The organism is Microbaculum marinisediminis (assembly GCF_025397915.1).
Lineage (GTDB): Bacteria > Pseudomonadota > Alphaproteobacteria > Rhizobiales > Tepidamorphaceae > Microbaculum > Microbaculum marinisediminis.
Genome location: NZ_JALIDZ010000010.1, coordinates 1 through 56,831, shown reverse-complemented (window position 1 = coordinate 56,831; position 56,831 = coordinate 1). Strand labels below are relative to the sequence as shown.

The 56,831-nt window shown below is 65.0% G+C and carries 51 protein-coding genes, 2 tRNA genes, 3 pseudogenes and 1 riboswitch (1 of these 57 running past the window's edge); of the genes and pseudogenes, 14 read left to right on the top strand and 42 right to left on the bottom strand.

Annotation, left to right across the window (positions count from 1 at the left end):
* The 4 genes in view from queA to coaD are tightly spaced (at most 32 nt apart) and all read right to left on the bottom strand, a layout consistent with a single transcriptional unit that may run on beyond the window.
* On the bottom strand, positions 1-360 hold the start of the coding sequence (gene queA / locus MUB46_RS19545) for a tRNA preQ1(34) S-adenosylmethionine ribosyltransferase-isomerase QueA (RefSeq protein WP_261617645.1). The gene continues 729 nt to the left of window position 1, outside the view; the window shows 360 of its 1,089 coding nt (coding positions 1-360); the start codon lies at positions 358-360; the stop codon falls past the left edge of the window.
* 22 nt (positions 361-382) lie between these two features.
* A complete protein-coding gene (locus tag MUB46_RS19540) occupies positions 383-856 on the bottom strand; it encodes a peptidylprolyl isomerase (protein ID WP_261617644.1) in 474 nt (157 codons plus the stop codon).
* A gap of 30 nt (positions 857-886) precedes the next feature.
* Positions 887-1,438: a peptidylprolyl isomerase gene (locus tag MUB46_RS19535; protein ID WP_425256292.1), complete on the bottom strand. Its 552-nt coding sequence runs from the start codon at positions 1,436-1,438 to the stop codon at positions 887-889.
* Positions 1,439-1,470: 32 nt separating this feature from the next.
* Positions 1,471-1,974: a pantetheine-phosphate adenylyltransferase gene (coaD, locus tag MUB46_RS19530; protein ID WP_261617642.1), complete on the bottom strand. Its 504-nt coding sequence runs from the start codon at positions 1,972-1,974 to the stop codon at positions 1,471-1,473.
* 315 nt (positions 1,975-2,289) lie between these two features.
* Between coaD and MUB46_RS19525 the strand changes: the two genes are divergently transcribed.
* A complete protein-coding gene (locus tag MUB46_RS19525) occupies positions 2,290-2,550 on the top strand; it encodes a hypothetical protein (RefSeq protein ID WP_261617641.1) in 261 nt (86 codons plus the stop codon).
* 120 nt (positions 2,551-2,670) lie between these two features.
* Here the strand turns inward: MUB46_RS19525 and gyrA are convergent, their stop codons facing one another.
* The gene (gene gyrA, locus MUB46_RS19520; protein WP_425256291.1) at positions 2,671-5,406 is read right to left on the bottom strand and encodes a DNA gyrase subunit A; all 2,736 of its coding nucleotides are present in this window, start codon (positions 5,404-5,406) and stop codon (positions 2,671-2,673) included.
* 318 nt (positions 5,407-5,724) lie between these two features.
* Positions 5,725-6,129 (bottom strand): GFA family protein, encoded by a 405-nt coding sequence (locus MUB46_RS19515; protein ID WP_261617639.1) that lies wholly within the window; start codon positions 6,127-6,129, stop codon positions 5,725-5,727.
* 188 nt (positions 6,130-6,317) lie between these two features.
* Between MUB46_RS19515 and MUB46_RS19510 the strand changes: the two genes are divergently transcribed.
* Entirely contained in the window at positions 6,318-6,944 is a 627-nt protein-coding gene (locus MUB46_RS19510) for a MarC family protein (RefSeq protein WP_261617638.1), read from the top strand.
* Between the two features lie 39 nt (positions 6,945-6,983).
* Positions 6,984-7,955 carry a cation diffusion facilitator family transporter gene (locus tag MUB46_RS19505; protein WP_261617637.1) on the top strand — a complete coding sequence of 324 codons (972 nt, stop codon included), beginning with the start codon at positions 6,984-6,986 and terminating at the stop codon, positions 7,953-7,955.
* Here MUB46_RS19505 and MUB46_RS19500 read toward each other — a convergent pair.
* From MUB46_RS19500 to MUB46_RS19485, 4 genes are all read right to left on the bottom strand, one after another.
* Complete coding sequence (locus tag MUB46_RS19500) at positions 7,952-8,308, bottom strand: hypothetical protein (protein WP_315902766.1); 357 nt, start codon at positions 8,306-8,308, stop codon at positions 7,952-7,954. The genes MUB46_RS19505 and MUB46_RS19500 overlap by 4 nt on opposite strands.
* A gap of 100 nt (positions 8,309-8,408) precedes the next feature.
* Positions 8,409-11,645, bottom strand: coding sequence for an efflux RND transporter permease subunit (locus MUB46_RS19495; protein WP_261617635.1), 3,237 nt, complete (start codon positions 11,643-11,645; stop codon positions 8,409-8,411).
* Positions 11,642-12,670 carry an efflux RND transporter periplasmic adaptor subunit gene (locus MUB46_RS19490; RefSeq protein ID WP_261617634.1) on the bottom strand — a complete coding sequence of 343 codons (1,029 nt, stop codon included), beginning with the start codon at positions 12,668-12,670 and terminating at the stop codon, positions 11,642-11,644. Before MUB46_RS19490 ends, MUB46_RS19495 begins: the two co-directional genes overlap by 4 nt.
* Positions 12,671-12,858: 188 nt before the next feature.
* Positions 12,859-13,344 carry a single-stranded DNA-binding protein gene (locus MUB46_RS19485; RefSeq protein WP_315902765.1) on the bottom strand — a complete coding sequence of 162 codons (486 nt, stop codon included), beginning with the start codon at positions 13,342-13,344 and terminating at the stop codon, positions 12,859-12,861.
* A 211-nt stretch (positions 13,345-13,555) separates the two neighbouring features.
* Between MUB46_RS19485 and MUB46_RS19480 the strand changes: the two genes are divergently transcribed.
* Complete coding sequence (locus MUB46_RS19480; RefSeq protein WP_261617632.1) at positions 13,556-14,095, top strand: GNAT family N-acetyltransferase; 540 nt, start codon at positions 13,556-13,558, stop codon at positions 14,093-14,095.
* A 6-nt stretch (positions 14,096-14,101) separates the two neighbouring features.
* Positions 14,102-16,978, top strand: coding sequence for an excinuclease ABC subunit UvrA (gene uvrA / locus MUB46_RS19475; protein ID WP_261617631.1), 2,877 nt, complete (start codon positions 14,102-14,104; stop codon positions 16,976-16,978).
* A 79-nt stretch (positions 16,979-17,057) separates the two neighbouring features.
* On the opposite strand, the gene MUB46_RS19470 is transcribed toward uvrA, so the two are convergent.
* Entirely contained in the window at positions 17,058-17,192 is a 135-nt protein-coding gene (locus MUB46_RS19470; protein ID WP_261617630.1) for a hypothetical protein, read from the bottom strand.
* 139 nt (positions 17,193-17,331) lie between these two features.
* On the opposite strand from MUB46_RS19470, the gene trmFO reads away from it, so the two are divergent.
* On the top strand, positions 17,332-18,738 hold the full coding sequence (trmFO, locus tag MUB46_RS19465) for a methylenetetrahydrofolate--tRNA-(uracil(54)-C(5))-methyltransferase (FADH(2)-oxidizing) TrmFO (RefSeq protein ID WP_261617629.1): 1,407 nt from the start codon (positions 17,332-17,334) through the stop codon (positions 18,736-18,738).
* A gap of 5 nt (positions 18,739-18,743) precedes the next feature.
* On the opposite strand, the gene MUB46_RS19460 is transcribed toward trmFO, so the two are convergent.
* From MUB46_RS19460 to yajC, 5 genes are read right to left on the bottom strand one after another with little or no spacing between them, the layout of a single operon-like run.
* Positions 18,744-19,610 carry a phytoene/squalene synthase family protein gene (locus MUB46_RS19460; protein WP_261617628.1) on the bottom strand — a complete coding sequence of 289 codons (867 nt, stop codon included), beginning with the start codon at positions 19,608-19,610 and terminating at the stop codon, positions 18,744-18,746.
* Position 19,611: 1 nt separating this feature from the next.
* A complete protein-coding gene (locus MUB46_RS19455; RefSeq protein ID WP_261617627.1) occupies positions 19,612-19,989 on the bottom strand; it encodes an Mth938-like domain-containing protein in 378 nt (125 codons plus the stop codon).
* Between the two features lie 31 nt (positions 19,990-20,020).
* Positions 20,021-20,959 carry a protein translocase subunit SecF gene (secF, locus tag MUB46_RS19450; RefSeq protein WP_261617626.1) on the bottom strand — a complete coding sequence of 313 codons (939 nt, stop codon included), beginning with the start codon at positions 20,957-20,959 and terminating at the stop codon, positions 20,021-20,023.
* Between the two features lie 15 nt (positions 20,960-20,974).
* Complete coding sequence (secD, locus tag MUB46_RS19445) at positions 20,975-22,579, bottom strand: protein translocase subunit SecD (RefSeq protein WP_261617625.1); 1,605 nt, start codon at positions 22,577-22,579, stop codon at positions 20,975-20,977.
* Between the two features lie 44 nt (positions 22,580-22,623).
* Positions 22,624-22,956 carry a preprotein translocase subunit YajC gene (gene yajC, locus MUB46_RS19440; protein ID WP_261617624.1) on the bottom strand — a complete coding sequence of 111 codons (333 nt, stop codon included), beginning with the start codon at positions 22,954-22,956 and terminating at the stop codon, positions 22,624-22,626.
* Between the two features lie 232 nt (positions 22,957-23,188).
* On the opposite strand from yajC, the gene MUB46_RS19435 reads away from it, so the two are divergent.
* The gene (locus MUB46_RS19435) at positions 23,189-24,073 is read left to right on the top strand and encodes an ATP-binding protein (protein WP_261617623.1); all 885 of its coding nucleotides are present in this window, start codon (positions 23,189-23,191) and stop codon (positions 24,071-24,073) included.
* Positions 24,074-24,142: 69 nt separating this feature from the next.
* Here MUB46_RS19435 and MUB46_RS19430 read toward each other — a convergent pair whose 3' ends face one another.
* The 14 genes from MUB46_RS19430 to MUB46_RS19365 all read right to left on the bottom strand — a co-directional run bounded on the left by MUB46_RS19430 (position 24,143) and on the right by MUB46_RS19365 (position 39,159).
* Complete coding sequence (locus MUB46_RS19430) at positions 24,143-25,480, bottom strand: peptidoglycan DD-metalloendopeptidase family protein (RefSeq protein WP_261617622.1); 1,338 nt, start codon at positions 25,478-25,480, stop codon at positions 24,143-24,145.
* Positions 25,481-25,588: 108 nt separating this feature from the next.
* A complete protein-coding gene (locus MUB46_RS19425; protein WP_261617621.1) occupies positions 25,589-26,260 on the bottom strand; it encodes a protein-L-isoaspartate(D-aspartate) O-methyltransferase in 672 nt (223 codons plus the stop codon).
* A gap of 58 nt (positions 26,261-26,318) precedes the next feature.
* Positions 26,319-27,089, bottom strand: a complete 771-nt coding sequence (gene surE / locus MUB46_RS19420; RefSeq protein ID WP_261617620.1) for a 5'/3'-nucleotidase SurE — start codon at positions 27,087-27,089, stop codon at positions 26,319-26,321.
* Between the two features lie 107 nt (positions 27,090-27,196).
* Positions 27,197-28,510, bottom strand: coding sequence for a serine--tRNA ligase (serS, locus tag MUB46_RS19415; protein ID WP_261617619.1), 1,314 nt, complete (start codon positions 28,508-28,510; stop codon positions 27,197-27,199).
* 64 nt (positions 28,511-28,574) lie between these two features.
* Complete coding sequence (tatC, locus tag MUB46_RS19410; RefSeq protein ID WP_261617618.1) at positions 28,575-29,363, bottom strand: twin-arginine translocase subunit TatC; 789 nt, start codon at positions 29,361-29,363, stop codon at positions 28,575-28,577.
* 15 nt (positions 29,364-29,378) lie between these two features.
* Positions 29,379-29,975, bottom strand: coding sequence for a Sec-independent protein translocase protein TatB (tatB, locus tag MUB46_RS19405; RefSeq protein WP_261617617.1), 597 nt, complete (start codon positions 29,973-29,975; stop codon positions 29,379-29,381).
* A gap of 80 nt (positions 29,976-30,055) precedes the next feature.
* Positions 30,056-30,295: a twin-arginine translocase TatA/TatE family subunit gene (locus MUB46_RS19400; protein WP_261617616.1), complete on the bottom strand. Its 240-nt coding sequence runs from the start codon at positions 30,293-30,295 to the stop codon at positions 30,056-30,058.
* Positions 30,296-30,382: 87 nt separating this feature from the next.
* On the bottom strand, positions 30,383-31,486 hold the full coding sequence (locus MUB46_RS19395; RefSeq protein ID WP_261617756.1) for an ABC transporter ATP-binding protein: 1,104 nt from the start codon (positions 31,484-31,486) through the stop codon (positions 30,383-30,385).
* Between the two features lie 89 nt (positions 31,487-31,575).
* A complete protein-coding gene (gene scpB / locus MUB46_RS19390; protein ID WP_261617615.1) occupies positions 31,576-32,265 on the bottom strand; it encodes an SMC-Scp complex subunit ScpB in 690 nt (229 codons plus the stop codon).
* Positions 32,262-33,056 carry a segregation and condensation protein A gene (locus MUB46_RS19385; protein ID WP_261617614.1) on the bottom strand — a complete coding sequence of 265 codons (795 nt, stop codon included), beginning with the start codon at positions 33,054-33,056 and terminating at the stop codon, positions 32,262-32,264. Before MUB46_RS19385 ends, scpB begins: the two co-directional genes overlap by 4 nt.
* 16 nt (positions 33,057-33,072) lie before the next feature.
* Positions 33,073-34,101 (bottom strand): beta-N-acetylhexosaminidase, encoded by a 1,029-nt coding sequence (nagZ, locus tag MUB46_RS19380; protein WP_261617613.1) that lies wholly within the window; start codon positions 34,099-34,101, stop codon positions 33,073-33,075.
* 79 nt (positions 34,102-34,180) lie between these two features.
* Positions 34,181-36,052, bottom strand: coding sequence for an SPOR domain-containing protein (locus MUB46_RS19375; RefSeq protein ID WP_261617612.1), 1,872 nt, complete (start codon positions 36,050-36,052; stop codon positions 34,181-34,183).
* 70 nt (positions 36,053-36,122) lie between these two features.
* Positions 36,123-37,880 (bottom strand): arginine--tRNA ligase, encoded by a 1,758-nt coding sequence (gene argS / locus MUB46_RS19370; protein WP_261617611.1) that lies wholly within the window; start codon positions 37,878-37,880, stop codon positions 36,123-36,125.
* A 52-nt stretch (positions 37,881-37,932) separates the two neighbouring features.
* Positions 37,933-39,159 (bottom strand): deoxyguanosinetriphosphate triphosphohydrolase, encoded by a 1,227-nt coding sequence (locus tag MUB46_RS19365; RefSeq protein ID WP_261617610.1) that lies wholly within the window; start codon positions 39,157-39,159, stop codon positions 37,933-37,935.
* A gap of 51 nt (positions 39,160-39,210) precedes the next feature.
* On the opposite strand from MUB46_RS19365, the gene erpA reads away from it, so the two are divergent.
* Both erpA and xth read left to right on the top strand, forming a co-directional pair.
* The gene (erpA, locus tag MUB46_RS19360) at positions 39,211-39,552 is read left to right on the top strand and encodes an iron-sulfur cluster insertion protein ErpA (protein WP_261617609.1); all 342 of its coding nucleotides are present in this window, start codon (positions 39,211-39,213) and stop codon (positions 39,550-39,552) included.
* A gap of 125 nt (positions 39,553-39,677) precedes the next feature.
* Positions 39,678-40,460, top strand: coding sequence for an exodeoxyribonuclease III (gene xth / locus MUB46_RS19355; protein ID WP_261617608.1), 783 nt, complete (start codon positions 39,678-39,680; stop codon positions 40,458-40,460).
* A gap of 74 nt (positions 40,461-40,534) precedes the next feature.
* Here the strand turns inward: xth and MUB46_RS19350 are convergent, their stop codons facing one another.
* The 8 genes and pseudogenes from MUB46_RS19350 to MUB46_RS19315 form a co-directional block, all read right to left on the bottom strand.
* Positions 40,535-41,341, bottom strand: coding sequence for a tetratricopeptide repeat protein (locus MUB46_RS19350; RefSeq protein ID WP_261617607.1), 807 nt, complete (start codon positions 41,339-41,341; stop codon positions 40,535-40,537).
* Between the two features lie 491 nt (positions 41,342-41,832).
* Positions 41,833-43,668, bottom strand: a complete 1,836-nt coding sequence (ilvD, locus tag MUB46_RS19345) for a dihydroxy-acid dehydratase (RefSeq protein ID WP_261617606.1) — start codon at positions 43,666-43,668, stop codon at positions 41,833-41,835.
* Between the two features lie 313 nt (positions 43,669-43,981).
* Positions 43,982-44,737, bottom strand: a complete 756-nt coding sequence (locus tag MUB46_RS19340) for a methyltransferase family protein (protein ID WP_261617605.1) — start codon at positions 44,735-44,737, stop codon at positions 43,982-43,984.
* A gap of 98 nt (positions 44,738-44,835) precedes the next feature.
* A complete protein-coding gene (locus tag MUB46_RS19335; protein ID WP_261617604.1) occupies positions 44,836-47,499 on the bottom strand; it encodes a valine--tRNA ligase in 2,664 nt (887 codons plus the stop codon).
* A gap of 114 nt (positions 47,500-47,613) precedes the next feature.
* Positions 47,614-47,862 (bottom strand): annotated as a pseudogene (locus MUB46_RS24410) (PopZ family protein); the annotation flags it as partial.
* Positions 47,863-48,498: 636 nt separating this feature from the next.
* Positions 48,499-48,753, bottom strand: coding sequence for a TolC family protein (locus MUB46_RS19325; RefSeq protein WP_261617602.1), 255 nt, complete (start codon positions 48,751-48,753; stop codon positions 48,499-48,501).
* Positions 48,743-48,839: riboswitch (S-adenosyl-L-homocysteine riboswitch) on the bottom strand. Its footprint overlaps the gene before it by 11 nt.
* A 439-nt stretch (positions 48,840-49,278) precedes the next feature.
* Positions 49,279-49,752 (bottom strand): annotated as a pseudogene (locus MUB46_RS24405) (TolC family protein); the annotation flags it as partial.
* Positions 49,753-50,102: 350 nt separating this feature from the next.
* Entirely contained in the window at positions 50,103-50,774 is a 672-nt protein-coding gene (locus tag MUB46_RS19315; protein WP_261617600.1) for a protein-L-isoaspartate O-methyltransferase family protein, read from the bottom strand.
* A 411-nt stretch (positions 50,775-51,185) separates the two neighbouring features.
* Here MUB46_RS19315 and MUB46_RS19310 point away from each other — a divergent pair, with 411 nt between their 5' ends.
* Both MUB46_RS19310 and MUB46_RS19305 read left to right on the top strand, forming a co-directional pair.
* Positions 51,186-51,806, top strand: a complete 621-nt coding sequence (locus MUB46_RS19310) for a YdeI/OmpD-associated family protein (RefSeq protein ID WP_261617599.1) — start codon at positions 51,186-51,188, stop codon at positions 51,804-51,806.
* Between the two features lie 371 nt (positions 51,807-52,177).
* Positions 52,178-52,251: transfer RNA gene (locus MUB46_RS19305), tRNA-Cys, on the top strand.
* A 35-nt stretch (positions 52,252-52,286) separates the two neighbouring features.
* Here the strand turns inward: MUB46_RS19305 and MUB46_RS24300 are convergent.
* Positions 52,287-52,805, bottom strand: a complete 519-nt coding sequence (locus tag MUB46_RS24300) for a hypothetical protein (RefSeq protein WP_315902763.1) — start codon at positions 52,803-52,805, stop codon at positions 52,287-52,289.
* A 4-nt stretch (positions 52,806-52,809) separates the two neighbouring features.
* Between MUB46_RS24300 and MUB46_RS19295 the strand changes: the two genes are divergently transcribed.
* A tRNA-Asn gene (locus tag MUB46_RS19295) sits at positions 52,810-52,885 on the top strand.
* A gap of 363 nt (positions 52,886-53,248) precedes the next feature.
* On the opposite strand, the gene MUB46_RS19290 is transcribed toward MUB46_RS19295, so the two are convergent.
* The gene (locus MUB46_RS19290; RefSeq protein WP_261617598.1) at positions 53,249-54,061 is read right to left on the bottom strand and encodes a hypothetical protein; all 813 of its coding nucleotides are present in this window, start codon (positions 54,059-54,061) and stop codon (positions 53,249-53,251) included.
* Positions 54,062-54,108: 47 nt separating this feature from the next.
* Between MUB46_RS19290 and MUB46_RS19285 the strand changes: the two genes are divergently transcribed.
* On the top strand, positions 54,109-54,645 hold the full coding sequence (locus tag MUB46_RS19285) for a nucleotidyltransferase domain-containing protein (protein WP_261617597.1): 537 nt from the start codon (positions 54,109-54,111) through the stop codon (positions 54,643-54,645).
* A gap of 8 nt (positions 54,646-54,653) precedes the next feature.
* Here the strand turns inward: MUB46_RS19285 and MUB46_RS19280 are convergent, their stop codons facing one another.
* A complete protein-coding gene (locus MUB46_RS19280) occupies positions 54,654-55,181 on the bottom strand; it encodes a hypothetical protein (protein WP_261617596.1) in 528 nt (175 codons plus the stop codon).
* A gap of 478 nt (positions 55,182-55,659) precedes the next feature.
* On the opposite strand from MUB46_RS19280, the gene MUB46_RS19275 reads away from it, so the two are divergent.
* A complete protein-coding gene (locus MUB46_RS19275; RefSeq protein WP_261617595.1) occupies positions 55,660-55,941 on the top strand; it encodes a WYL domain-containing protein in 282 nt (93 codons plus the stop codon).
* 284 nt (positions 55,942-56,225) lie between these two features.
* Here the strand turns inward: MUB46_RS19275 and MUB46_RS19270 are convergent.
* A pseudogene (locus tag MUB46_RS19270) lies at positions 56,226-56,831 on the bottom strand (hypothetical protein); the annotation flags it as partial.

The following is a 56,831-nucleotide window of genomic DNA, read 5'->3' as shown; positions in this document are numbered from 1 at the left end:
CACCCTGCCCTCGCCGCCGAAGCGGATGGTGTCGCCCGGCTGCAGCCGCTTGGCCGGCTTGACGAACGCCTTCCAGCGGCTGCCGTCGAGACGCATGTGCAGCGTCGCCTCGATCTTCGGCTCGGGTTCGCCGCGACCGATGCGCCGGCCCTTGAGGCGGGCCGCGATCACCTTGGTGTCGTTGAAGACGAGGACGTCTCCCGGCCGCAACAGGCCCGGCAGGTCGCCGACGGTCCTGTCGGCGAGGTCCGGGGTTTCGCCGGGGCGGACGACGAGCAGCCGCGCCGCGTCGCGCGGTTCGACCGGACGCAGCGCGATCCGGTCCTGCGGCAGCTCGAAGTCGAAGAGGTCGACGCGCATGGTGCCCGCCGGTCGGGCCCGGCTAGCCGAGGTCGGCCGCGACCTTCATCGAGACGATCTTGTCGGGATCCTGCACGGGCTCGCCGCGCTTGATCTGGTCGACGTTCTCCATGCCCTCGATGACCTTGCCCCAGACCGTGTACTGGCGGTCGAGGAAGGGCGCGTCCTCGAAGCAGATGAAGAACTGGCTGTCGCCGGAATTGGGATCGGCGGCGCGCGCCATCGAGACGGTGCCGCGCTTGTGCGGCTCGGCGTTGAACTCGGCCTTCAGCTTGGTGCCCGAGCCACCGACGCCGATGCCCTGCGGGCAGCCGGTCTGGGCCATGAAGCCGTCGATGACACGATGGAAGACGATGCCGTCGTAGAAGCCCTCGCGGACCAGTTCCTTGATGCGGGCGACGTGGCCGGGCGCGAGATCGGGGCGCGTCTCGATGACGACGCGGCCCTTGCTCGTCTCCATGACCAGCGTGTTTTCCGGATCGGCGTATTCGCTCATGTCGTCGTAGTCCTTTTCTTGAGGGATTGATCAGCCGTCGGCTGCGATTCTGGCCTTAATGATCTTGTCGGGGTCCTGAACCTGGCCGTTGCTCGCGTCGTCGCCCTTCTTGACCTTGTCGACATTGTCCATGCCTTCGACGACTTCGCCGAACACGGTGTACTGGCCGTTCAGGTGCGCGGCCGGCGCGAACATGATGAAGAACTGGCTGTTGGCGCTGTCCGGGTCGGGCGTGCGGGCCATGCCCAGCGTGCCGCGGGCGAAGCTTTCGTTCGAGAACTCGGCCTTCAGGTCGGGCTCGTTGGAGCCGCCGGTTCCGGTACCGGTCGGATCACCGGTCTGGGCCATGAAGCCGTCGATGACGCGATGGAAGACGACGCCGTCGTAGAAGCCTTCGCGGACGAGCTTCTTGATGCGCTCGACGTGCTTGGGGGCGAGGTCGGGCCGAAGCTTGATGACGACCGGACCATCCTTCAGTTCCAGGATGAGGGTGTTCTCGGGATCGGTGGCCTGGGCCTTCGCCTGGGGGGCGACGGCGAGCACCAGGGCGAAAAGTGCGGCGAAAAGAATACGCACGGGCAGATCTCCTGCTTGAGAGAAACGAAACGGCCGGATCACGCGCGCCCGGCGAGACGATCTTTCAGGGCGATGGCGACGGCAGCCGGGACGAAGGGCGAAACGTCGCCACCCATGGTCGCGATCTGACGGACAAGGCTGGCGGCAATGTGGCGACAGGCCGGAGAGGCGGCCAGAAACACCGTCTCGACGTCCGGGGTCATGATCGCGTTCATGGTGCCCATCTGGATCTCATAGTCGAAATCGGTGCCGTCACGCAGCCCGCGAACGATGACGGACGCGCCCGCATCGCGCGCGGCATCGACCGCAAGACCGGAAAAGGTAGTGACGACGAAATCGCAATCGGCGGCGCGGACGCGGTCGCCCACTTCCGCCTCGATCATCGCGAGACGTTGCTCGACGGTGAAGACGGGCGTCTTGCCGTGATGAACGCCGACGGCGACGACCAGGCGATCGACCAGCCGCGCCGCGCGCGCGATGACGTCGACATGGCCGTTGGTGATCGGATCGAAGCTGCCAGTATAGATGCCGGTTCGGGTCATGGCGCGTGGATACCCCGACGACGGCGGCGGCACAAGCGGTGTGCGTTAACCTTGGACGCGCGTTTTTCGGGCTTCTCCCAACACGTTACGCGGCGAAAAGCCCGAAACTCCGGGCAATGATGTAGTTTCAACTATATTTTTACGATGAACACACGCTGAACGGTCGCTTGGGGGTTCATTCAGACATAAACCGTACGATCCGCTCCAACAAAACGAGAAAATCTCGTGTTACAGGGGCGTCTAATGTCGAACTGGAAGTCATATACTCCGTATCTACCATTCTCCGTATTGTCGTTTACCGCGGCGGTCGTCGCCTTGGCGATCGCCTGGGAACCGGGTGAAGCCGAAGCCAACAAGCCAGCCCAGGACTCGCCCGTGCTGCGCAGCTCGATCGCGGAAAACGGCGGCATCGCCGCGCCCGACTGCCCGGACGCCGTCTGGCCGCATGTCACCAAGGATTGCCTGCTGCATCCCGACCAGGCCACGGCCGACCGCAAGGTGCGGACGATCGAGTTCGACGACGGCGCGTTCGAGGCCAGACGCGCGGAACTGCGCCGCATTTCGGTCGGCCTGTGAGGCCAGGCCGGCCGGGCAAAAGCGAGGCGCGCGCGATACGGCGCGCCCCTTCCGATTCCTTGGGGAAGCGAGCGGGACCGTAGCCCGCTCAGGCCTTAGAACGCTCAGGCCCTAGAACGCTCAGGCCTCTGGGTCCGGCCCTTCTTCGCCGCGGCCTTCTTCGCCGTTGCCTTCCGCGCCGTTGCCTTCTGTGCCCTCGCCTTCCGCACCCTCGTCCTCTATGCCCTCGGCGTCGTCTTCTTCCTCGCTGACGCGCTGGACCGAGACGACGTGTTCGTCCTTGGCGGTCTTGAAGACGATGACGCCCTGGGTGTTGCGGCCGGCGATGCGGATTCCGTCGACGGGACACCGGATCAGTTGGCCACCATCGGTCACCAGCATGATCTGGTCCTGGTCCTCGACGGGGAACGAGGCAACCAGCGGCCCGTTGCGGTCGTTGACGACCATCGCGACGATGCCTTTGCCGCCGCGCCCGGTGACCCGGTACTCGTAGGACGAGGTGCGTTTGCCGTAGCCGTTCTCCGAGAGGGTGAGCACGAACTGCTCGGCGGCGCTCATCTCGGCGTAGCGCTCCTGGCTGAGCTCGGTTCCCGCCTCGACCTCTTCGGACTCATCGGACGGCTCGGGCTGATCGACCTCGCCGCGCACCAGGCGGCTGCGCTTCAGATACTCGCCGCGCTCGGCCGGCGTCGCATCGAAGTTGCGCAGGATCGACATCGAGATGACGCTGTTGCCTTCGGCCAGATTGATGCCGCGCACGCCGGTGGAGTCGCGTCCCTTGAAGACGCGCACGTCGGTCGTGCGGAAGCGGATGCACTGGCCGGTCGCCGTGGTCAACAGAACGTCGTCGTTCTCCGAACAGGTGTCGACGCCGACGATGGCATCGCCCTCGTCCAGCTTCATGGCGATCTTGCCGTTGCGATTGACCTGAACGAAATCCGACAGCTTGTTGCGCCGCGTGGTGCCGCGATTGGTCGCGAACATGACGTCGAGTTCGCCCCAGGTGTCCTCGTCCTCGGGCAGCGGCATGATCGAGGTGATCCATTCTCCTTCGATGAGAGGCAGCAGGTTGACCATCGCCTTGCCACGCGCCTGGGGCGCCGACAGCGGCAGGCGCCACACCTTCATCTTGTAGACCATGCCGCGCGAGGAGAAGAACAGGACCGGCGTGTGCGTCGAGGCGACGAACAGGCGCGTGACGAAATCCTCCTCCTTCGTCGACATGCCCGAGCGGCCCTTGCCGCCGCGGCGCTGGGCCCGGTAGGTCGAGAGCGGCACGCGCTTGATGTAGCCGCCGTGACTGACCGTGACGACCATGTCCTCGCGCTGAATGAGGTCCTCGTCATCGAAATCGCTGACGAAATCCGTGATTTCGGTGCGCCGCGGCGTGCCGAACTCCTCCTTCACGGCGATCAGTTCGTCGCGGATGATCGACTGGATGCGTGCGCGCGAGCGAAGGATATCGAGATAGTCCGCGATCGCCGCGCCGAGCTTGGTCAGCTCATCGGCGATCTCGTCGCGACCCAGCGCCGTCAGCCGCTGCAGTCGCAGATCGAGGATCGCGCGGGCCTGTTCCTCGGACAGGCGATAGGTGCCATCCTCCGAAAGGCCGTGGCGCGGATCGGCGATCAGCGCGATCAGCGGCCCCATATCCTTGGCCGGCCAGGCGCGGGCCATCAGCGACTCGCGCGCCGTTGCCGGGTCCGGCGCGGTCCGGATCAGGTGGATGACCTCGTCGATATTGGCAACCGCGATCGCCAGACCGACCAGGATGTGGGCCCGATCGCGCGCCTTGCCGAGCAGGAACTTGGTGCGCCGGCCGACGACCTCCTCGCGGAAGGCGATGAAGGCGCGCAGCATGTCGATCAGCGTGAGCTGTTCCGGCTTGCCGCCGTTCAGCGCGACGATGTTGGCGCCGAAGCTCGTCTGAAGCGACGAGTAGCGGTAGAGCTGATTGAGGACGACATCGGCCATCGCGTCGCGCTTCAGCTCGATGACGACGCGCAGCCCCTCGCGGTCGGACTCGTCGCGGATGTCGGAGATGCCCTCGACGCGCTTGTCGCGCACAAGTTCGGCGATCTTCTCGATCATCACCGCCTTGTTGACCTGATACGGCACCTCGGTGACGACCAGCGCCTCGCGCTCCTTGCGGATGGTCTCGGTATGGACCTTGCCGCGCATGATGATCGAGCCGCGCCCGGTCGAAAAGGCCGAACGGATGCCGGCGCGGCCGAGGATGATGCCGCCGGTCGGGAAATCCGGTCCGGGGATGATCTCCATCAGCCGTTCGATCTCGATGGCGGGATCGTCCATGAAGGCGATCGCGGCATCCACCACCTCGCCAAGGTTGTGCGGCGGGATGTTGGTCGCCATGCCGACGGCGATACCGCCGGCGCCATTGACCAGAAGGTTCGGGAACCGCGACGGCAGGACGACCGGCTCGCGCTCGGAGTTGTCGTAGTTGTCCTGGAAATCGACGGTGTCCTTGTCGATATCCTCGAGGATCGCGTGCGCGGGCTTGGCCAGCCGCACCTCGGTGTATCGCATGGCGGCGGCCGGATCGCCGTCGATAGAGCCGAAATTGCCCTGTCCGTCGAGCAGCGGCAGGCGCAGCGAGAAGTCCTGCGCCATGCGCACGAGCGCGTCGTAGATCGATTGGTCGCCGTGCGGATGGTACTTACCGATCACATCGCCGACGACGCGGGCCGACTTGCGGTAGGCCTTGTTCCAGTCGTAGCCGTTCTCGTGCATCGAGAACAGGATCCGGCGGTGCACGGGCTTCAGGCCGTCGCGCACATCGGGCAGCGCGCGGGAGACGATCACGCTCATGGCGTAATCGAGATAGCTGCGCCGCATCTCGTCGGTGATCGAGACCGGTTTGATATCGGACGGGTCGGCCGGGCCGGTATCGCCCGTCGGCGGGGTATCGTTATCGGACAAAGGCTGTCTCGTTCGGCGGGTTTTTGACGGTTTTTATTTTATCCGATTCCGGGCTTCGGGGGCAAATCCGGATGGATAGGGTCGAGTACGGAAATTGCTCGATAAATCAGGCAATTATCGGGCGGCGTCGCGGCGACGCACGACTTCCTTCGCCGCGGACCGGTTATATCCTGCCGACGTGGCGTTCGTCACGCGTTCTTCGAGGCCATGACCTGCCGCCACGAAAGCCGGAGATCAGGTCCAGTCGGGCGGGATCGTCTCGTAGGCGACAACGCCGTCCGGGATCACCTCCCACGGCGCCTTCGAGCCGACGAAGATGTGCATTTCGATCTCGATTCCGGGATCCTCGTTGAGGCAGCCCAGAGTGATGCCGTGGACCTCCCCGTCGACGACGCCGCACAGGGTCGAGCCGCAGACGCTACAGAACCGCTTTCCCGCCCCGTTTTCGTCGAGGAAGGTGGTCAGCAGCTCTTCTCCCCGGGTCCAGGAAAAACTCCCTGGCACCACCTGCGCATAGGATGACGCCTGGGCGCTGAAGGCCTTGCGGCAGCGCGAGCAGTGGCACGACCGCGCCGCATAGGGCTGGCTCTCGATACGGTATTTGACTGCCCCGCAGAAACACTCGCCTGTCAGCGCCATTGTCGGATGTCCTTCGATTGCGATTGTGTCCGACCCGCAAGATGCGAACCCGCCCCGGTTTCGCAAGGCCGAAGGCCGAATGCGCGGTGGATGACGGGCCGGGGTTCGGTCGGCGGGCTTGAATCGGGCCGCCGCGCCGGTCACGCTGTCTTGCTCCAACAGACGAGCCCAACAAACGAGATGGTGCCGTGACGCCGGAAGCGCTCATCTCCGCCTTCGTCACGCTGTTCGTGATCATCGATCCGATCGGCATCGCCCCGCTGTTCCTCGCCCTCACGGCAGAGCGCAGCGCGGCCGAGCGGCGCAAGATCGCGGCCCGGTCCGTCCTGATCGCCGTTGTGGTGCTGGTGGCCTTCGCCGTCGGCGGCCTGTGGCTTCTGCAGGCGATGGGGATTTCCCTGCCCGCATTCCGGGTCGCCGGCGGGATCCTGCTGTTCTGGATCAGCTTCGAAATGGTGTTCGAGCAACGCACCCGGCGCAAGGAGACGTCGGCGGAACGCTCGGTCGCTGAAGAGCACCCTGACGACATCGCGGCGGTGCCGCTCGCCATTCCGCTGATGGCCGGCCCCGGCGCGATCACCGCCGTGATCCTTCTGGCGGGCGAGCCCGGCGGAGGATGGATCGAGCTCGCCTGGGTAATCGCCGTCATCGTCTCCGTCCTTGCGGTGACGCTGGCGATCCTGCTCGTCGCGGTGCCAATCGGGCACCTGATGGGCAAGACGGTGCGGACGGTGGTGACACGGCTGCTCGGTGTCATCCTCGCCGCGTTGGCCGTTCAATTCGTGGCCGATGGCGTCCTGGCGCTCATAGCCTGAATTAACAAAATATCGTAGTTTATTGTGTTTGTGAGATAAATGGCGACACACGGAACAAACCGAGTCATCTATGCCGCGCTGGCGGGGAACTCGCTCATCGCGATCACCAAATTCGCCGCCGCCACATACACCGGCTCTTCGGCGATGCTGTCGGAGGCGATCCACTCGCTTGTCGATACCGGCAACCAGTGTCTCCTGCTGATCGGCATCCGGCGGTCGAAGCGGCCCGCGGACGACAATCACCCGTTCGGCTACGGCATGGAGGTCTATTTCTGGGCCTTCGTGGTGGCGATCATGATCTTCGGCGTGGGCGCCGGCGTGTCGCTCTACGAGGGCTACCAGAAGATCCTGGACCCGCACGAAATCACCAATCCGATGGTCAACTACGTGGTGCTCGGCCTCGCAATCGTGTTCGAGGCCGGCGCCTGGTGGGTCGCCTATCGCGAATTCGAGAAGACGCGCGGCCGACGCAACCTGATCGATGCGGTCCGCCGCTCCAAGGACCCGACCGTGTTCACCGTGCTGTTCGAGGATTCCGCGGCGATGCTCGGCCTGGTCGTCGCGCTGATCGGCATCTCGGCGGCGCAGTACACCGGGATCCCGGAATTCGACGGCTATGCCTCCGTCGGGATCGGACTGATCCTGGCGGGCACGGCCGCCATGCTCGCCTACGAGACGAAGGGGCTGATCATCGGCGAGGCGGCGAGCCGGGAACTCATCACCGGCGTCCGCAAGATCGCCATGTCGGCGAACGGCGTACGCCGCATCAACGAACTCAGGACCATGCACCTGGGCCCGAACGACGTGCTGGTGGCGATCAGCCTCGATTTCGCCGATTCCATGCCTGCGGGCGAGGTGGAGCAAACGATCTCGAAGCTCGAGGTCGACATCAAGACGCAGTTTTCCGATGTGCGCCGGGTCTTTGCCGAGATCCAGTCCGCGGCCGGCCACGCGGCAAGCGTCGCCGCCGAACAGGATCACATCCGCGAGAGCAAGGGGAATGAGGCCTAGTCGGCGGTCAGGTCGACCGTCACTTCGGCGCCGCCATAGCCGTGAACGGAATCGTGCGCGCGGACCGTGACCACGGTGATGCCATCGGGGATCGAAACGCCGGTAAGCGAGCGCGTGAACGGCTGCTCTTCGTCGTGCGGATGCAGGAGTGTCCGCGTGCCCAGAACGGTGCCGTCCGGCGCGACCACGTCCCAGCGATCGGCATAGTGGTCCCAGCCGGCGTCGGCGTGGCGCACGGCGACGTCGAAACGCCAGGCACCGCCCTCCTGGCGCGTCGCCTTGACGGACTCCACATCCGCCTCGCCGGCCGACGCCGGCGGCACGGCCACGCTGGCGGCGACGAGTATCGCCAAAAAAGGTGCGTAGATCCGCATCGCCTCAGTGGAGCGGATCGGACCGCCGACGGCCAGTCACAACTGCGTCAGCGGTCCGGCAGGTTTAGCGCCGGCAGACTCAGCGGGCCGACGGCTCCAGTGGCCGCTTGTCGTCGCGCAGCGCGATGTAGATCGCCGGGATCACCAGCACCGTCAGCAGCGTCGACGACAGCAGGCCGAACAGCAGCGAGATCGCGAGACCCTGGAAGATCGGATCGAACAGGATCACCGCCGCGCCGATCATGGCGGCGAGCGCCGTCAGAAGGATCGGCTTGAAGCGGATCGCGCCCGCGTCGAGCAGCGTGCGTCTGAGCGGCTTGTCCGCACTGCGCTCGTGGCGGATGAAGTCGACCAGCAGGATCGAGTTGCGCACGATGATGCCGGCCAGCGCGATGAAACCGATCATCGAGGTTGCCGTGAACGACGCGTCGAACAGCCAGTGACCAATTACGATGCCGATCAGCGTGAGCGGGATCGGCGTCAGGATGACGAGCGGCAGCAGGAACGAGCCGAACTGGGCGACGACCAGGAAGTAGATGCCGAGGATCGCGACCGCGAAGGCGGCGCCCATGTCGCGGAAGGTGACGTAGGTCACTTCCCACTCCCCGTCCCACAGCAGCGAGGCGACGCTCTCGTCGCCGGGCTGTCCGTGCAACAGCATCTGCGGCTTGGGCACGTCGCCCCAGTCGTGGGCCTCGATCGCGTCGGAGACGGCGATCATGCCGTAGATCGGCGCCTCGTACTCGCCCGCCAGCTCGGCCTGAATCATTTCGGCTGGGCGCCCGTTGCGGCGGAAGACCGGATAGGACGCGGTTTCCTCGCTGAGCGTCACCACATCGCCCAGCTCGACGACGCCGCGGTTGCCCGGCAGGGCGTTGGCGGGAACCGGCGTCGACAGCGTGCGCTGGGAGACGGCCAGATCCTCCTTCGGCAGCCGCACCGCGATCTCGATGGGATGGCGACCGCCGCCACGGTGCGAGTAGCCGACCGGCACGCCGGTCAGATAGGAGCGAATGGCGTTATAGACGTCGCTCTGGGAGACGCCGTGATATTCGAGGTTGTTCTGGTCGATGCGGATGTGCAGCCGCGTCGCCGGCGTGCCGAAGCTGTCGTCGACGTCGACGATGTAGGGCACGTCCTCGAAGATCTTGCGCATCTCGGTGGCGACCGCCCGCCGGGTCTCTTCGTCCGGACCGTAGATCTCGGCAAGCAGCGTCGCCAACACCGGCGGACCCGGCGGAACCTCGACGACCTTGATCACGGTTCCCTCGGGCACCTCCAGATCGGCAAGACGCTGGCGAACGTCCAGGGCGATGTCATGGCTGGTGCGGTCGCGCTCGCTCTTGGGCGTCAGGTTGACCTGCAGGTCGCCGTTCTCCGGCAGGCTGCGCAGATAGTAGTGACGCACCAGGCCGTTGAAGTTGAACGGTGCCGACGTGCCCACATAGGACTGGATCGAGGCGAGCTCCGGCAGGTCCGCCAGCTTTTCCGTGGCCCTGGTGAGCACGCGGTCGGTGTCCTCGAGCGTCGCGCCTTCGGGCAGGTCCACGACCACCTGCAGCTCCGACTTGTTGTCGAAGGGCAGCAGCTTCACGGTGACGGTCTTGTCGAAGAACAGGTACATCGCGCCCATCGTGGCGACGCCGACGACGAGCAGGAAGGTCCAGACGCGGAACCGCGTCTTCAAAAGCGGCCTGGCGACCGCGACATAGGCCCGACCGAGAACGCCGCCGTGAGCGGCTTCGTGCTCGGCGACATGCCCGCCCTCGCCGTGGCCGCCATGCTCCTTGCCGATCTTCATCATCAGCCAGGGCGTGACGATGACGGCGACGAAGAAGGAGAAGATCATCGCCGCGGACGCATTCGCCGGGATCGGGCTCATGTACGGCCCCATCAGGCCCGACACGAACAGCATCGGCAGGAGGGCCGCGACGACCGTCAGGGTCGCGACGATGGTCGGGTTGCCGACCTCCGCGACGGCATCGATCGCCGCCTCGCGCCGGCTTCGCCCGTCCTTCATCGCCCAGTGCCGAGCTATGTTCTCGATCACGACGATGGCGTCGTCGACGAGAATGCCGATCGAGAAGATCAGCGCGAACAGGCTGACGCGGTTGATCGTGTAGCCCATGAAATAGGAGGCGAAGAGCGTCAGCAGGATCGTCGTCGGAATGACGATCAGGACGACGACACCCTCGCGCCAGCCGATGGCGAAGGCGACCAGCACGACGATGGAGACGGTCGCCAATCCCAGGTGGAACAGGAGCTCGTTCGCCTTCTCGTTGGCGGTCTCGCCGTAGTCGCGGGTGATCAGGACGTCGAGGTCCTCCGGCACCAGCCGGTCGCGCATCAGCTCCAGGCGCTCGACCAGCCGCTCGCCGATCACCACGGCATTGGCGCCGGCGCGTTTGGAGATGGCGATGGAGACGGCCGGAACCGGCGTCATCGCGCCGTCCTCGCCGCGGCTCATGTGCCAGACGCGATGTTCCTCGGGGGCGGCATCGACCACCACATTGGCGACATCGCCGACATAGACCTTGCGCCCGTCGCGCGCGGTCATCTCCAGGAGCCCGATATCCGGCACGCCCTGAAGCGTCTGGCCGGCAACGACCGGCAGGCTGCGGTCGGTGTCGCGCACGGTGCCGGCGAGGAACGACCGGTTTGCCTCGGTCACCTTGCCGATGAGCTGCTCCAGGGTGATGCCGTAGAGCGCCATCCGCTCCGGATCCGGCTCGATGCGGATCTGGTCGTCGCGGCCGCCGACGATATAGGTCAGGCCGACATCCTCGACCTTGGCGAGTTCGACCAGCAGGTCGCGGGCGATGTAGTACAGGCCGTTGTCGGTCCAGCGATCGGCCGCGTCCGGCTTGGGTGCCAGGGTGACGACCACGATGGCCACGTCGTCGATGCCGCGACCGACGATCAGCGGCTCGGGAATGCCGATGGGGATGCGGTCCATATTGGCGCGCACCTTTTCGTGCACGCGCAGGATGGCGTCATCGGGATCGGTGCCGACGAAGAAACGGGCGGTGACAGTGACGCGGTCGTCCTGGGTCTGGGAATAGACGTGCTCGACGCCGTTGATGCCCTTGACGATGGTCTCGAGCGGCTCGGTGACGAGCTTGACGGCATCATCGGCCTGCAGACCGTCGGCGGAGACGTGAATGTCGACCAGCGGAACGCTGATCTGCGGTTCTTCCTCGCGCGGCAGCGAGACCAGCGCAACCAGGCCGAGCGCCAGCGCGGAGATCAGCAGCAGCGGCGTCAGCGGCGAAGAAATGAAGGCCCGCGTCAGCGAGCCGGAGATGCCGGGCTTCATGGGCGCACCAGACGGTCGCCGGCCTTAAGGCCGCCGAGCACCTCGACCATCGGCTCGCCGTCGGCGACTGTCTGCCCGAGCTGTACCACCACGTCGAGCGGCGTCCCGTCGGGCGCGGAGACCCGGACGTAGTCGAGGCCGTATCGCTTGAAGACAAAGCTCTGTGGGATGACGTAGGTGTCGCGTTCGCCCGCCGCGATCCGCACCAGGGCGCGCTCGCCGACGAAATAGCCGCCGAGCCCCGAGACTTCGGCATCGGCGACGACGCTGCCAGCTTCCAGGCGCGGATAGACGGTGACGATTTTGCCCTTCCCCACGGCACCGCCGGCCTCGCCCATCCCGCGCTTGCCGATCAGGATCTCGTCGCCGAGCTCGATATGGCGGGCGTGGCGCTCCGGAACCTTGAGACGGAGGATATAGCGGTCCGACGCGATTTCGGCGATGGCCTCGCCGGGGAGAACGACGGTACCGATGGTCACGGGGACGGCCAGGACCCGGCCGGCGCCGGGCGCCTCGACCGCGCCTTCGGCGATCTGCTGCTCTGCGATCAGCTTTTCGGCCTGCGCGGTCTGGAGCTGGTTGCGGGCGACGTCGGCGGCGGTCTGCAGCTGGTCGAGCCGCGCCTGGGCGACGATTCCGCGCTCCTTCAGTTCCGTGCCGCGCTTGAGCTCGGTCTCGGCGTTGGAGAGCGCCGCCTGCAGGCCGCGAATGCTGGCCTCAAGCCCCTGGATACGGAGCGCCAGCTTGTCGTCGACGATGGTCGCGATCTTCTGGCCGGCGGTCACCGCGTCGCCCTCGCCCACCGTCAATTCGGTGACGGTCCCGCCGATCCGGGCACGGGCGGGCACGACGTCTGCGCTCTGAACCGTCGCGAAGACGGCCTTGAAATCTTCGACCGTTTGCGGCTCGACGACATACTCGCTTTCGGCGGCGCGCAGCAGCGACGACGGCATGGCCAGGGCGCCCGCCAGGGCCGACGCCAGAAGGAAACTCGAAACTGTGATGGGCTTGCAGCCTAACGTCATGACCATTTCTCCCCGGTCCGCGTCGCAGATATACCTATATATTCAGAAATTGGAATATGAAAAGTGGTGATCGGCGGCGCGCCCCTCAAGGGGCAGACGCGGAGAGATTAACGCAAAAATGCCGCCGGAGTGAACGACTCCGGCGGCATTCGGGCTGAAAGCATGGGTAGATTCGGGGAAATCCGAATCTAGAACGGAATTTCGTCGTCCATATCGCTGGACGGGCCACGGCCGCCGCCGCCCTGCATCGGGCCGCTGGAGCCGAAATCGCCGCCGCCACCCGACGATTCGTAGTCTGATCCGCCGCCACCACCACCGCCGCCGCGGGCGTCGAGCATCGTCAGGGCCGAATTGAAGCCCTGCAGGACGACTTCGGTCGAATAGCGGTCCTGACCCGACTGGTCCTGCCACTTCCGGGTCTGGAGCTGGCCTTCGATATAGACCTTCGAGCCCTTGCGCAGATACTGCTCGGCGATCTTGCAGAGACCTTCGTTGAAGATCACCACGCGATGCCATTCGGTGCGCTCCCGGCGCTCGCCGCTGTTACGGTCCCGCCAGGTCTCGGTCGTGGCGACGCGCAGATTGGCAATCGGACGGCCGTCCTGGGTGCGGCGGATTTCCGGATCGGCGCCGAGATTGCCGACGAGGATGACTTTGTTGACGCTTCCCGACATCACCTGACCTTTCGTTTCGGTTTTCGCCGCAGACACTATCCGCCCGGCCCCGGCCCGTCGCCCCATGCGACGGTTTTCCACAGGTGCTGCGACGGTTGGGCAGGTCCAACGCGGCGCCGCGCTACGTATATCCTGTTGGACGGAACAGCATGTTCCTATATTGTTCTCTTTTCGAACGCAATCCCGCGATTCTCCGGGTTCAAGGCGGCCGATGACCGAAATCCGCACCGAAAGACTGGTATTGCGTCCCTATCGCGCCGACGAAGCCGACCTGCTCGGCCTTCTGCTGCGCGACCGGCGGGTCGTGTTCTGGCAGACCGAACGTGTCACAGAGCGCGATGTCGCGGGCGTCCTGACGCGCAGCCTCGCGCTACGCCCGCGCGGGCTCGGCTGGTTCGCCGCCTTCCGGCACGACGACGGACGGTTCGTCGGCAACGCGATCCTGCAGCCGCTCGACGGCACCGAGGAAATCGAGATCGGCTATCACCTCGTTCCCGAGGCCTGGGGCAAGGGTTATGCGCGCGAGGCGGCGGCCGCCGTTCTCGACTACGGGTTCCAGGCGCTGAGGCTGCCGCGCATCGTCGCGGTGGTGCTGCCTGAGAACGCGCGCTCCCAAAGGGTTCTTGAACGGCTCGGCCTGCCCTATATTGAGGACCGGATCCACGCCGGTCACCTCCATCGTTACCACGCCTTGTCGCGCGCCGATTATCTGGCCGGACACGAAAATGTCGCCGAACCGTCGGAGACCTGAGGCACCATGCAGAAGAACATCTCCGTTTCCGGGGCGCGCGAGCACAATCTCAAGAACGTCTCCGTCGATATCCCGCGCGACGAACTGGTGGTGATCACCGGTCTGTCGGGCTCGGGCAAGTCGTCGCTCGCCTTCGACACGATCTATGCCGAGGGCCAGCGCCGCTACGTCGAGAGCCTGTCGGCCTATGCCCGCCAGTTCCTCGAGATGATGCAGAAGCCCGATGTCGACCACATCGAGGGCCTGTCGCCGGCGATCTCGATCGAGCAGAAGACGACCTCGCGCAATCCGCGCTCGACGGTCGGCACCGTCACCGAGATCTACGACTACCTGCGCCTCCTGTTCGCCCGCGTCGGCATTCCCTATTCGCCGGCGACCGGCCTGCCGATCGAAAGCCAGACGGTCAGCCAGATGGTCGACCGTGTGCTGGCGCTTCCCGAGGGCACCCGGCTCTACCTGCTGGCGCCGATCGTGCGCGGCCGCAAGGGCGAGTACCGCAAGGAACTCGCCGAATTGATGAAGCGCGGCTTCCAGCGGGTGAAGATCGACGGCGCCTTCCACGAGATCGCCGAGGCGCCGGCGCTCGACAAGAAGTTCAAGCACGACATCGACGTGGTCGTGGACCGCATCGTGGTGCGCGAGGACATGGCCTCGCGGCTGGCGGATTCGTTCGAGACCGCGCTGCAGCTCGCCGAGGGGCTGGCGGTCGCGGAGTTCGCCGACGAGACGGACGACAAGGGCGAGGCCAGGCGGCTGATCTTCTCCGAGAAGTTCGCCTGCCCGGTTTCCGGGTTCACCATCGCGGAGATCGAGCCGCGGCTGTTCTCGTTCAACAGCCCGCACGGCGCCTGCCCGGTCTGCGACGGCCTCGGCTCCGAGATGCGGGTCGATCCCGACATGGTGATCCCCGACCCGTCGCTGACCCTGAAGGCAGGGGCGGTCGGGCCCTGGGCGCGGTCGTCGTCGCCCTACTACCTGCAAACGCTGGAGGCGCTCGGCCGGCACTACAAGTTCAAGATGACCGTGCCGTGGGAAAAGCTTCCCAAGACGGCGCAGGACGCGATCCTGTACGGGTCGGGCGACGAGGAGATCAAGTTCACCTACGATGACGGCCTGCGCGCCTACGACACCAAGAAGAGCTTCGAGGGCGTGATCCCCAATCTCGAGCGGCGCTGGCGGGAGACGGAATCGTCCTGGTCGCGCGAGGAAATCGAGAAATTCATGGGTCAGACGCCCTGTTCGACCTGTGACGGCAACCGGCTGAAGCCGGAAGCGCTGGCAGTGAAGATCGCCGGCCTGCACATCGGCGACGTCGTCGCCATGTCGATCCGCAAGGCGAATGGCTGGTTCGAGACGCTGCCCGAGCACCTGAGCGAGAAGCAGAACGAGATCGCCACGCGCATCCTCAAGGAGATCCGCGAGCGCCTCGCCTTCCTCAACGATGTCGGCCTCGACTATCTGACGCTGTCCCGCTCCTCGGGAACGCTGTCGGGTGGGGAGAGCCAGCGCATCCGCCTCGCCTCGCAGATCGGCTCGGGCCTGACCGGCGTGCTCTATGTGCTCGACGAACCGTCGATCGGCCTGCACCAGCGCGACAACGAGCGTCTTCTCGGCACGCTGCGCCACCTGCGCGACCTCGGCAACACGGTGATCGTCGTCGAGCACGACGAGGATGCGATCCGTTCGGCCGACTACGTCATCGATGTCGGTCCCGGCGCCGGCGTGCACGGCGGCGAGATCGTCGCGAAGGGCACGCCGGAAGAGATCATGGCCAATCCGGCGAGCCTGACCGGAAAGTACCTGACCGGCTTCGAGCAGATCGAGGTGCCGGCGGAACGGCGCGAGATCTCCGGGCACCGGCGCATCCGGGTCGTCGGCGCGCGCGAGAACAACCTGAAGAACGTCACCGCCGAGATTCCGCTGGGCACCTTCTCCTGCGTCACCGGCGTCTCCGGCGGCGGCAAGTCGTCGCTCCTGATCGACACGCTCTACAAGGCGATCGCCCGGCGGCTGAACAATGCGCGCGAGCATCCCGGCGCGCACGACCGCATCGACGGCCTGGAGCATATCGACAAGATCATCGAGATCGACCAGTCGCCGATCGGCCGCACGCCGCGCTCGAACCCGGCCACCTATACCGGCGCGTTCACGCCGATCCGCGAGTGGTTCGCCGGGCTACCGGAAGCCAAGGCGCGCGGCTACGCGCCGGGCCGCTTCTCGTTCAACGTCAAGGGCGGGCGCTGCGAGGCCTGCCAGGGCGACGGCCTCATCAAGATCGAGATGCACTTCCTGCCCGACGTCTACGTGACCTGCGACGTCTGCAAGGGCCGGCGCTACAACCGCGAGACCCTTGAGGTGCTGTTCAAGGGCAAGTCGATCGCCGACGTGCTCGACATGACCGTCGACGAGGCGCGCGACCTGTTCGACGCGGTGCCGTCGATCCGCGAGAAGTTCGAGACGTTACAGAAGGTCGGCCTCGGCTACATCCATGTCGGCCAGCAGGCCACCACGCTGTCGGGCGGAGAGGCGCAGCGCATCAAGCTCGCCAAGGAACTGTCGCGGCGCGCGACGGGGCGCACGCTCTACATCCTCGACGAGCCGACCACCGGCCTGCACTTCCACGACGTGAAGAAGCTGCTGGAGGTGCTGCACTCGCTCGTCGACCAGGGCAACACGGTGGCGGTGATCGAGCACAACCTGGAGGTCATCAAGACCGCCGACTGGATCATCGACATCGGCCCGGAAGGCGGCGACGGCGGCGGCGAGATCGTGGCGCACGGCACGCCGGAGGACATCGCCGCGGAAAAGCGAAGCTACACCGGCCAGTTCCTGGTGGAGCTGTTCGCACGCCGGCCGAACAAGCGGACCGAGGCGGCGGAGTAGCGCGCCACGCGCAGCCGTTTTTTCGTAGCTGAGGCGCGCTACCCGCCAGCGACGGTCTATGTTCGTGCCGTGTTACCGGTCACAGAACGACATAGGCGACGATCGCGAAGCCGAGCGCGCCGGCAAGCAGCACGGCGAGCAGGACGATCCTGTCGACCTTTTCGGTATGACCAGTCCATTTTTCGGCGTTGTAGGCGACGTTCGTGAGCTTCATGGCTCCCTGCCTCCTGACAGGCTGCTACCCCAGCCCCGGCAGGCCCTCGTCCCTGAGACACTATATTGGGCGACGTCCCCGCCATTGAAAGGGGCACATGCCCTTTGCCTTTGACGCGCGCGCGGACTAAGTAGCGGCCATGTCGGACACATCCCTCTCACCCATCCATGTCGTCGGCGCGGGCCTCGCCGGGTCCGAGGCCGCCTGGCAGATCGCCGAGGCCGGCGTGCCGGTCGTTTTGCACGAGATGCGGCCCGTGCGCATGACCGAGGCCCATCTCGGCCAGGGCTGCGCCGAGCTCGTCTGCTCCAACTCGTTCCGCTCAGACGACGCCGAGACCAACGCGGTCGGCCTCCTGCACGCGGAGATGCGCCGCTGCGGCTCGATCATCATGCGGTGCGGCGACGCCCATCAGGTGCCGGCCGGCGGCGCGCTCGCGGTCGACCGCGTCGGCTTTTCCGACGCGGTGACGGCGGCGCTCGAGGCCCATCCGCTGATCGAGATCCGCCGCGAGGAAATCGCCGGCCTGCCGCCGCAGGACTGGGACAGCGTGGTGGTGGCGACCGGCCCCCTCACCTCGCCCGCCTTGTCGGAGGCGATCGGCACGGCGACGGACGAGGATTCGCTCGCCTTCTTCGACGCGATCGCGCCGATCGTTCACAAGGACTCCATCGATTTCTCCAAGGCCTGGTACCAGTCGCGCTACGACAAGGCCGGCCCCGGCGGCACGGGGGCCGACTACATCAACTGCCCGCTCGACAAGGACCAGTACGAGGCGTTCGTCGACGCGCTTCTGTCGGGCGAGAAGACCGAATTCCGCGACTGGGAAAAGGATACGCCCTATTTCGACGGCTGCCTGCCGATCGAGGTGATGGCCGAGCGCGGCCGCGAAACGCTGCGGCACGGGCCGATGAAGCCGGTGGGGCTCACCAATCCGCACGATCCTGACGTGAAGTCCTATGCCATCGTGCAGTTGCGCCAGGACAATGCGCTCGGCACGCTCTACAACATGGTCGGCTTCCAGACGAAGCTGAAATACGGGGCGCAAGCCGCGATCTTCCGGACTATCCCGGGGCTAAAGAATGCCGAGTTCGCCCGCCTTGGCGGCCTTCACCGCAATACCTTCCTGAACAGTCCGAAGCTGCTCGACGGCACGCTGCGCCTGCGGGCCATGCCGCGCCTGCGCTTCGCCGGCCAGATCACCGGCGTCGAGGGATATGTGGAATCGGCGGCCATCGGCCTGCTCGCCGGGCGGTTCGCGGCAGCCGAACGGCGCGGGCTGACGATCGTCCCGCCACCGCAGACGACGGCGCTCGGCGCCCTGATCGCCCACATCACCGGCGGCCACCTGTCCGAGGACGGGGCTCAGCGCAGTTTCCAGCCGATGAACGTCAATTTCGGCCTGTTTCCGCCGATCGACGTACCGAAGGTGCCCGGCAAACGCCTGCGCGGCAAGGAAAAGACCGTTGCGCGCAAACGGGCGATGTCGGCCCGCGCGCTCGCGGATATCGATGCCTGGATCGGGCTGCGGGAGGCGGCGGAGTAGCCCGCTCAGCAGACCTTGGTGGCCTTGCGCGCCGCGTTCCAGAGGATCCACTGGCGGCGCCATTGCGGCACGACGCACCTGTCCTCGAACGGCTTGTAGTCCGGCCGGTCCATGCGTTCCAGGTAGGGCCGGACCAGGGCGATCGGCAAAATGGCGGGGACGGCCTGGCGGCAGATCTCCCCGATGCAGTAGCCGGCCTGGTCGAGATGTTGCCAGGCGAGCTGACGCAGTTCGGCACGCACGGCGGACAGTTCGGGCGACGCGGTGCCGGAAAAGATGTCCTCGCGCCGGGCGCCGTGGCGGGTCATCACATCGTCGGGAAGGAAGATCTGTCCGCGTGACGCGTGGAAGGGCATCGCCCGCAGCAGGCCGGTTATCGCGTAGGCGATGCCGCCATGATCCACCATCGTCGCCGTCCAGTTGCAGCCGCGCGCGCCGAGCACCTCGGTCGCCAGAGCCATAGGCTGCGACGAGGTGGCCCGGCAATAGGCCTCGAAATCGGCGACGGACGGCATCGGATCGTCATACAGATCGAAGGCCCTGGCCTCGATCAGGTCGAGCAGCGGCTGGCGGGAGAGATCGCATGTCTCGACCGTCTCAATCAGCGCGGCGGCGACCGGATGCCGCCCCACCTCGCCGTGGCCGCAACCGGCGAGCGCGTCGCGCCACCACTGCAGGCGCATCTCGCCAGGCAGGGCGTCGCTCACGACATCGCGGATGCGGGCGACCTCGAGATTGAAGGCATAGAGGGCGAAGAGATGCCTGCGCTCGGCCTCCGGCGCGAACAGGCTGGCCAGGAAGCGGTCCTTGTCGCCTCGGCGAACCAGGTCTTCGCAATACCGGTAGCTGGCCGTTGTTGCCGCGCCACCCATGTCAATCCACCGCGATCAGCGCGGCCCCCACGGAACGGCCCTCGGCGAGGAGGACGTTGTAGGTTCTGACGGCGGCGCCGGTATCCATGACATCGAGCCCTATACGGTGCTCGGCACAAGCCAGGCGAACATCGGCGGCCGGCTGCTCGAGGCGGCGGCCGGTTCCGATCAGGAGCAGTTCCGGCGGTTCGGCCTCGCGGAACACGCGCTTCAGGCTTGCCGCGTCGAGGCGCGCCGGATCGGGCGCCTCCCAGGCATAGATGCCGCTGTTCACGATGAGGATCGACCCGCGATGCGACATGTTCGCGAAGCGGAAGCCGCCGTGCCCGTAGGCCTCGATCGGCGCCCGTCGCGGGAAGTGCGGGTCGCGCATCTGCATTGCGTCGAACGGCGGACCGCCGCTCCCTGGCTCAGGTCCCCTCCGCGGCCACCGCGGCCTTGGATCCGCTGCCGCTTTCGGGCTTGGCACCGAGATAGAGCAGGATCGGGGATGCAACATAGATCGACGAAAAGGTTCCTACCAGGACGCCCCAGATCATGGCGAACACGAAACTGCGGATCACCTCGCCCCCGAAGACATAGAGCGCGATAAGCGCGAGCAAAGTGGTGAGCGACGTCATGATCGTGCGCGACAGCGTCTGGTTGACGCTGAGGTCGAGCAGATCGGTCATCGGCATCTTCCGGTACCGGCGGACATTTTCGCGAATGCGGTCATAGACGACGACCGTGTCGTTCAGCGAATAGCCGACGATGGTCAGGATCGCGGCGATGCTCGACAGATTGAAATCGAGCTGCAGCACGGCGAACACGCCGATGGTCATGATGACGTCGTGCACCGTGGCGATCACCGCCCCGATCGCGTACTGCCACTCGAACCGGAACCAGATGTAGATCAGGATCGCGAGGATCGACGCCAGAACCGCGATCGTGCCCGTACGGGCCAACTCGGCGCTGACCGTCGGACCGACGATCTCGACGCGGCGATAGTCGACCGTGTCTCCCAGCGCCTCGCGGATCTTGGAGATCACCGCCTGCTGGGCCAGTTCGCCGCCCTCCTGCTGGACGACACGGATCAGAACCTCGTCGGGAGCGCCGAATTCCTGGATCTGGACGTCGCCCAGCCCGAGACCGCCGACGGTCTGGCGCAGCTCGGAGATGTTGGCCGGGCCGTCCTTGGTCTGGATCTCGATCAGCGAGCCGCCGCGGAAATCGATGCCGAAATTCAGACCGACCACGAAGAACAGCACGATCGACAGAACGGACAGGGTCGCCGACAGCGGCAAGGTGATGCGCCGAAGGCGCATGAACCCGATATGGGTGTCGTCCGGAACCAGCCTCAAGAGACGCAAAGGTTCGCTCCCAGTTTAGATCGGGACAGCGGACGGGCGACGAAGCCGAACCCATTCCGCGACGATCAGACGGTTGACGAGATAGGCCGTGAACAGCGTCGTCACGATGCCGATGGCAAGCGTGATGGCGAAACCGCGGATCGGGCCAGAGCCGAGATAGAACAGGATCACGGCGGCGATCAGCGTGGTGATGTTCGCATCCATGATGGTCGAGAGCGCGCGCCGATAGCCTGAATCGATAGAAGCGATGGCGCTCTTGCCCGCTTTCTGTTCCTCGCGGATGCGCTCGTAGATCAGCACGTTCGCGTCCACCGCCATGCCGACGGTGAGGACGATCCCCGCGATGCCGGGCAGTGTCAGGGTCGCGCCGAGCACCGACAGGATTCCGATGACGAGCGCGATGTTGATGAACAGGGCGATATTGGCGAACACGCCGAACAGTCCGTAGACGGCGATCATGAATATCACCACCGCGATGGTACCGATCACGGCCGCGATCTTGCCTGCTTCGACCGAGTCGGCACCGAGCCCCGGACCGACCGTGCGCTCCTCCAGGATCGTCAGCGGGGCCGGCAGCGCACCGGCACGCAGAAGGATCGCCAGATCGTTGGCTTCCTCCACCGTGAAGTCACCGCTGATCTGTCCCGAACCGCCGAGGATCGGCTCGCGGATGACGGGCGCACTGATCACCTCGTTGTCGAGAACGATGGCGAAGGGCCGGCCGACATTCTGCTGCGTGGCGGCGGCGAACCGGCGCGCACCGCTCGAATTGAACCGGAAGCTGACGATCGGCTCGTTGGTGCGCTGATCGAACCCGGGCTGGGCATCGACGAGGTCCTCGCCGCTTACCATCACGCGCTTTTCGATCAGATAGGGCGCCGGCGGGTCGTCCTGCGAATACAGCAATTCGGATTCCGGCGGCGGACGACCATTAAGCGCCTCGGTCGCCGGCATCGACAGGTCGACAAAACGGAAGGTCAGCTTGGCGGTCTGGCCGATCAGCGCCTTGAGGCGGGCCGGATCGTCGAGACCGGGCACCTGAACCAGAATGCGGTCGGCGCCCTGGCGCTGGATGGACGGCTCGGTCGTCCCCAGTTCGTCGATGCGGCGGCGCACGATCTCGATCGACTGGTCGACCGCGGAACTGACGCGCTGGGTGATCGCCTCCTCGCTGAGATCGAGGGTGATCTGACCTTCCGGCGTGGATTGGATGGTGACGTCCCGGGCCGTCGAACCGGTCAGAATCGAGCCTATCGGCTGGGACAGATCGCGGAGCGCCTTCACGGCTTCGTCGGTCTGAGCGACATCACGAATTCTCACGCTCACCGAGCGATCATGCGCCGCAAGGCCGGTGTAGCCGATGCGCTTGTCGCGCAGAATCTGACGCGCGTCGTCACGCAGCGTATCGACCCGCTCCTTGATGACCGCGTCCGTATCGACCGCCATCAGGATGTGCGAGCCACCCTGCAGGTCGAGGCCAAGGACGAGCTGGCGGTGCGGAATCCAGGACGGCCACGATTCGACTTCCTGCTTGGAAACGAAATTCGGGATGGTCGCCAGTATCCCTGCCGCGCAAATCGCGATGATCAGGATGACGGTCCAGCGGGCGAAGTGCAGCATGGGGGCCTAACGCTCGGAGAAAAACATTCGTGGGAAAGGACGCTCTAGCCTTCGTCCTTGACGGGCTCGCCCTTGGCGCGAACCTCGGCAACCATATGACGGGCAATCCGGACACGCACGCCCTCGGCGACCTCGACCTGGATTTCCCGGTCGTCGATCACCTTGGAGATCTTGCCGATCAGGCCGCCCGCGGTCACCACGGTATCACCGCGGCGCAGGGCGCCGATCATTTCCTGCTGCTGCTTCACGCGCCGTTGCTGCGGGCGAAGGATCAGGAAATAGAGAACCACGAAGATCAGGACAAAAGGCAGAAGCGAAATGAGGAAATCGCCGCCGGGCGCTCCTGGGACCTGCGCGAAGGCGGGCGTGACGAACATCGTATTCCTCCAATCCAGACACAACGGGATAGTGCGCCGCCGGATTCCCCGCAGCGAAAGCGCGCGGACTATACCGAGAGCCTCGCGCTTTGCAAACCGATACCGAACCGTCTGCCAAGGTTGTCGGGACCGGCGCCTGCGGGCCGATTGACCCCGCAGGCGCGCGTGATACGGTCCGCGCGCAAGGCACGGGTCATACGCCACAGGCGCGAAGTCCAGGAGATAGGTAACGGTGTCCGGGGAACAAGACGAACTGACGAAACTTCTGGGACGCATCGCCGACAGTCTCGAACGGATCGCCCCGCCCGCGCCAGCGCCGGTGGATATCGCCGCGGCCGACGCCTTCATCTGGCGCCCCTCCCCGCCCGGCCTGCAGCCCGTGCCGGCCGTCAACCGCGTAGACATGGTGCTGCTCAAGGGCATCGACCGCGCCCGCGATCTCCTGATCGAGAACACCGAACGCTTCGCCCGTGGCCTGCCGGCCAACAACGCCCTGCTCTGGGGCGCCCGCGGCATGGGCAAGAGCTCGTTGATCAAGGCGTCGCACGCCACCGTGAACCAGACGCTGAAAGCCGAGGGCGCCGGGCCCCTGAAGCTCATCGAGATCCATCGCGAGGATATCGAGACGTTGCCGGTCCTGATGGGCCTGATTCGCGCCGTTCCAGACCGCTTCCTGATTTTCTGCGACGATCTGTCGTTCGATTTCGACGATACGTCCTACAAGTCGCTGAAGGCGGTGCTTGAAGGCGGCATCGAGGGACGGCCCGACAACACCCTTTTCTACGCCACCTCGAACCGGCGCCATCTGCTGCCGCGCGACATGATGGAAAACGAGCGGTCGACGGCGATCAATCCGTCGGAGGCCGTCGAGGAAAAAGTGTCGTTGTCCGACCGCTTCGGGCTCTGGCTCGGCTTCCACAAGTGCAGCCAGGACGACTACCTGGACATGATTCGCGGCTATGCGGGCCATTTCGGGCTGGAGGTCGCGCCCGAGGCGCTGGAACGCGATGCGCTCGAATGGGCGACGACTCGCGGGAGCCGCTCGGGGCGCGTCGCCTGGCAATTCATCCAGGATCTCGCCGGTCGCCTCGGCCTGCCGCTCAAACCGGCCCGTTGATACGTCATCAAAGACAAACGGCGCGCCGAACTCCGGCGCGCCGTTCTTAGTCTGACCTTGGTGGAACGGTCAGTCAGAAGCCAGGTGCTTGAGCGGATCGACCGGCGTCGAGCCCTTGCGAAGCTCGAAGTGCATCTGCGGGGTCGATACCGACCCCGTCTGGCCGGCCTTGGCGATGACCTGCCCGCGCGAAATCACGTCGCCGCGCTTGACCAGAAGCTCGCTGTTGTGGGCGTAGGCCGTGACCCAGTCGTCGGCGTGCCGGATCAGCACCAGGTTGCCGTAGCCTTTCAGCTCGTTGCCTGCATAGGCGACGACGCCGTTCTCGGCCGCGCGGACAGAGGTGCCTTCGGGAACCGAGACATTGATACCATCATTGGTGCCGCCGTCCCCCTTCTCGCCGAAGGAGGAGATGACACGGCCGCGCACCGGCCAGCGGAAATTGCCGGCCGACAGCGCGGCGGGCTCGGGCACGCCGGCGCGCGTGGAGGTTCCCGCAGAACTGTCGTTCTGGGGCGCGTAAGCGACCTTCTGCGGCTCGGGAGCGTCCAGATTGCTGCTCTCGATGCCGGACTTCTGGACCGGCGCCGGTGCGACCGCCGCGACCTGCTCCGGCTTAGGCGCCTCGGCGGCCGGCTGGGGCGCCGGAGCGGACGCGACATTTGTCTGGGCCTTCGGAGCGGGCGCGGCCGTGGCGACCTGCGTGCCTGCGCCGGGGATGCGAACCTTCTGGCCGATGCGGATGCCGTAGGGCGCCTGCAGATCGTTGGCCGCGATGATCGCGTTCGGGCTTACGCCGTACGCGCGGCTGAGCGAATAGACCGTCTCGCCAGAAGACACGGTATGAACGCCGCCGCCGGCAGCGGTCTTGGGCCTTGCCACTTCGGTCGTGGTGGTCGCCACCCTGGCGGCACTGGCCGGCGTCGGCCCGGCAACCTTGACCACACCCTGCGCCTGGCTGGGATGCACCCAGCCGCCATGCGGCTGCGAGAACACCGGAATGACAAGCTGCTGGCCGGGCTGGACGGCATCGGCGCTGCTGAGGCCATTGACCTTCATCAGCGCTGGCGCGGGAACACCGTAGCGGGTGGCGATGGTGAACGCGGTCTCGCCGGGCGCGACCGTCACGGCCGAACCATTGGCGGACGTCGCCGGAGCCGATCCGAGCTGGTTGGATGCGGGCTGGTTATACGCGGGCTGGGCCGGGTAATTCGACGCCGCGGCGCCTGCGATGGGCTCCGGCGGGATCGATCCGGTGTAATCCGCGCCGGGATCACCGCCGAAGTAGGAACCGCCACTGAACCGGGTGACATCGGAGCTGCACCCCGCCGCCAACGCCCCGAGCGCCCCAACGATCGCGACCCTGAGCAACAGGGTCTGACGGACTCCGCCGATTACGCTACGCATCGCACCACTCACGCCGCACATACTGAAGAACACAGTCGTTAGTAAACGGCCGTTGAGGTAAACATTGGCTTAAGGCTAAGAAGACTTAAGCGTTTTCGACGCTGGAATTCAGAGCTGCTGCGCCTTGCCCGGAACGAGCGGAACGAACATGACGCCGATGAGCGTGTCGTCGTCGTACCCCTCCTCGGTGCGCACGATCCGGTGCAGGTACTGCGCGCCGCCGATCGGGCCGATCGGGATCACCATGATGCCGCCGACCTTGAGTTGGTCGACGAGGACCTGCGGCACCGTCTCGGCCGCCGCAGTGACCATGATCTTGTCGAAGGGTGCCTGGGCCGGCCAGCCCTGAAGGCCGTCGCCGACCATGGCCGTGACGTTGGAGACGCCGAGGTCCCGCAGCCGCTCCTCGGCCTGCCTGTGCAGGGTGCGGTATCGCTCGATCGTGTAGACGCGCCGGCACAGCCTGGCCAGCACGGCGGCCTGATAGCCCGAGCCGGTGCCGATCTCGAGCACCTTGTCGCGATCGGTGAGTTTCAGCAGCGACGTCATGTAGGCGACGACGAAGGGCTGGCTGATGGTCTGCCCGCAATCGATCGGCAGCGAGCGATCGTCATAGGCGTAGACGGCGTGGGCCTCGTTGACGAACAGCGCGCGCGGGATCGTCTCGATCGCCTTGAGGACGCGGGAATCGCGCACGCCCTGCGCGCGCAGCCCCATGATGAGCCTGGCGACCGCGATTCGGCCTTCGCTCAGGTCGCTATCGCCGTCCTCGTCGCTCATTGCCCCTTATGGGCCCCTTCATGGCCCCCTCGTGCGCCCCCGTCATGCACTCAGTGTCTCACGCCTCCTGGCCGAGCGCGAGATGCTCCAGGAGCCGGGCGTGCGCCACGGTATCGGTGAGATTGAGGGTCAGCGGCGTCACCGAGATGCTGCCGTCATAGACCGCGCGCAGATCCGTTCCCTGCGCCGGGCTGGACTTACGCCGCTCGAAGCCGATCCAGTAGTACGGGAACCCGCGGGTGTCGAAGCGTGCATCGATGTGCAGCAGCGACTGGTCGCGCTTGCCCTGCTGGGTCACCTCGATGCCCTGCACCTCGTCGGGCGCGCAGGCCGGGAAATTGACGTTCAGGACGACGCTGGAATCGAAACCGGCGTCGAGCAGCCGGCGGACGGTCCGCGCGCCGTGCTTCTCGGCGGTTTCCCAGGGAATCTGCTCGGGATTGCGGAACGTCTGGCTGAGCGCGATCGACTGCACACCGAGGAGGGAGCCCTCGAAGGCGCCGGCGATCGTGCCCGAATAGGTGACGTCGTCGGCGAGGTTCTGGCCGCGGTTGACGCCCGACAAAACGAGATCCGGCTGCTGGTCCTTGAGCAGATGGCGGATGCCCATGATCACGCAATCGGTCGGCGTGCCCCGCACCGCGAAATGGTTCCTGGAGATCTCACGCAGCCGCAAGGGATCGTTCAGCGTCAGCGAATGCGAGGCACCGCTCTGGTCCGTCTCCGGAGCGATCACCCACACCTCGTCGGAGAGCTCGCGAGCGATCGTCTCGAGCACCTTGAGGCCCGGAGCGTGGATGCCGTCGTCATTGGTGACCAGAATACGCATTCGATCAGTGTCCGTTTTCTTCCAAGTACCGTTCAACCAATCCGGATGTCATGCCCGCGCTTGTCAGGCCCATCACAGGCCGTGGGACAGGGCGCCTCCCCGTCCTCTTACCTCCCGATCGCGTCCATTCCGCCCATGTAGGGCTTCAGGACGTCCGGCACGGCCACCGTGCCGTCTGCCTGCTGATAGTTCTCCAGCACCGCGATGAGCGCACGCCCGGCGGCGACACCGGAGCCGTTCAGCGTGTGGACGTGGCGCACGCCCTTTCCATCTTTCAGACGATAGCGCGCGTTCATCCGACGGGCCTGGAAATCGCCGCAGAGCGAGCAGCTCGAAATCTCGCGATACGCGCTCTGCCCGGGCAGCCAGACCTCGATGTCGAAGGTCTTGCGGGCGGAGAAGCCCATGTCGCCGGTCGACAGCGCCATCACCCGGTACGGCAGCTCGAGGCGCTTCAGCACCTCCTCGGCGCAGGCGGTCATGCGCTCCAGCTCCGCGAGAGACTGCTCCGGCGTGGTTACGGAGACGAGCTCGACCTTGGAGAACTGATGCTGGCGGATCATGCCGCGCGTATCCCTGCCCGCGGCGCCCGCTTCGGCGCGAAAGCACGGCGTCCAGGCGGTCACCCGCGTCGGCAGCACGTCCTCCTCGACGATGTCGTCGCGGACCAGGTTCGTCAGCGGCACCTCGGCGGTCGGGATGAGCCAGTAGCCGTTGCGCTCCTCGGCTTCGATATCCTCGATGCTACCCGCGTAAAACTGGTCTTCCCGGAACTTCGGCAACTGACCGGTGCCGAACATCACCTCGTCGCGAACCAGCAGCGGCGGATTGACCTCGGTGTAGCCGTGCTCGCCCGTATGCAGGTCGAGCATGAAGGCGGCGAGCGCGCGCTCAAGCCGGGCGATACCGGCCTTCAACACGACGAAACGGGCGCCGGAGAGCTTGGCCGCCGTCTCGAAATCCATCTGGCCGAGCCCCTCGCCGATTTCGAAATGCTGCTTCGGCTCGAAGTCGAACGCGCGGGGGGTGCCGACCTTGCGGACCTCGACATTCGCCTCCTCGTCGGCGCCGACAGGCACATCGTCGAGCGGCAGGTTCGGGGTCCAGGACATGGTCCTGTCGAATTCGGCCTCGACGGTACGCACCTCGTCCTCGAGCGCGGGGACGCGTTCCTTGATGCCGGCAACCTCGGCGATCAGCGCCTGTGCCCTCTCCTCGTCCTTCGCGGCCTTGGCCTGGCCGACTTCCTTCGACGCGGCGTTGCGACGCTCCTGCAGGGCCTGCAGATCGGTAACCAGGAGCTTGCGCCGGTCATCGAGCTCGACAAGCCGGGCGGCCGTGCCCCTGTACTCCTCCGACCGCGTCATCAGCGCGGCGTCGAAGGCGTCGGGATTGTCGCGAATCCATTTGATGTCGAACATGGGCGTAACGGCTTGCTGGATGGGTCTGCCGGGTGTGCCGGCTCTGGCGGAACGAGGCCAGGCCCTAGGAGTCCGCCTCGCGCTCGGCCTCAGCCTCGGCGCGCCGCTTCTCCACCATCCTGACCGAAATAATGGACAGTTCGTAGAGAAGCAGGGTCGGCAGCGCAAGCCCGATCTGGCTGATCGGATCGGGCGGCGTCAGGAAGGCGGCGACCGCGAAGGTGATGATGATCGCGTATTTGCGTTTGGTCTTCAGTCCGTCGGAGGACACGATCCCGGCCCGGCCGAGAAGCGTCAGCAGGACGGGAAGCTGGAAGCACAGACCGAACGCGAAGATCAGCGTCATGACGAGGCCGAGATACTCGCTGACCTTGGCGACCAGCTGGATCTTGGCCACCCCGGGACCGGACTGCTCCATCGACAGGAAGAACTGCATCACCAGCGGCATGGTGAGGAAGTAGACCAGCGACGCGCCGAGCAGGAACAGGATCGGCGTCGCCACCAGGAACGGCAGGAAGGCGCCGCGCTCGTTCTTGTAAAGGCCGGGTGCCACGAACATGTAGATCTGCCCGGCAATCACCGGAAACGCCAGGAACGCCCCGCCGAACAGAGCAATCTTCAGCTGCGTAAAGAAGTATTCCTGCGGGGCGGTGTAGATGAGCTCCAACCCCTCGACGTTGCCGCGCGCCCATTCGTAGGGCTTCAGCAGGATGTTGAAGATCTCGGAAGCGAAGAAGAAGCAGATAACGAAGCCGATGCCGAGCGCGATCAGCGACCACATCAACCGCTGGCGCAGCTCGATCAGATGTTCGACCAGCGGCGCCTTTGTCGCTTCGATGTCTTCGTGGCTCATCTATGGATTCCGGACTCAGGCCACCGTATCGGAGCTGGCGGAGCCCGACGTGTCGGCTTTCGGCGTCTTGGCGGCCGCCTTCTTCGCAGCCGGTTTCTTCTTCGCGGCCGGCTTCTTGGCAGCAGCCGGCTTGCTCGCCGAAGCGGGCTTGGTGGTGCCGGCCTTACCGGTGGCCGCGGCGGCTTTTCTGGCGCCGGTGGCCTTGCCGGCGGCGGTGGTCTTGCTGGCGGCGCCCGTCGCGGTCTCCGGCGAAGAGGTACCGGATTTTTTGTCCGTCCCGCTCGCCGCCTTGGCCGATGGCGGCTTCGGCTTGTCGGGCTCCTCTACCGCCTTGCGGACGCTTTCGCCGGCGTCCTTCAGCGGATTGAGGCTGTCCTTGATCTGATTGACCGGATTGACCGACCGCACGCTTTCGATGCTCTTGCGCACGTCGTCGAGCTCGGCTTCCTTCAGCGCCTCGTTGAACTGGCTCTGAAACTCGCCGGCCATCTTGCGCAGCTGGCCGGCATATTTGCCGAACGTGCGCAACATGCCGGGCAGCTCGCGCGGACCGACAACGACGATCGCCACCACGGCGATCACCAGAAGCTCGCTCCATCCGAAATCGAACATCGAGGTCTCCGCCCGCTATGGCGGGCTCCAGATCAAACCAAGCCGGACCGGAAACGCAGGTCCGGACCGCCGGCCGAGACTTAGCTCGCCTTCTTGGCGCCGCTGGTCTCTTTGGTAGGCGATTCGACCGTCTCGCTCGCCTGGTGCTCGATGGTCTTGCTCTTATCCTCGTCGGCGGCCGTCTCGTCCTCGCTCATCCCCTTCTTGAAGCTCTTGATGCCCTTGGCGACGTCGCCCATCAGGTCGGAAATCTTGCCGCGGCCGAACAACAGCACGAGCAGAACGATGACGATTAGGATCTGAAACCAACTGGGAGCCATGTACGCTCTCCTCGAATTCAAGGTTACCGGGTTCGTCGCGACATTATATAGGTCGCCGCCCCGCGGCAACACGATGCCGCGACGCGGTTAATCGCCGAAACGAGTCCGTTCTCCACGGACGGGAAACATCAGCACGGCGGCCTCGTCGATCGCGACGCCGACCTCGGAGCCCACGGCGACCGGGTTCATATCGCGGGACCGGGCCTTCAGCGGCCCGTCGAGGCCCTCGACGGCGATATCGAGCCGTTCCACCTCGCCGAGAAACCGCCGCGCGACCAAACGCCCTGGTACGCCGGCGCCCGGCTCGACCAGCCGTACGCCGTGCGGACGCACGCAGACAGTGACCTCCTCGCCGCTGACCACGCCTTGGCGGGCAAAATCGCCGACCGGCGTCACCACGCGTCCGCCCTCGACCTCGCCGGGAATTTCGTTCAGCTCGGTGAAAAAGCGGGCCGCGGCGAGATCCACGGGCGTGTGATAGAGCTCGGAGGCGGTTCCGACCTGGACCAGGCGCCCCGATCGCATCAGCACGATGCGATCGGCCATGCGCATGGCCTCCTCGGGATCATGGGTAACGATGATGCAGGTCGCCCGCGTCTCGCGCAGGACCGCGAGGGTCTCGTCGCGCACCTCGTCGCGCAGCCGGCTGTCGAGGCCGGAGAAGGGTTCGTCCATCAGCAGCACGCTCGGACGGGGGGCGATCGCGCGGGCCAGCGCGACGCGCTGCTGCTCTCCGCCGGACAGCGCGTGCGGATAGAGTTCGGCGTAATCCTCGAGCCCCACCCTGCGCAGCGCCTTCAGCGCCTCGCGCTCCGCATCGCCGCGCGGCAGTGTCGTCAGACCGAACATGACGTTCTTCAGGATCGACAGATGCGGAAACAGCGCGAAGTCCTGGAACATCAGACCGACGCCGCGCTTCTCCGGCGGGACGAAGCGACTTCCGCCCGAAACCGCCTGCCCGTTGATCATGATGCTGCCGCTCGACGGCTCTTCCAGCCCCGCGGCGAGCTTGAGCAACGTCGTCTTGCCGCAGCCCGAGTGGCCGAGCAGGCAGACGAATTCGGCCGGCTCTATATCGAGCGTCACCCGGTCTACCGCCGGCGCCGTGTCATAGCTGTGGGAAACGTTGTCAAAGGACAGACGGGCGGCGATCGCCGCGCCGGCGGTGCCGCGGCGGCCCCAGCGCCCCATGTCGCGCAGCCGCCCGGCCTTCGGCCGATCGCCCGCACTCGTCGCCGCCGCCTCGTGCACCGGGCTGGCGTCTTTCGTCGCCGTCGACATTACCGCTCCTCTTCGTCCTCGGCGAAATCATCGCCGAACGGGAGTTCGTCCTCGAGCGGGTCCTCGTCTTCCGTCAGGGCGTCGCCGTCGGACGGCGACGGCACCTTGAAGTCCGGCGGCAAGCGGCTGTCGAGAAGGCCGGCGCCCTTCAATTCCTCGACGCCGGGGAGATCGCGCAGCGACTCCAGGCCGAAATGATCGAGAAACTCCTCGGTGGTGCCGTAGGTGACGGGCCGGCCCGGGGTGCGCCTGCGGCCCCGCATACGCGCCCAGCCGGCTTCCATGAGCACGTCGAGCACCCCCTTTGAAATGGAAACGCCGCGGATCTCCTCGATCTCGGCACGCGTCACCGGCTGGTGATAGGCGATGATGGCCAGAGTCTCGAGGGCGGCCCGCGAGAGCTGCCGCTGATCGACGGCATCGCGGCGCAACAGGAACGACAGGTCTTCGGCCGTGCGAAAGCGCCACTTGTCCGCGACACGCACCAGATTGACGCCGCGGCTGGAATAGGCCGCCTGCAATTCGCCGAGCAGGGCCGGTATATCGGCGTCCCTGGGCAGCCGCGACGCGATCGTGGCGACATCCAGCGGCTCGGCGGCGGCGAACAGCAGCGCTTCGAGCATGCGCAACTGCTCGCGGCGCTCGCTCGGCGTCATGCTGGCGATGTTGTCTTCGGTCGTTTCCGTCATTTTCGCGGTTCCCGCGCCTTCATATAGATCGGCGCGAACGTTTTTTCCTGTCGAAGTTCCAGAAAGCCTTCGCGGCAAAGTTCCAGGCTGGCCGAAAACGTCGAGGCGGTCGCGGTGCGGCGCATGGCCGGATCGGCGATAAACTCGCCCACGAGCGCGTCGAGCGCCGTCCACGCGCCGATCGTCCCGACGAGACGCTCGAGGATCTCGCGCGCCTCCTTCAGGGAGACGACCTTGCGCGGCTTCAGCACGACCCTGCGGACGGCATGCTGACTGGCCTGTTCGCCGTAGGCCTTCAGAAGGTCGAACAGGGTCGCCTGGTAGACGTTGCGACGCTCGACACGAACGCCCTCGGGAAGCCCGCGGGGAAAGACGTCGCGGCCCAGCCTGTCTCGGTTCACCAGTTTGACCGCGGCGTCGCGCATCGCCTCGAGGCGCTGCAGCCGGAACGCGAGGATCGCCGCCATCTCCTCGCCGGTCGGCTCCTCGTCGTCCATCTGCTTGGGCAGCAGCAGACGCGACTTCAGATAGGCAAGCCAGGCGGCCATTACCAGATAATCGGCCGCGAGCTCCAGCCGCAGCCGGCGCGCCTCGTTGATGAAAGCCACATATTGATCGGCGAGCGCCAGGATCGAGATCTTGGCCAGATCGACCTTCTGCGACCGGGCCAGCGCCAGCAGCAGGTCCAGCGGCCCCTCGAAGCCCTCGACGTCGACCAGAAACGCTTCCGCGTCGGGTTGCGGGATGCGCTCCGACGTTTCGGCCCAGAGATCGGCGCCCTTATCCGTCATGGAGCCGCCCCGGTCACTAGGCCTCCCCCGCCCCGGCCGCCAGATCGAGCAAGGCGAGAAACTCGTCCCGCGCCGCCGCGATGTCGCATGGCTCCGGGTTCGCCCAGCCGAGCGCGCTGGCGGCGCGCTCGGCGGCGCGCCCCGTCAAGTCCGGCGTACTGGAGGCGACCGCCACCATCTCGTCGAGGTTCCCGTTGCAGTGCAAGGCCATATCGCAACCGGCCTGGAACGCTTTGGCCGTCCGCTCCTCCAGGGTGCCGGACAGTGCGCCCATGGACAGGTCGTCCGTCATCAAGAGCCCGTCGAAACCGATCGAGCCACGGATGATATCATCTACGAGAACGGACGACAGGGTCGCAGGCGCCGCGGCGTCGATGTCCGAATAGACGACATGGGCGGTCATCGCCATCGGCAGGCCGGCCAGACGGCGGAAAGGCTCGAAGTCGGTCCGTTCCAGTTCCTCCCGCGCGCAATCGACCACGGGAAGGTCGTAGTGGCTGTCGGCGCCTGCGCGTCCGTGACCGGGGATGTGCTTCATGATCGGGGCGACCCCGGCGGCGGATACGCCTTCGGTCTTCGCGCCGGCCAGTTCGGCGATGGCCGTCGGGTCTTGGCCGAAGGATCGGTCGCCGATCACGTCATGCGTCGCCGGCACGCGGATATCGAGGACGGGAACGCAATCGACGGTTATGCCGAGATCGATGAGGTCTTCGCCGATCAGGCGGCCGAGCAGCCACGCCGCCCGTGTTCCCGCGCTCGCGTCGCGCTCGCGGATGCGCGCGATCACCTCCGCGGTTGGATATTTGGCCCAGATCGGCGGACGCAGCCGCTGGACCCGCCCGCCTTCCTGATCGATCAGGACCGGCGCATCGGGACGTCCCACGGCCCGCCGGAAATCGGCGATCAGCCCGCGGATCTGTTCCTTGTCGACGCAATTGCGCGCGAACAGGATCAGGCCCCACGGATCGGTGGTGGCGAAAAATTCGTGCTCGGCCGGCGTCAGCGTCGGACCGGCGCAGCCGCAAATGAAGGCTCTCGTTGCCATATCGGCGGATTAGCCCCCGCCAGAGGCCCGGTCAACCGGATCGTTCCGGGATCGGCAGGCCGGAGGCCTCGCGCGCCGCTCAGTTGCGACGCACGAAGCAGTCCAGACCCGCGGATTTCAGCTTTGAACACAAGGCGTTGGCATCGCCCTGACTTCTCATCGGACCGACGCCGACGCGATAGTAGATTCCGCGATCGCCGAGATCGGCACGCTCCACCGCAGGTGAATAACCGGAAAGCTGACCGCTGTATCGCTGGCTGATCGACGCCGCCGTTCCACGCGCATCCTGCTCGCTGCGGCTCGCCGCAACCTGGACGACATAGGATCCCGGCGGGAATGTCGTCGTTTGCGCTTCGGCGGGCTGGGTCGGCGCCGCGGCCGTCGTCGTCGTTTGAGTGGGCGCAGGCGCGGGGGCGGTGTTCTGTTGCCCTGTCGGAAGGGTGGCAACCACATTCGGGTTGAGCTGAAGCGGTTGACCAGACTGCGGCTGAGCCGGAGCCGGCGCTGCCGGAGGCACGAAACTGGTTCCGGGCTGATTCCGAGCCGCCGAGGGCGCCGGAGCTGGTGCCGCCTGTCCGGCAGCCGGTTGCGAGCTCGCCAGATCAGCAGGCCTGGGTTCCGGAATGGGCACACCGGTTGTCGCGGGCTGCTGGGTCTCAGCGGCCGCGGTCTGCTCGGGCTCTGACGGCTGCGGCGTGCCGGGAAGCGGTGCCGGCTGCAGCGGCGCGGGCTGCAGCGGTTCGGCCGGCTTCGGCGCCTCGATCTCGCCGACGATCGTCCCGTCCGGCTTCACGACGACGGTGCGTACGCGCTTGGGCAGTTCCTCGCCCGCAGCGCCATCCGCCGGAGAATCGCCGGTCGGCGCGGTCCCACGCAAACCGGCTCCCTGCGCCTGCGTCTGCCCCTGGTTCGGATCGATGACGCGAACCTGACGACCGCCGACATCGGCGACCGGCTCCTCGCGTGAAACGAGCCGGGCCTCGTCATTCGCGGCATTGCCGCCGACGCGGTCATATACGAGCTTGCCCTGTTGCGGGGCCTCCTCGGCGCCGGACGTTTCCGGCTCCAGCTTCGACGGCGCGTTGTCGGCCCGGATGACCGGCGGAGGCCCGCTGGTGCTCTCGCCGAAAATGCCGCGATAGACCAGCGCCGACGCACCGCCGAGAACGATCAGGCCAAGAAGGCCGGCGACGATCAACGTGCCTTTTCTGCGGCCCTCCGGCTCGACCGGGACTTCACCGTCATAGGGCGGGATATGGCCGGATTCGTCGTAGACGGGTTCGGATTCCGCGTAGACGTCGTCCGTGTAGTCGGCTCCGCGCAGCTCCGGCGCGGCAGCGTACGGCTCATGATCGGCGTAATCCGGCGCGGCCCGGTAGGCCTCGGGCTCGTCGGCAGGCGCGCGATGGATGGCGTGGCCCTGCGGCAGAGGCGGCTGGGCAGACTGGGGCGGCTGCGAAGGCTGCTCGTAGTCGTCCGCCGGCCAGGCCTGATGCTGCTGCACCGGTTCGTCATAGGTCTCGTGCTGGCGATAGTCGCCACCGAACCTCGGCTCGACCCGCTGGCTCGCGGCGGCGAGATCGGCGTAGAGGCGTTCCGTCGATTCGCGATCATACTCCGTCGCGTCGGCCAAATCGTCGGAAGGCGGCAGTTCAGGCTCTACGTGCTGCGCATATCGCGCATCATAGGCCTCAACCGGCACGTCGGATTCGGCTTCGATCGGGGATTCAGGTTCGACCGGATGCGATTCGTAAGCTTGCCGGCCGGTCTCCGGCGACACGGACGGCTCGCGCCTGCGGCTGTTGAAGTCGGCGAAGGGATCCTCGTCGATAAGGCGCGCGAGTTCCACCAGCGGATCGTCCGCCGGCAGGTCACTGCTGCTCGACGGCGTATCCGCCAGTTCGTCATATTCCCCAGGTACGGAACGCTTCGGGTAGCGCGTATCCGACATTCGTCGCCCTATCTCGCATTGTTGTCGCGAAGGGGTCGGTCAATCATCGTTGTCGGACGGGCAGCGTGTTTCAACGCATTTCTTCGAGCGGCTCGACGCCGAGCATGCCCAATCCGGACGAAATCACCAACGCGACGGCTTGCACCAGTGTCAGTCGAGCCATGGTTGAAGCTCTGTCTTCTGCGTTAATAAAGCGTAATTGTGGCAAGTCCTTGCCTCGATTCCATAAACCATGAAACGCGCTGGCCAGGTCGTACAGGTAGAACGCGATGCGGTGCGGCTCATGGGCGAGCGCCGCCGTTTCGACGACGCGCGGGAAGGTCGCGAGCGTCTTGATCAGCGCGAGTTCGAACGGATCGGCGAGCGCCGAAAGCCCCTCTGGACCAGGGGTTTCCATCGGAAACGCGATATCGGGATAGACCTCGGCGGCGTTGCGGAACACCGAATGCGCCCGGGCGTGCGCGTACTGCACGTAGAAGACCGGGTTGTCCTTCGACTGCTCCTGCACCTTCTCGAAATCGAAATCGAGCGGCGCGTCGTTTTTTCGAGTCAGCATGATGAAGCGAACGACGTCTCGACCGACCTCGTCGACCACATCACGCAGAGTGACGAACTCGCCCGCCCGCTTCGACATCTTCACCGGCTGGCCGCCCCGGAACAGCTTCACAAGCTGGCAGAGCTTCACGTCGAGCGACGCTTTGTTGTCGCTGACCGCCTTGACCGCGGCCTGCAGGCGCTTGACGTAGCCACCATGATCGGCGCCGAGCACGTTGATCATGGTGAGGAAGCCGCGCTCGTACTTGTCACGGTGATACGCGATGTCCGACGCAAAATAGGTGTAGCTGCCGTCCGATTTCATCAGGGCGCGATCGACGTCGTCGCCGAAATCGGTGGACCGGAACAGGGTCTGCTCCCGATCCTCCCAATCGTCCGGCAACTGGCCCTTCGGCGGCGGCAGTCGTCCCTGATAGACGAGCCCGCGGCCGCGCAGGTCGTCGATCGTCGCGGCGATCTTGTCGACCGGCTTCGACAGAGAACGCTCGGAATAGAAAACGTCATGGACAATGCCGAGCGCGGCGAGATCGTCGCGGATCATCACCATCATCGCGTCGATGGCGAAATCACGGACGAGCGGCAGCCATTCCGCTTCCGGTTTCTCCAGTAGTCCCTTGCCGTACTTGTCGGACAGGGCCTTGCCGACCGGAACCAGATAGTCGCCGGGATAGAGCCCCTCGGGGATCGCGCCGACGTCCTCTCCCAGCGCCTCGCGATAGCGCAGGAAGGCGGAGCGGGCGAGCGTATCAATCTGCGAGCCGGCGTCGTTGATGTAGTATTCGCGAGTGACGTCGAAGCCGGCGAACTGCAGCAGTCCGGCGAGGGCATCGCCGAAGACGGCGCCACGGCAATGGCCGACATGCATCGGGCCAGTCGGATTGGCGGAGACGAACTCGACATTGACCGGCTCGCCCTTGCCAATGCCGCTGCGACCGTAGTCGCCGCCTGCCCGGACGAGCGCATCGAGCCCCGCGCGCCAATAATCGTCGCTCAGCGTCAGGTTGACGAAGCCCGGTCCGGCGATATCGACGGAGACGACGTCTCCCGACGCGCGCAGGCGTTCGGCGAGCCTCTCGGCGATATCGCGCGGCTTCGCCTTGGCATCCCTGGCCAGGACCATCGCGGCGTTCGTCGCCAGGTCGCCGTGGCTTGGATCACGCGGCGGCTCGACCACCACTCGCGAGGTGTCGATCCCGGCCGGCAATATGCCTTCGGCCGACAGGGCCTCGACGGCGCCGACGACCCGGCCCGTGAAATCGCCGAATACATCCATACTTCAGAGCTTTCCCAGATTGTCCGTCGGTTTTCCGAACGGCGCGCGCCGCCTAGCGCAATTCCGGCGTCTCGTCAAACAGGCGCCGGTGCTCGATCATCGCGAAACGGTCGGTCATGCCGGCGATATAGTCGGCGACAATGCGGGCACGATGCGTCCGATCGGTCGCCTCGCAGGCATGCGCCCACTCCGCCGGCAGGCGGTCGGGACGGGCGAGAAGCTCGGCGAATATCCGCTCGACCGCCTGCTCCGCCTCGTCCATCACCCGCTTCACGCGACTGTGGCGATACATCCGCGCGAACAGGAAGGCGCGCAGGTCCCGTAGAGCGGCCGTCATGTCCTCGGAAAAGGCGACGAGCTGGTGGCCGGCGGCGCGCACATCCGCGGGCGAGCGCGGAGCGAGCGACGCGACGCGGCGCGTCGATTCCGTCAACGCGTCCTCGACGAGCCGGGTGATCACGCGCCGCGTGGTCTCGTGGATCAGCCGGTTGCGCTCCAGGCCGGGATATCGCTCGCGCACCTCGGCGACGATCTGCCGGAGGAACGGCACCGCCTCCTCCAGCTCCGCGATCTCGAACAGGCCGGCGCGCAGGCCGTCGTCGGTGTCATGGCTGTTGTAGGCGATATCGTCGGCGAGCGCGGCCGCCTGCGCCTCGATGCCGGCATGGAGGTGGAGGCCGAGCTCCTGCTCCGTGTTGTAGTCGAGGATCGGCTCGGGCACGCCGGATTTGGCGTAGGCACCGATCGCGTTGCCACCGGCATCGATCAGCGGGCCGTTGTGCTTGACGATCCCCTCGACGGCTTCCCAGCTGAGGTTCAGGCCATCGAATTCGGCATAGCGGCGCTCCAGTTGCGTCACCGCGCGCAGGCTCTGGGCGTTGTGGTCGAACCCGCCGAAGGGCGCCATCACCCGATCGAGCGCCCGCTCGCCGGCGTGGCCGAACGGCGGATGGCCCAGGTCGTGGGCGAGCGCGACGGCCTCGGCGAGATCCTCGTCGACGCGCAGGCTGCGGGCCAGCGCACGCGCGAGCTGCGAGACCTCGAGCGTGTGGGTCAGGCGGGTCCGGTAGTGATCGCCCTCGTGGTAGATGAAGACCTGGGTCTTGTACTGGAGCCGGCGAAACGCCGTCGAATGGATGATGCGGTCGCGGTCACGCTGGAATTCGGTGCGCGTCGGGCTCGCCGGCTCGGCGTGCAGCCGTCCGCGGCTGTGCGCCGGATCGCAGGCGTAAGGTGCCAGCAATTCGGTGGGTGGATTGACAGTCGTCGGCTGCTTCATACCTTAAGACCACACGCGGAGCCCCTCCGGGGTCCGTCTGGAGAGCGATACATGCTGGACACGCAAGACAATACCGTAATCGTAACAGACCGCGCCGCGCGCCGGATCGCCCAGATCCTCGCCAAGGATCCGGAGAAATCCGCCCTGCGCGTCAGCGTTTCCGGCGGCGGCTGTTCCGGCTTCCAGTACGGATTCGAGCTCGAAACCGATCGCGGCGACGATGACATGGTCATCGAGAAGAACGGTGTACAGGTGTTCATCGATTCGGTGTCGCTGATGTACATGTCGGGGTCCGAGATCGATTTCGTCGACGATCTGATCGGCGCCTCCTTCCAGGTCAGAAACCCGCAGGCCACGGCCGCCTGCGGCTGTGGTACCTCCTTCTCCATCTAAAAACACACGGTGGACGGATTTCGCAGGCGGTTTCGCCCGGGACGTCCGGCGCGTATGCATATCGGTGACTAACGCGTGGGGCCCTGCCTGACGCGTGGAGACGTGACCGGCAAGTGGGGAAGCGCATGAAGATCGCCACCTGGAACATCAACGGCGTCCGGGCCCGGATCGAGAACCTGAGAACCTGGCTCGACCAGGCCAGTCCCGACGTGGTGTGCCTGCAGGAACTGAAATCCGAGGAAGCCGCCTTTCCCGCCGACGCGCTGGAGGGCTCCGGCTACAACCTGGCGATCCACGGCCAGAAGGGCTTCAACGGCGTCGCGATCCTGTCCAAGCGCCCGCTAGAGGACGTGACCGTCGGCCTGCCGGGCGACAAGGACGACACGCAGGCCCGCTACGTCGAGGCGGCCGTCTCCACCGATACCGGCGTCGTCCGCGTCGCTTCGATCTATCTGCCGAACGGCAATCCGGTGGACTCGGACAAATTCCCCTACAAGCTCGCCTGGATGGACCGGCTGATCGCGCACGCCAGAAAACTCCTGGCGCTGGAGGAGCCACTGGTGCTCGCCGGCGACTACAACGTGATCCCGACGCCGATGGACGCGAAGCATCCGGAAAAATGGGAGAATGACGCCCTTTTTCAGCCGGAAAGCCGCGCAAGGCTCCGCGAACTCGAAGCCCTCGGCCTGACCGACGCGGTGCGCACCGGCTATCCGGGCGAGGATATCTACACGTTCTGGGATTATCAGGGCGGCGCCTGGCAGAAGAACAACGGCATCCGCATCGATCATCTGCTGCTGTCGGCGCAGGCGACCGACCGGCTTGTGGGCGTCGGGATCGACAAGGATGTCAGGGCCTGGGAAAAGCCGTCCGATCACGTGCCCGTCTGGGTCGAGCTCGCGGACTGACGCCACAGGCGGCTAAGGGCAGCCCCCGCTCCTGCGGTGGTCCGGCCGTCCTGATCAGATACTGAGTGGGAAAGTCAGTTCCTGGACTTATCGATCCAGGACTGGGCGAGCGCGGAGCCGACGGCCTTCTGTTCGTCGGTCAGAACCGCGCTGACCCGATGGTCGACCGCGAGAACCCAGTCGCGGTTCTTCGGCGTCGCGTTCTCACGAGCAACCACAATCCACATATAGCCCTTCTCCGGCAGCGGACGAACGCCGTTGCCGTAGATTAGCACCTCGCCGAGAGTCGCCTGCGCGGCGACATGGTTCTTGCGGGCCGCCAGGCTCAGCCAGCGTACGGCGCGAACCGAATCCGACCCGACACCGCCTTCACCGTCGAGATAGATCCTGGCCAGGTTGTACTGGGCGTCGGCGTCGCCGAAATAGGTGGCCGCATGGGTGAAAAGGTCAACGGCGCGGCTGACATCCGGCTTTACGCCGGTGTTGGCGATGCCCGTCTTGTAGTAGTTGGCGAGGTTGACGAAGGCGTCGGCGACGACACGTGCCGACGGCGTATAGGGATTGTCGTCGGCGTGTTCGTCGGCGATCGCCGAGAACATCTGGAACGCCTTGTAATCGTCTTCCTGCACACCATCGCCCTCGGCGTACATCTTGCCGAGCTTCCACTGGGCGATCGCATGGCCCTTGGAGGCGGCGAATTCAAAGGCGTTGAAGGCGGACGTGCGGTCGCCGGAACTGTAGAGCTCGGCGCCCATCCGGAAGGCGTCGACCGGCGAGGCATCGGGGGCAAGCGGCAGCGAAGGATCCAGCGCGCGCGCCGGAGCGGCGGCGAACACCGCGGCGGTGACAACTCCTGCTGCTACGAGCTTAACAGTCCACATAGCCTGCCACTTCTACCGACCCGTCCAGGCGCCTCGCTGCGGCTATCGCGCGAAGACCGCACCCTTAGGGCACTCGCTCCATGGCCCTCTTCCGGGCCTCTTCCGGCAATCTCAATTCCCTTGCGGTCCGCTCAGTGCCATGGCGTCCGAAACCAACGCAAGGCCCCGTGTCGGGTGCTTCGACCGCTCTCGCCCCGGTAGCGAAAACCGCCTGCGGCGCGACGCCGCGCGAAACGACCTTGACCACAAGGCCTTACCTCAATCGTCGGCGTTTGTGGCGCAATAGCGGCGGAGATCCGATTGCGGTTAACAGGTTGCATTTCCCTCACGTCGTGTTGCGCAACTGCAACAAAACTCGGAGAGGGTGTGGCGCCGCAACAACCAAGACGCAAAAAGGGACGCCAACGCGGCGCCCCCCCATTATCGGAAACGTCGTACCGATGGTGACCGGCGCGACGTTGTCCAGCGTACTCCTTTAGACGACGCAGGCCTTAGTCCGGAACGAACCGGACCGCGCCCTTGTCCGCGCTCGTCGCGAAGGCGGCGTAGGCCCTGAGCGCGGTCGTGACCCGCCGCTGGCGGGGCTGCGCCGGCTTCCAGCCTTCGGCTTCCTGCGCCTCGCGGCGGCGGGCAAGCTCGTCGTCGGCGACGGCGAGATTGATGGTCCGGTTCGGAATATCGATCTCGATGATGTCGGCCTCGTGCACGAGGCCGATGGTGCCGCCGTTGGCGGCTTCGGGCGAGACGTGGCCGAGCGAGAGGCCGGAGGTCGCGCCCGAGAAGCGCCCGTCGGTGACGAGCGCGCAGGCCTTGCCCAGTCCCTTCGACTTCAGATAGCTCGTCGGATACAGCATTTCCTGCATGCCGGGGCCGCCACGCGGTCCCTCGTAGCGGATGACCACGACGTCGCCTTCCTTGATCTTATTGGTCAGGATGGCGTTGATCGCGGCGTCCTGGCTCTCGAAAACACGCGCGGGTCCGGAGAACTTGAGGATGCTCTCGTCGACGCCGGCCGTCTTCACGATGCAGCCGTCGACGGCGAGGTTACCCTTCAGCACGGCCAGGCCACCGTCCTTCGAGAACGGATGATCGGCATCGCGAATGACACCCTCCGCCCGGTCCAGATCGAGTTCGTCCCAATGCCGGTTCTGGCTGAACGCTTCCGTGGTCGCCACGCCGCCAGGCGCGGAGCGATAGAAGTCGCGAACGGTCTGGCTCGTCGTTTGCGCCACGTCCCATTGCTTGAGCGCTTCGCCGAGGCTCGGAGAATGCACCAGGGGCAGCTCCCGGTTGATCAGCCCCGCACGGTCGAGTTCGCCGAGGATCGCCATGATGCCGCCGGCACGATGGACGTCCTCCATATGGACGTCGCTCTTGGAGGGGGCGACCTTGCACAGGACCGGCACCCGGCGCGACAGCCGGTCGATATCTTCCAGGGTGAAATCGAGCTCGGCCTCGTGCGCGGCGGCCAGCAGATGCAGCACCGTGTTGGTGGACCCGCCCATGGCGATATCCAGCGTCATGGCGTTCTCGAACGCACCGAAATTCGCGACGTTGCGCGGAAGGACGCTCTCGTCATTCTGCTCGTAGTAGCGCCGGGCGAGATCGACGATCAGATGGCCGGCCTCGACGAACAGGCGCCTGCGGTCGGCATGGGTGGCGAGCACCGAGCCATTGCCGGGGAGGGCCAGGCCGAGCGCTTCGGTCAGGCAGTTCATCGAATTGGCGGTGAACATGCCCGAGCACGAACCGCACGTGGGGCACGCCGATCGCTCGATGGCCTGCACGTCCTCGTCGCTCATGGTGTCGTCGGCGGCGGCAACCATCGCGTCGACCAGATCGAGCGCCTGGGTCTTGCCGGACAGGACGACCTTGCCGGCCTCCATCGGACCACCGGACACGAACACGGCCGGAATGTTCAGCCTGAGCGCGGCCATCAGCATTCCGGGTGTGATCTTGTCGCAGTTGGAGATGCAGACCATGGCGTCGGCGCAGTGCGCGTTGACCATATACTCGACCGCATCGGCGATGAGCTCGCGCGAGGGCAGCGAATAGAGCATGCCGTCGTGGCCCATCGCGATGCCGTCGTCGACGGCAATGGTGTTGAATTCCTTGGCGACGCCCCCGGCGCCCTCGATCTCGCGGGCCACAAGCTGGCCGAGATCCTTCAGGTGCACATGGCCCGGCACGAACTGGGTGAAGGAGTTGACGACGGCGATGATCGGCTTGCCAAAGTCGGTTTCCTTCATGCCGGTGGCGCGCCAGAGGCCGCGCGCGCCGGCCATGTTGCGTCCGTGCGTCGTGGTGCGGGAGCGATAGGCGGGCATTGTCGTTTCCTAAGTCCGTTTCTGATCATTAGATGGAGCATCCGGCGCCAAAGCCAAACACTCCAGGATCCGCGACCGGGCCAGCGCGATTTTTCACGTCTTCCGCCCGAAGATCGCGGGCAACAATCGGGGAAGCGCCCGGCTTTGTCCACACAAACCGGTCGCATGGCGGCCATTCGATCAGCGAGCGCGGGCACAGAGCGCCCTCGCCTGACCGGGCTCGGCCGCGTCCATCTTCCTGCACTTGGGGGGCAGCCGATCGCGATTAAATTGAATGAAGGGGGGACCGCCAGGTGTGCGGCGGTCGGGCGCGCTAGCGTCCGGCCACGGCCAGCCAGCTGGTGTGTTTGCGGGCGACGCGCAGGCCGACATAGGTGAACGTGCCGACGACCAGGAACGCCAGCCAAGCCGGCTCCTCGGCGATCCAGGCAACGAAGCTCTCCTTGTCGAGGACGAACGCTTCCAGCCATTCGACGACGAAGAAGAAGATCGTGATCAGGTAGAAGCCCGGATACTCGCGCCGCAGGACCGTCTTGAACGAGAATGGAAGCGCGGGGCGCACCCAGCCGGACAAGCGCGGCAGGAAAACCGGCGTCTTCTCCGCCCAGCGGCGATACCGGTCGCCGTACTTGTCCTCCAGGAAGGCCTCTTCGGCGAGCATGATGCGCTCGTAGTAGAGGAAATAGGCGACCGTCCCGAACAGGACGAACACCACGCTCTTGAACACGAGCATGAAGCCGAGGAACACCAGGAAATTGGCAAAATAGAGCGGGTGGCGCATCTGCGAGTACATGCCGGTCGTGTTCAACGCCTCGGCCTTCTGCTCGCTGGTGCGCCCCGACGTTCCGCGAGGCACGAACCCGACGATCAGTCCACGCACGACCAGGCCGGAAAACGCAATCGCGAAGCAGGCGTAATCCCAGACGTCCTCGACCGTGTCGCCGAGAACCCGGTTGACCCAGTCGGACTGCATGAACGCGATCACGGCGACCGGGACAATGACCAATGGCAGATAAGACCGCCAGCGGAACAGCCAGTTGCCCTGGCGGACAAGTTCGTTCTTGAGCATCGGACCCGCGTCTATCCGTCTTCGCGTGCAAAGCGATGCCGACGATCGCCGGCACGCCTCATTCTGCCGCGAATACGGCGATGCGATGGCGACGGGTCCTATGCGGCGCCCGCGAGGCGCTCCAGGGCCTGCGTCAGTTTGGCGCGTGCGTCTTCGGCTTCGGCGCGGCGTTCGCGCTGCTCCTCGACGACGTGCTCCGGCGCGCGGGACACGAAGTTCGCGTTGGCGAGCTTGGCGTCGATCTTGCCGATCTCGTCGCTGAGCTTCTTCACTTCCCGCTGCAGACGCTCGCGCTCAGCACCGAGGTCGACGACATCGGCGATCGGCAGCGCGACCGTCGACTCGCCCACGACCGTCTGGACGGAGCCGGCCGGCGCGATGTCGGCGAGCGACACCGCTTCGAGCCGGGCGAGCCGCTTCAGCGGTTCGTCGTACCGCGCCGCGCGCTTCGACACCTCGGCGCTGGAGCCAACCAGGACGAGCGGCAACCGGGCGCCGGCGGGAACGTTCATTTCCGAACGCACCGAGCGGACCGCGGTCACGAGATCGATCAGCCAGTCGACATCGGCCTTGGCATTGGCGTCGACGAGGCCGGACAGGTTCGGCCAGGCCGAAAGCGCCACGACCTCTGTTCGCGCGGGGCCCTGTTCGCCGAGGTGCGTCCACAGTTCCTCGGTGACGTAGGGCATGAAGGGATGCAGGAGCTTCAGGATCTGGTCGAGCACCCAGGCCGTCGTCGCCCGCGTCTCATCCTTCGCCGGCCCGTCCTCGCCCGACAACACGGGCTTGGCCAGCTCCAGGTACCAGTCGCAGAAGACGTTCCAGACGAAGCGGTAGGCGGCGCCGGCGCCTTCGTTGAACTTGTAGGCTTCGATCCCTTCGGTGATCGCCCGGGCGGCGGCCTCGGTCTCGCCGACGATCCAGCGATTGAGCGTCTCCTTGACGCCGGCCGGATCGAAATCCTCGACGCCGACGCAGCCGTTCATCTCGCAGAAGCGGGCGGCATTCCAGAGCTTGGTCGCGAAATTGCGATAGCCCTCGACCCGCTGTTCCGACAGCTTGATGTCGCGGCCCTGGGCGGCCATCGCCGACAGGGTGAAGCGCAGCGCGTCGGCACCGTACTTGGAGACGAGGTCGAGCGGATCGATGACGTTGCCCTTCGACTTCGACATCTTCTGGCCCTTCGCGTCGCGGACCAGGGCGTGGATGTAGACGGTGTGGAACGGCACTTCCTTCATGAAGTGCAGGCCCATCATCATCATCCTGGCGACCCAGAAGAAGATGATGTCGAAACCGGTGACCAGCACGTCGGTCTTGTAGTAGCGCTGCAGTTCCGGCGTCTCGTTCGGCCAGCCGAGCGTCGAGAACGGCCACAGGGCGGACGAAAACCACGTGTCGAGCACATCGGGATCACGCTCGAGCGTAACGTCCTCGCCGTATTTCTCGCGAGCCTGGGCCAGCGCGGCCTCCTCGCTCTCGGCGACGAAGACCTCGCCGTCGGGCGCATACCAGGCGGGAATCTGGTGGCCCCACCACAACTGGCGCGAGATGCACCAGGGCTGGATGTTGCGCATCCACTCGAAATAGGTCTTTTCCCAGTTGCGCGGGACGAAGACGGTTTCGCCGCGCTCGACGGCCTCGATGGCGGGCTTGGCGAGCGTCGCGGCGTCGACATACCACTGATCGGTCAGCCACGGCTCGATGACGACGTTCGAGCGGTCGCCGTAGGGAACCATGTGGACGTGATCCTCGATCTTGTCGACGAGCTCGAGCGCCTCCAGATCCTCGACGATCAGCTTGCGCGCCTCGTACCGGTCCATGCCGATGTACTTGTCGGGCGCGTTCTCGTTGATGCGGGCATGGGCATCGAGAACGTTGATCATCGGCAGGTCGTGCCGCTTGCCGACTTCGAAGTCGTTGAAATCGTGGGCCGGCGTGATCTTCACGGCGCCTGAGCCGGTCTCCGGGTCGGCGTGCTCGTCGGCGACGATCGGGATCTCGCGGCCGACAAGCGGCAGGACGACATGCTTGCCGATCAGGTCCTTGTAGCGCTCGTCATCGGGATGGACCGCGACCGCGGTGTCGCCGAGCATCGTTTCCGGACGCGTCGTGGCAACGACGACATAGCGCCCTCCCCCGTCCTTGACCGGATAGCGCAGATGCCAGAGATGGCCCTTGGTCTCGACCGGCTGGACCTCGAGGTCGGAGATGGCCGTAAGGAACTTCGGGTCCCAGTTGACCAGCCGCTTGTCCTTGTAGATCAGGCCAGCACGGTGGAGTTCGACGAACACCTTCAGGACAGCGTCCGAAAGCCCCTCGTCCATCGTGAAGCGCTCGCGGCTCCAGTCGCAGGATGCCCCCAGCCGCTTGAGCTGGTTGATGATCATGCCGCCCGACTGTTCCTTCCAGGACCAGATGCGGCGCACGAACTCCTCGCGGCCGAGGTCGCGGCGATGGACGCCGCTTTGCTCGAGCTGACGCTCGACGACCATCTGCGTGGCGATGCCGGCGTGATCCATGCCGGGCTGCCACAGGGCGTCGCGGCCGCGCATGCGCTCGAACCGAATCAGGACGTCCTGCAGCGTGTTGTTGAGCGCGTGGCCCATGTGCAGGCTGCCGGTGACGTTCGGCGGCGGGATGACGATCGTGTACGGCTTGGCCTGAATCCGCTCGGAACGTCCGGCGCGGAATACGCCCGCGGCCTCCCAGGATTCGTAGATCCGGGATTCGACCTCGGAAGGCGTGAACGTCTTGTCGAGCATTGAAACGATCCGTCGCGGGCTTGTTGGGAAACCGGCGAGGGATAAACCCGACTGCCCGGGGCAAGTCAACCGAGCCCGGTCAATTCCGCCCGACCGGGGCCGTGATCGGCGCTCCTACCGGCGACCGCGCGACACCCGTTCGATCTCCTCGCGGACCAATTTCTCGACGAGCGCAGGCAGGTTGTCGTCGAGCCAATCCTTGAGCATCGGCCGCAACATGTCGCCAACAAGGTCTTCGAGCGTGCGGGGGTCGCGGCTCAGGATCGTATCGGCAAGCTGACCGAACGCGGAGGCCACTGCGGCATCGGACTTCGGCGAAAGAAGCGCGGGCGCTTCGTCTTTCGGTGCTCGCGGCGCCGCGGCTACGGCCGGCTCAGGTTTCACCGGCTTCGGCTCCGGTTCGCTGAAGGCGATATCGATATTCTCCGGTTGCTCGGGCACTTCGAAATCGGCGACGGACTCGGACGCCATCAGCTTGTCGATGTCATCGGCGTCCATTTCTTCCTCAGACGCCATCAGCCTGTCGATATCGTCAGCCGACATTTCCTCCGAGGCCGCCGGCGGGTCTTCCGGCTCTTCGGCCCGGTCTTCGGCAACCATGTCATCGGTCAGGTCGAAAATGTCCGCGTCGGCCTCCATTTCGGAGTCTTCCACTGCGTCCTCAACCAGGGCGTGCGGCGCCGGTCCCGCCTGGGGAACGGGCGCATCCGCAGCCATTCCGCCGTCGTCGCCGTCAGAAATGATCCGTCGAATGGAAGCCAAAATCTCCTCCATCGTCGGCTCCGGAGCCGGATTTGGCTTGTTCATAGTCCCCCTCACTCCGCCGCAACGCAACGGGGCAATCAGCCCTATTCAGTAGATCAAACACCCATGTCGACTATTGCATGCCGACCATTCGCTGCAAACCTGCAGCCAAGCATCATCCACCGCATGATTCGCGGCAATGCTTTTAGATAAGCTGCGGTAAAAAATGCCGGGAAATGGCGGAGCTCGCCCGCCTTACTGCCCACTCGGCGTGCGAAGTCCGAACCACTTGTCACGGACCTGCTCGTAGTGGACGGTCGGCTGGTAGGTATCGACGGCCAACGCCAGTGCCTGGGCGGTCAAACGCCCGATCGCCGATACCAGCGCGTAGGATGCCACCACCCGGTCGCTTTCCGCGGTCACCAGCGATACGCGCGCATCGAGAAGGGTCTGCTCGGCATCGAGGACATCGAGCGTCGTGCGCTGGCCAACCTTGGCTTCCTCGCGCACGCCGTTGAGGGCGATCTGCGCAGCGTTGACCTGAGCCTGAGCGGAGGAAATCGAGGCGGTCGCCGCCTGCAGCGCGCCCCAGGCCGACACCACGGCGGCGCGAACCTGCTGGCGGGCCGAGTCGATCTGCAACGTGGCCTGCGCGCGGTTCTCCTTGGCTTCACGCACCTGAGAGTACTCGAGGCCGCCCTGATAAATCGGGATCGTGAGCTGGGCCGTTATGCTCGCCGACGACGACCGGTCGATGATTCCCGAGGGATTGTTCACGTAGTCGGCCGAGGCCTGAAGGCTGACGGTCGGCAGCAGCGCGCCCTCGGCGGACTTGACCTGATAGGCGGCCGCCTCTTCGGCATAGACCGACGCGACGATGGCCGGGTGTGTCGCATGCGCCTGGCGAAGAGCCTCGTCCAGGGTCGAGGGAACGTTCGCCGCCGGCGTGGCAGGGGCCAGGTTCGCGGCTTCCCGTCCGATGATCTGCCGGTAGACCGCCTTGGCCGACAGCAGATTGGCTTCCGCGGAGTTCAACTGCGTGTAAGCGCCGCTGAGCGCCGCTTCGGCCTGGGCGACGTCGGTGTTGGTCACCTCGCCGACCTGGAAGCGGTCGCGGGTGGCGCGGAGCTGCTCGGCCAGAACTTCGATGTTCTGGCGATTGAGTTCGACGATCGCCTGAGACGTCAGCACGTTCATGTACGCCTGAGCAGCGCCGAACAGAGTGTTCTGCTCGGTATTGTCCAGGGTCGCGCGGCCGGCCTGAACCGTGGCCTCGGCCGCCTTCGTGTTGTTTACCGTCTGGAAGCCGCGAAACAGATACTGGCTGACCGACACGCCGACGGCGCTGGTGGTGAGATTCGAGGTCCCGAGAATCGGAACGTTGGTCGTGGACTGCTGCACCGATCCGGCGCCGAATATCTGCGGTCGCCAGGCCGACAGCGCCTGCGGGACCAGTTCGTCCGTCGCGCGCAGTCCCGCTCGGGCGGAATTGAGGTCGGGATTGCTCATATAGGCGGCAGACAGCGCCGATATCAGCGTTTCCGCTCTTGCCGATGGTGCCGCGGCACTCAGGCACAAAAGAGCGGCGAACGCAGCGGTGAGCCGCCCCGTTCCGTTACGGCTTTTCCGGACGGATTCGATCTTTCCCATGCCTAGCACGTGCGGCGCAGTCCCGTTTTCTAGAATGATCCGCTCTTGCGACGGCTCGGGCAGACATTAACGAGTCGTTTCCGGATCGAGAAGTTTATTTGATCCTCGGACGGCTATTTGCGGCGTGGTGCCGCATTAGAGCCACACCAAATGCGGCAAAGCCGTGCCAGACCCCACGGTTTCCGCGAATCACCGACGCCTTGCGGCGATCAGAAGACGAATTCCGGTGTCTTCTCGAATCCCGGCAGCGGATGCACGTTCACGTCGAACGCGACCCATTGGCTGACGTCGCCGCCAACGGAGCGGAACAGCGTCGCCTTGCCGACGGGCCCATCGGCGACCGCGGCGACGAGGCGGCCGCCTTCGCGCAGCTGGGCGAACAGGGCCGAGGGAACCTGCTCCACGGCGCCTTCGATGAAGATCACGTCGTAAGGCCCCTGGCTCTCGTAGCCGGCAGTCATGTCACCGGTGACAATCGCCGCGTTTCCGACGCCCTCGTCCACCAGCCGGCTTTCGGCGCGCGAGGCCAGGTCCGCATCGGCCTCGAGGCCGACGACCGATTCGGCGAGGCGAGCCAGCACCGCGGTGGAATATCCGGACGCGCAGCCGATATCGAGAACGAGATCGTTGGGCCCGATCTCGGCCAGTTGGGCCAGCCTGGCGAAGGGCATCGGCTCCATGAGCCAACGGCGGTCCTCTGCGGACGCCCCTTCCTTGAGCGGCAGGTCTTCGTCGATATAGGCAAGCTGCCGCATCGTGGCCGGGACGAACCGCTCGCGCGGCACCTCCAGCAAGGCGGCGATCAGGCGGCGGTCGGTGACGCCATTGGTCCTGATCTGGGATTCCACCATATTGCGCCGTGCGAGTGAGAAATCCGTCATGCCATATTCCTTCGGTGGAGGCTCCGCCTCCGGCGTGTCGATCGAGGAGGCCGCACGCTACATAAACCGGTCCGAAAGGCAAGCCGGCCGTCGCGCCGCCGCCATCGGAACGCAGACGGCGTTGCCGGCCGCTGCCGTAGCGTTGCCAAGGGTGGATGGACCGCGTCCCCTGCTAACCTGCAAGTATCTTTCGAACCCGTGCGATGCACACAATGAAGTTTCTTCTCTCGTCAGACAATTCCGTCGCTGGGTACCCGTCGTATTCACCGTATTCGTAGTTATGGCATTTACCGCCAACTTGTGGCCTGAACACCCCGAATGGATTTACTATCTGCCGCTTGCACCGCTCGCTTTTTTGTTGGTGAGCGGGCTTTACCTGTTCGCAATGCCATCTGTCTCGAAGAGCCGCGCATGATCACCGAAATCGAGGACTACTTCGCAAAAGGCTGCGGGCGCTGTGCGCGCTTCGGCACAGAGGATTGCTCGACAAAACGATGGGAGCCCGGCCTCGCCAAGCTGCGTGACATTTGCCTTTCCTCCGATCTGACAGAAACCGTGAAGTGGGGCCATCCATGCTACATGCACGCTGATCGGAACATCGCGATCATCGGCGCTTTCCAAGATAACTTTCGCCTGAGCTTCTTCAACGAGGCGCTGATGAAGGATCCGGAAGGGGTCTTGGAAAAGGCTGGACCCAATACACAGCATCCGGGCACGATCCGCTTCACTTCCAACGATGGGCCCGAGGGCCTGGAAACTATCATCCGAGCCTATCTGGATGAGGCGAAGGGCTACGCCGAGGCCGGAACGAAGCCTCCGAAGGACGAGAGCGCGCTTGAACTGCCGGACGAGCTTGTGGATGCGCTCGATGCGGACCCCGAACTCGCCGAAGCCTTCCACGCGCTCACGCGCGGCCGTCAGAAAAGCTATGTCATCAACCTCAATTCCGCGAAAAAATCGGAAACCAGAGCGAGCCGCATCGAGAAATTTCGAGACAGGATCATCGCAGGAAAAGGCGCTACGGAGCGATGAACGCTTTGGCGCTTCTGCAGCTCCGGCTCGGGACGTCCCTTTCAGCGGCCCAGCTTCACGGCTCGGCCGTCGCCGAAGGACCGCGCAAGCGATGTGGCGTCGACCTTCTCGCTGTTACAAGTGACCCGCTGACCGATTCCGTGCGCGCCCGCTTGCCGTCCGGTCTCATGACCGCCGATCTCATGACGGTCTTCGGGCACCATCCGTTCGACTCTGCGGGACGGCCACCTCTTGAAGGATGAGGCATCAGTGCGCGAACGGATGAGGAACCGCTTTCAGAACGGTCGCGGACGTCGATTCAGAATGTTCTCGATGACACGCGGAAACACCTTGCGTAAGGCTTTGGACCAAAATATGTATCTGACCCGGCTGGCCACGTGGCGGAGTGGTGACGCAGCGGACTGCAAATCCGTATACCCCGGTTCGATTCCGGGCGTGGCCTCCAGCTTCCCCTGACAATCTGCACATTGCCGCGCGTTTTCACCCGCGCCGGGTCTTCGCGTTCCCGTTTACGCCGCGCTCCTTCTTGCTGCGCCCGGTCTTGCCGCGTCCGTTGCCATTCCCGCGCAGCCCGTTGGCCTTGCGGCCGAAATAGACCTCCATACGCCGGCGCAACCGCCGGACGGCCGGCATGTCCACCGACAGAATCACGAGTCCGAGCGGAATCATCCAAAATCCCAGGACCGGAAGGAATCCGAGGATGCCCCCCGCGATGAGCGCCAGGCCGGTGCCGAGACGGATGCGCGGCGAATCCGGAACGCGGTACTTCCGTCCCATGATGGTCACGCGCCTGCCGTTCGCAGCGGCGTCCGATCGCGAATTATCCTGGTCTGGCGTGTCCAATGTCATTGCCGATGTCAGTTTCCAGTACGGTTCCGGACCATCACGCCGGTTCCGATCCCATTGAGTATCCGATTTTTGCCCACATCTAAGCCTCGATGACCTTTGCATTCGCGCGAAGGTTTGATATAGCCCCTCCCGTGACGCGTTGAGCGGCACCTGTTCCCCGGTAGCTCAGTTGGTAGAGCAAGCGGCTGTTAACCGCTGGGTCGCTGGTTCGAGTCCGGCCCGGGGAGCCAACCATTTCAAGGGATTAGCGAGAAATTGCTAGGCCCTTTTGCTTTTCCTGGAGGCGTTGGGCCACAAATCGGGCCACAATCAATCCGGCAATCCGATGCCTTGGCGCCTTAGATAATTTTCGTACACCATCACGCCCACAAGCGCCCCTATGGCGACAAGTAGCCACGTCGAGGCGGCGGACATGAACCACTCCGGCGCCGCGAACATGTAGCCGCCTCCGAGCACAACGGCACCTATAGCGACGAGTACCCCGCATATCGTTCTGATCATGCCGGCCCCCTTTCTGGCATCGGGCAGCATTCTATCACCGTGACAAAAAAAGACCCTGCCCGAAGATATGGGCAGGGTCAGATGCGAATCGGTCAGCCGATTGGACTCACTTCCGTCATGTCGGCGAGTTGCCCCAGGATGCTTTCGGCAAGGTCGTTGAACAGGAATTCATCCTCTGTCACCTCGTCCGCGATAGCGAAGCGGGCCTTGGCTGACAGGCCCGGTATGGTTTTCGCGGGCATCGCGACAATGGCTTTCGCCATTTCCTCCAGGCGCATCGATATCGCGTCCCCTTCCGCTGCCATTGCGGCATACCGTTCGGCAAGCGGGTGAGGGGCGGGCGTCCAGCCATCGGCAGCTTTAATCAACTCGTTCGCGCGGTCGCGGCTTTCGGTGTCGACGGTCTGGACGTGGCGGATATAGCTAACGCTCGGCGTGCTGGTGCCGTGCGGGTACACCGCCGCCGATGCGATTGTGCCATTCGGCTGCATAGGCGTTTCGGGATGGTCCGGGGGGAATAACCCCTCAAACATTCCTGTCCCGAATGACCGTGAGCGAAAATGTTTGATTTCACTGTTGGCGAAATAGCCGCGAGCGCGAACAGTATCCCCCATGCCCTCTAAGCCGTACTGATCGCAAAGGGCTTCGTCCCCGTCCCGCCACCGCAAAGCCGGTGGCACCTTGGACGGATCGGGTTCCCCCTCCCGGATTTGCCTGTGCAGCGCGCATTCGGCCTCGTAATGCTGATTGGCTTTGTTCCTGAGTGCACGCCACCGCTCTATGGCGGCGAACAACTCCGCATCGGGGTTGCTCTCCGCGATGGCTGGCAGGCTACCCGCAAGCGCGGCGGCCGGAGCGGCTGCCAGGCCCGTGACGGCGGCGCGGCGGGTGATTGTCGTGGACATATCGAGCCCCTTTCCAGGTTGCAGCCGGGAAGGACTCGCGCCTTGTCGTGTTTTTGATAGAAGTGTTGTCGGTCATCGAACGCCCCTCACGGCGGTTGATGTCAAGTGCCGGCCGGGTGTTGGAAGCACCTGGCCGGTGCGCCTATCGTGCGCTCATGCAAGGCGGATTGCAAGCGGAACAACGAGTGCCGCAAGAAGACCAGAAAAGAGCTGCAAGACTACCGCCTGCCAACCGCGCGGCAGAAGGGCTTTTTCTAACAGACGAAGAATGGTTGGCGCTTCTGAAGCTCTTGGAGATGGATCAGGAAATACTGAAGGCGTGGATCATTGGATCCCGCGCAACCGGCAGAAGGCGACATAAGTCAGATTGGTCGCCTCTCGATATCGATGTCGGCTACGAACTAGAATGGATTTACGAGGACGGCGAATACATCCGCCAAGGGATGGCCTTCCAAAATAGGCACACCGTCGCGGCAAAGCGTTGGGGGTTCGATTTCCACCCGTTTGGCTGGGGGTTAAGCGTCGAGAAAGAAAGCCCCCTACAGGTCCAGATTTGGCCGCGACGACCGAAAAAGCCAATTTGAACGTTCTCTTAGGGTTTAAGCGTCGCGTTATACCAGCCCATCAGAGGATCATCTTCCTCTTGAAGCTTCATAATGATTTCTGATTGCTGCTTCCCCCACCCTTCAGGGGTCATAAGCTGTGTCGGGGCAATGCCAATCGGCCCCAGTCTGGTCACGACCCAACGCTCGAAATCTTGTTGCCTTAGAACCGACGCGGATAGCTTGTGGTCGACATCTTGAATGCTGCTGTCCAAGCGCGATACAGAAACAGTCAGATCGGAAAGCCGAGAGTTGGTAACTCGGAGCTCAGCCGTAAGATTGGAGAATTCAGTTCGGAGGGCGGCGTCTGATTCACGCGTATAGTCCCGTGCCCCAACAACCCCGTCTTGCGTTTTGGTAACAGCAGCACGAATTTCAGCAACATCAGACTGCAGACTACCCATTGTCAAAGTCCAAAGCCCCCAAGCAGCCCCACTCAAAATGAAAGCGGCGCTGGCAATAAGACCGATAGCCCCTTTGACCGTGATCGTGATTACCGCGTTTCCAGGCTCAGCCATATCGCCCTCCGATTGAATATTTCTCTAATCGATAACATGAATTGCATTGTCTAACTATACAGTGTGCTTGGGCGGTGCGGGATTGAGAACGCGCTGTACGGTTCGGACACTCAGTCCGGTTTCTTCGGCGACCTTGCTCGCAACGCCCTTCTGGCGGTGCCCGCGCCCATCTTCGCGCTTACTTTCAATCGCGACAGAGTGGCGCGATTGAAGATCCCGCGCCTCAATCAGTTCCGCATACCGCCGGATATGCGCGTCGCGCTGATCCTTGGTCAGTTCGACCCTCTCCAATACATTCGACCAGTCGGGTACTGGCAGCGAGGGTCTATGTCGCTCTTTATCTCGGCCAGTCCGCCCCAAATAGACAGGTCTTCGCCGAACAGATCGGCCCACGTGGTGAGCAAGTCGGAAACGGTGCGCTCAAAAATTTCCGTTCTGGCCAATCGTGTGGTTTGCTTCGTCCTCTCTGGAGGCCCCCATGTGTAAAGATGCGATCATCGAAGCCATACGAGCGAAAGCCATCGTTAGGTTTACCTACAGCCAGAAAATCAGGACCGCTGAACCGCATTTGCTTGGCTATGACAGCGACGGCGATTTGACGCTGAGCGCATGGCAGTTGACAGGAACAGGCCAAGGCTGGCGCGATTTTCACGTTTCCAAGCTAAGCGGGCTTGCCACAACTGGCGATAATTTCGAACGCGCACGGCCAGACTATAACCCCGATGATTCAACGCTACAGGTCGTGTTGGCCCGTCTTTGAATCCGCCGCAGTCGCAGGGCATCGGCCAGCGCGCCGGGTAGGAATGAAGCGAACAATCTGACCAATGGCCTGTGATCATCACAGCCCCCCCATTTTGCGTCGATTGAAGCCGTTAAGACTGGTGCAGCAATCTGCGGCACCAGTCTCGGATTTCTCTTTTGCTTCAACAAGTACGTGCCGGCGCGTACTTTCCGGGGCAGAACTTCCCGGCGCCGGGAAGTTTCCCAGGAACATCGAGCCGGAGAACCTCGCTCCGGCGCGAGGTTTCAGGACACGGCATCCGGTCAATAATCCTCGTCCTCCAGGCCCGGCATGAACATGCCGCCAAGGACGCCCCTTGCCGCCATCCCTGCGGCGGGGTCTGAGGGGCGCAACAGCGGCCTTCCGGTTGCTATCAGGTGTTGAGCCTCACGGGCCTTTGCGAGCGATCGCTTACCCAATGCATGACGCGTTGCGCCGGACGCGGCGAGACCAGCCGTCCCGCCTGCTGCCATGCCAACTGGCCCGCCGAGCAATGCACCGCCGATCGATGCGCCGAGCCCTCCGCCGCCGAGAATGCCCGTTAGCGTCGAGATTGTGCTAGCAGCCTGTTCAAGGCCATCGGCACGGATAACCGCATCGATCGCCTTGCGCTCCTTGGCGCTGTACAGCCGCGTGAAGTCCTTCCGTTTCTTCACGTTCCGCAGCCGGGCCTTGACGCTGGTCATCAGGTGCGTCGGTCCGCCCGCCACGTCCTCGGCATGGGTCAACGCATCCTCGATGACTTCCGTCTTTTTCATGCGTCGCCACAGGCCACGCGCTTCGGGCATCACCTTCGCCACAACCTTGCGATCACCGGCCACGACGGCATCATCCGCAAGAGCCCCGAACCAGTTATCGAAGGTGTCCAG

Bases quoted from the DNA above. Each gene is read 5' to 3' on its own strand.
- MUB46_RS19540 (WP_261617644.1), bottom strand. From the start codon at position 856: ATGAGCGAATACGCCGATCCGGAAAACACGCTGGTCATGGAGACGAGC.
- coaD (WP_261617642.1), bottom strand. From the start codon at position 1,974: ATGACCCGAACCGGCATCTATACTGGCAGCTTCGATCCGATCACCAAC.
- gyrA (WP_425256291.1), bottom strand. From the start codon at position 5,406: ATGCGGCGCAGCTATCTCGATTACGCCATGAGCGTGATCGTCTCCCGC.
- MUB46_RS19515 (WP_261617639.1), bottom strand. From the start codon at position 6,129: ATGGCGCTGACAGGCGAGTGTTTCTGCGGGGCAGTCAAATACCGTATC.
- MUB46_RS19505 (WP_261617637.1), top strand. From the start codon at position 6,984: ATGGCGACACACGGAACAAACCGAGTCATCTATGCCGCGCTGGCGGGG.
- MUB46_RS19495 (WP_261617635.1), bottom strand. From the start codon at position 11,645: ATGAAGCCCGGCATCTCCGGCTCGCTGACGCGGGCCTTCATTTCTTCG.
- MUB46_RS19490 (WP_261617634.1), bottom strand. From the start codon at position 12,670: ATGACGTTAGGCTGCAAGCCCATCACAGTTTCGAGTTTCCTTCTGGCG.
- MUB46_RS19485 (WP_315902765.1), bottom strand. From the start codon at position 13,344: ATGTCGGGAAGCGTCAACAAAGTCATCCTCGTCGGCAATCTCGGCGCC.
- MUB46_RS19480 (WP_261617632.1), top strand. From the start codon at position 13,556: ATGACCGAAATCCGCACCGAAAGACTGGTATTGCGTCCCTATCGCGCC.
- uvrA (WP_261617631.1), top strand. From the start codon at position 14,102: ATGCAGAAGAACATCTCCGTTTCCGGGGCGCGCGAGCACAATCTCAAG.
- MUB46_RS19470 (WP_261617630.1), bottom strand. From the start codon at position 17,192: ATGAAGCTCACGAACGTCGCCTACAACGCCGAAAAATGGACTGGTCAT.
- trmFO (WP_261617629.1), top strand. From the start codon at position 17,332: ATGTCGGACACATCCCTCTCACCCATCCATGTCGTCGGCGCGGGCCTC.
- MUB46_RS19460 (WP_261617628.1), bottom strand. From the start codon at position 19,610: ATGGGTGGCGCGGCAACAACGGCCAGCTACCGGTATTGCGAAGACCTG.
- MUB46_RS19455 (WP_261617627.1), bottom strand. From the start codon at position 19,989: ATGCAGATGCGCGACCCGCACTTCCCGCGACGGGCGCCGATCGAGGCC.
- secD (WP_261617625.1), bottom strand. From the start codon at position 22,579: ATGCTGCACTTCGCCCGCTGGACCGTCATCCTGATCATCGCGATTTGC.
- yajC (WP_261617624.1), bottom strand. From the start codon at position 22,956: ATGTTCGTCACGCCCGCCTTCGCGCAGGTCCCAGGAGCGCCCGGCGGC.
- MUB46_RS19430 (WP_261617622.1), bottom strand. From the start codon at position 25,480: ATGCGTAGCGTAATCGGCGGAGTCCGTCAGACCCTGTTGCTCAGGGTC.
- MUB46_RS19425 (WP_261617621.1), bottom strand. From the start codon at position 26,260: ATGAGCGACGAGGACGGCGATAGCGACCTGAGCGAAGGCCGAATCGCG.
- surE (WP_261617620.1), bottom strand. From the start codon at position 27,089: ATGCGTATTCTGGTCACCAATGACGACGGCATCCACGCTCCGGGCCTC.
- serS (WP_261617619.1), bottom strand. From the start codon at position 28,510: ATGTTCGACATCAAATGGATTCGCGACAATCCCGACGCCTTCGACGCC.
- tatC (WP_261617618.1), bottom strand. From the start codon at position 29,363: ATGAGCCACGAAGACATCGAAGCGACAAAGGCGCCGCTGGTCGAACAT.
- tatB (WP_261617617.1), bottom strand. From the start codon at position 29,975: ATGTTCGATTTCGGATGGAGCGAGCTTCTGGTGATCGCCGTGGTGGCG.
- MUB46_RS19400 (WP_261617616.1), bottom strand. From the start codon at position 30,295: ATGGCTCCCAGTTGGTTTCAGATCCTAATCGTCATCGTTCTGCTCGTG.
- MUB46_RS19395 (WP_261617756.1), bottom strand. From the start codon at position 31,486: ATGGGGCGCTGGGGCCGCCGCGGCACCGCCGGCGCGGCGATCGCCGCC.
- scpB (WP_261617615.1), bottom strand. From the start codon at position 32,265: ATGACGGAAACGACCGAAGACAACATCGCCAGCATGACGCCGAGCGAG.
- MUB46_RS19385 (WP_261617614.1), bottom strand. From the start codon at position 33,056: ATGACGGATAAGGGCGCCGATCTCTGGGCCGAAACGTCGGAGCGCATC.
- nagZ (WP_261617613.1), bottom strand. From the start codon at position 34,101: ATGGCAACGAGAGCCTTCATTTGCGGCTGCGCCGGTCCGACGCTGACG.
- MUB46_RS19375 (WP_261617612.1), bottom strand. From the start codon at position 36,052: ATGTCGGATACGCGCTACCCGAAGCGTTCCGTACCTGGGGAATATGAC.
- argS (WP_261617611.1), bottom strand. From the start codon at position 37,880: ATGGATGTATTCGGCGATTTCACGGGCCGGGTCGTCGGCGCCGTCGAG.
- MUB46_RS19365 (WP_261617610.1), bottom strand. From the start codon at position 39,159: ATGAAGCAGCCGACGACTGTCAATCCACCCACCGAATTGCTGGCACCT.
- erpA (WP_261617609.1), top strand. From the start codon at position 39,211: ATGCTGGACACGCAAGACAATACCGTAATCGTAACAGACCGCGCCGCG.
- xth (WP_261617608.1), top strand. From the start codon at position 39,678: ATGAAGATCGCCACCTGGAACATCAACGGCGTCCGGGCCCGGATCGAG.
- MUB46_RS19350 (WP_261617607.1), bottom strand. From the start codon at position 41,341: ATGTGGACTGTTAAGCTCGTAGCAGCAGGAGTTGTCACCGCCGCGGTG.
- ilvD (WP_261617606.1), bottom strand. From the start codon at position 43,668: ATGCCCGCCTATCGCTCCCGCACCACGACGCACGGACGCAACATGGCC.
- MUB46_RS19340 (WP_261617605.1), bottom strand. From the start codon at position 44,737: ATGCTCAAGAACGAACTTGTCCGCCAGGGCAACTGGCTGTTCCGCTGG.
- MUB46_RS19335 (WP_261617604.1), bottom strand. From the start codon at position 47,499: ATGCTCGACAAGACGTTCACGCCTTCCGAGGTCGAATCCCGGATCTAC.
- MUB46_RS19315 (WP_261617600.1), bottom strand. From the start codon at position 50,774: ATGACGGATTTCTCACTCGCACGGCGCAATATGGTGGAATCCCAGATC.
- MUB46_RS19310 (WP_261617599.1), top strand. From the start codon at position 51,186: ATGATCACCGAAATCGAGGACTACTTCGCAAAAGGCTGCGGGCGCTGT.
- MUB46_RS19290 (WP_261617598.1), bottom strand. From the start codon at position 54,061: ATGTCCACGACAATCACCCGCCGCGCCGCCGTCACGGGCCTGGCAGCC.
- MUB46_RS19280 (WP_261617596.1), bottom strand. From the start codon at position 55,181: ATGGCTGAGCCTGGAAACGCGGTAATCACGATCACGGTCAAAGGGGCT.
- MUB46_RS19275 (WP_261617595.1), top strand. From the start codon at position 55,660: ATGTGTAAAGATGCGATCATCGAAGCCATACGAGCGAAAGCCATCGTT.